Genomic DNA, 56601 nt, shown 5'->3' with positions numbered 1-56601 from the left:
CTTGATCATGCTGCTGGGGGTTGTGCGCGTCCTGCCGCAACCGTCCGTGACTGTGCCTGCTGTAGCCACTGTTGCACCATCAGGCAACCAGGGTATCGGTCGCCTGGGGGTGGTCTATGCGTTGTATGGCGTGGGCTACATCATCCCGGCTACGTTCCTGTCGCAGATGGCCAGCGCGCAGTTCCACGGCCAATGGCGAGCCGACCTGTTCTGGCCGTGTTTCGGCCTGGCAGCGGCGATCGGGGTGGTATTGGTGAGTTTGCGTCGGCAAACCGCCAACACCACTCGCCACTGGTTGACGGCGACTTTGTGGATGCAAGCCGCCGGTGTCTTCGCTTGCCTGCTGGGCAACTCGGCAGGCCTGGCCCTGGGGGTGATCCTGTGTGGCACGCCGTTCCTGGCGTGCATGCAACTGGTGATGCAACGCTCCCGGGAACTGGCTCCCCAGGCCAGTCAGCGCAATGCCGGGATGTTGACAGCCTGCTTCGCCGTGGGCCAGCTCAGTGGCCCCTTGCTGGCTTCGTTGAGCAGCCACTTCAGTGGCGGCCTGCAACCTGCGTTGGTGATCGCCGGCGTAGGCCTGGTGATCGCCGGCGGTTTATTGTTCGCCCCACTCAGGACTGCCCCAGCGCTTTGCGCAAACGCCGACGCACCCACTGCTCAGCGCTGACAAAGGTGATGCCCAGCAGCACCAACACGGCGCCGACGACAAAATTCAGCGTCAGCTTTTCCCCCAGCAACACCACGCCGAACGTGACGCCGAACAACGGCGTCATGAACGAAAACACCGCCAGGTTCGCTGCCAGATAACGGCGCAACAGCCAGAACCAGACCAGGTAGCTGAAGAACGACACCACCACGCCTTGAAACAGCACACTGGTGACCGTCACGTGGGTCAAACTGACGTGGGTGATCTGACCGCTGAGCGCCGCGATCAACAGCAGGCCGACGAAACCGACAATCAACTGGTAGAACAAGGTCAGGGTGACCGGCGCTTCCGACAACCGTGAAGCTCGCACCACCACCGTGGTTGCGCCCCAGGCCGCCCCGGCCAGTACGCCCAGTGCATCGCCCATCAACAGGCGGTAATCGAGGTTGTCCCAAGACATGCCACCGGCAAACGCGATGGCGATGCCAACGAAGGCGAGGAGGATCCCCAGCCATTGCACGGGACGCAAACGCTCGCTCGGCAACAACCAGTGCACGCCCAGCGCGGTGAAAATCGGCGCCGTGTAGAGAAACACCGACATATGTGCTGCCGTGGTCAATTGCAGGCCTTCGGATATGAAAAAGAACTCCAGACCGAACAAAGCCCCGGCCAACAGGCCACCGCGCCAGGTATTGCCGACCTGGTCCCAACCGCCCTTCCAGCAGATCAACAACCCCACCAGCAACGCAGAGATGCCTGAACGGCCGGCCGCCTGCATCACCGGCGCGATGTCGGGCGCCGCCCACTTGATCATGACCTGCTGGACACCCCAGACCAGGCACAACACCAACATCACTTGCAGGGCGAACCCATCGGCGCTGCGCCGGGTAGCGCTCATTGGAGAACCTCGACGATACAATCCATGGCAGAGACTCGAAGTGGAAAGCAAAACCCCGACACAGGGTCGGGGCGAGAAATGATGCTGGCGATTATTAACCAGATGGACAGAAATTGCCCCTGTAGGAGCTGCCGCAGGCTGCGATCTTTTGATCTTGATTCTTTAACGTCAAAAGATCGCAGCCTGCGGCAGCTCCTACAGGGATCGGTGTCAGGTCAGTTCAATGCGGTCGGCATGAATGACGATCTGGCCGTTCTTGTACAACGCACCGATGGCCTTCTTGAAGTTGCCTTTGCTGACGCCGAACATACTGCTGATCAGCGTCGGGTCGCTCTTGTCGCTGACCGGCAGGGTGCCATTGTTCTCGCGCAACTTGGCGAGGATCTTCGAGTTCAAGCTGGTGGCCGCTTCCTGACCAACCGGTTGCAGGCTCAGGCTGATCTTGCCATCGGCGCGAACTTCCTTGATGAAGCCCTTCTCTTCCTTGCCGGCGCGCATGAACTTGAAGATTTCGTTCTTGTGAATCAGGCCCCAGTGCTTGTTGTTGATGATCGCCTTGAAGCCCATGTCGGTGGCTTCGGCCACCAGCAGGTCAACCTCCTGGCCCGGCGTGTAGTTGGCCGCAGTCTTGTCCAGGTAACGGTCCAGGCGTGCCGTGGCGGTGATGCGGCGGGTGTGCTTGTCGAGATAGACGTGCACCACGACGTATTCGCCGGCTTTCATCTGGCGTTTTTCTTCGGAAAACGGCAGCAACAGATCCTTCGGCAGCCCCCAATCGAGAAACACGCCGATGCTGTTGACTTCAACAACTTTCAAACTGGCGAATTCACCCACTTGAACTTTCGGCTTCTCGGTAGTTGCGATAAGTTTGTCATCGCTGTCCAGATAAACAAATACGTTTAACCAGTCTTCATCTTCGCTTGGAATATCTTTTGGAATATAACGATTAGGCAAAAGAATTTCGCCGTCCGCACCACCGTCCAGATATAAACCGAAGTTAGTGTGTTTAACCACTTGCAAACTGTTGTAACGCCCGACTAAAGCCATGTCCAATACCCTCATTACGTGGGCGGCATTCTACCCGGTTTTACGAGCGGCGTTCGGCGGCCGGTCCGTTGCCGAGCGAAAATCCTGTGAAGGCCTTCATTTTCCTGAGGCTTCGCCGCTCGGCCGGCCGCTCGTCAGACCAGCCTCACGATTCTCATCACCGCCAGCCAGGCAAAAAACGCTATTTTTCCAAGCCACGTTTTTATTTAAAACAGCGACTTAGGAGAAACCTGAAAATAATAATCCGCTGTTTATCCTGCACCCTGCGACAATTACCCACGGGATATTTGCCAAGCAAATTTTAGGCAATTGCTGTACGATGCCTGGCCAAATTAATTTTCTACAGGTTAATGGCCGCCATGCGCGTAAAAGCATCCAACAGCAAAGCAAAGCCAGCTCCAGCCGTCGAAACCAGCGAATCGATCAACGACCAGATCGCTGCGTTCCTCAAGTCCGGCGGTGAAATCCAGCAAATTGCCAAGGGCGTCAGCGGCCAGACCTTCGGCCCATCCAAGCAGATCTCCCTGGGCAAGAAGTAATTCCCCGCATCATCTGGTCCGTAAGCGCTTTGAGCTTCGAAGCGCTTGGACTGGAAGCCAGCAAAACCTTCCCTGCCACTGAATCAATCCAGTAAAAAATCGACGAACGGCCCTCGATGCCGATCATTCGCCGGTATCCTTGCACGCGTCTGGATCAAGCGTTTCAGCAGGCCCACCAACCTGCCCTCGCAGTCATGGAGAGACGCATGCTCAAACTTTCCCGTTTCTTGATATCGCTTTGCGGCCTTTTGGCGTGCTCATTGACGCAGGCGCAAATCTTCCAGCGCGAGCTGGGTGATTTCGATCTCAAACTTGGCACCAGCCCCAGTCGCAGCATGGCCCAAGGTTTGGTCAAACCGTCGGCTGCCGGCTCTTTTCATGGAGGCCTGGACCTGACCCATGACAGCGGCTTTTACGTCGGCCAATGGTCACCCAGCCTGGGTATCAGCCAGGGTAATAATCTCGAAATCGATTCCTACGCCGGGTTTAAACAACCTTTCGACCAAACCCTCGGCTACGAAGTGGGTGCCATCCACTACAGCTACCCCGAAGTGGACACCCTCGACAGCCAGGAATTCTTCGGCGGCCTGACCTTGCTGGGCAGCCGTTTCGGTGTCGCCTTCAGCAATGACCCGGACAAACGCAACAACACCCTGTTCGCCGACCTGAGCGGCAACCAGCCATTCGGCATCGGTATCAGCATGAAATACACCGCCCATCGGTTGAACACGCCGGTCGCGGTGGACAATGGCTATGTAGGCAGTTTTACCGATTGGTCGCTGAAATTGTCCCGACCGTTCATGGGCATCGACCTCGATCTGATCTACAGCGACTCCAGTCTCAGCGGCAGCTATTGCTCAGCCTATTCCGGACACAATAGCCAGTGCGATGGGTTGGTGACCCTCAAGGCCGAACGCGCCTTCTATTGATCGGCTGAACTGCCGGGCTCATCCTGCGTTCACATGAGAATCAGACCCCGAAGCCAGGCTTTCGCAAGGATTCGCCCATGTCGCGCTGGTTCAAACACATCGCCTTCGTGCTCACTGTCACCCTCGCCCTCGGCGCGTGCAGCCGCATGGGCCTGGCTTACCGCAACCTCGATGTGATCATTCCCTGGACGCTCAGTGATTACCTGGACATGAACGGCGAGCAAAAAGGCTGGTTCAACGAGCGCCTGAAGCAGCACCTGAGCTGGCATTGCACCACGCAGATGCCGGGTTACCTCGACTGGCTGGACCGTTTGAAAACCATGGTCGCGACCAACCAGGTCACCGATGCCACCCTGCAAGCCCGCAGCGAAGAGGCCGAACAGGCCATCGCCGAGACCGCCCGAAAAATCACTCCATCAGCCGTCGAACTGCTGCAAGGGCTGGATGACAAACAGGTCGCTGAAATGAACGAAGCCTTCGCCAAGGACCAGCGCAAACACCAGGCGCAATACCTCAAACCGTCCCTCGATGAGCAGATCAAGGAACGCGGCGAGCGCATGGAGAAGCGCCTGAATGACTGGCTCGGGCCACTCACGCCCCCACAACAGCAACGTGTCGTGACATGGTCGAACGCCCTGGGTGACCAGAATACCCAGTGGCTGGCCAACCGAGTCCATTGGCAAAAACAATTCAGTGCGGCCGTTGCGCAACGCCATGACCCGCAATTCCCACAACGAATCGAGACGCTTCTGGTGAATCGTGAGCGTTTATGGACGCCGGAGTACCGCCAGGCTTTCGCCAAGACCGAAGCCCAGGCGCGCTCGTTGTTTGTGGATTTGATGGCCCAGAGCACACCGCAGCAACGTGAGCGGTTGCTGACGAAAATCGAGGGTGTCAGGAAGGACTTCAGTGATCTGAAATGTCTCAAGGCGGCAAAACAGGGCTGAACGCTATATCTGTAGGAACGGTGTAGGAGCTGTCGAGTGAAACGAGGCTGCGATCTTTTGATTGTAAAAAAGCAAGATCAAAAGATCGCAGCCTCGTTTCACTCGACAGCTCCTACACAGGCTCAGGCAATCTGTGCCTTCGAAGCCACCTCATCAAAGGTCAATTCATCCAGTGCATCTTCCTGCTCATCCAGCACCTGGCGCGGATGGTCATTACCGGGAATGCTGCTGTCGATCAGGCTCAGCAACCTCGAACCCCGCAGGGTCAACCAGTAGTTCGCGCCACTGCCGCCCTCTTCCTCGGGCCGAGGCTCGATATAACCTCGTAGCAACAGTAACTTTTCATACTCACCGGCCAGTGTTTTCAGGTGGTCAAGGTTTTCAGTGGCTTCGCCTTCCGTCGCTTTCTGCGCCGCGTATTGCTCCGCATAAGGGCGTGGCGTGAAGCGAGCTTCACCGCGCTGCACTTCGTGCAACAAGCGTTCAATCAAATCCCAGTTATAAGTCGTCATCCTGATTCAACCTCCGGTGCCCGTGATTGAGAGGGCTTTCATAGGTTGTGACCGACAGGGCCTACGGCCGTTCAGCTCGGCTTTCTGTCGCTACCGACCGGCGGTATGTCGAATTGCCGGCCGCCCAAACGACTAGGCTGTGACAGTCGCCTCCCCGCCCCACGCAGGAGAAATCACCATGAACCTACAGAATCATCCCGTCGTATCCCGGGAAGAATGGCTCGCCGCGCGCAAACAACACCTGGCCCACGAAAAAGCGTTTACCAAGGAACGGGACAAACTCAGCGCCGAACGCCGTGCCCTGCCTTGGGTGAAGATCGACAAGGACTACCATTTCCAGGGCCCGCAGGGTGAGCTGAAACTTGCCGACCTGTTTGGTGGCCGCAGCCAATTGGTCATCTACCACTTCATGTTCGCCGAAGGCTGGGACGAGGGTTGCCCCGGTTGCTCTTTCCTCTCCGATCACATCGACGGCGCCAACCAGCACCTGGCCCATCACGACATCGCCGTGGTGGCGGTTTCCCACGCACCGTTCGCCGAATTCCAAGCGTTCAAGCGGCGCATGGGCTGGAAGTTCGACTGGGTGTCATCGGTCGGCTGCGATTTCAACTATGACTTTGGCGTGACCGCCCGGCCCGAAGACGTGGCCGCTGGCACGGCCACCTACAACTACGAAAAAACCGACGGGTCGGAGGAAGAACTCCCAGGACTCAGTGTGTTTTATCGCAATGAGTCGGGTGAGATTTTCCACACTTACTCGACCTACGCCCGTGGCCTGGACCTGCTGGTGGGCGCCTACAACTACCTGGACCTGACGCCCAAGGGGCGCAATGAGGAGGAAATCATGGAGTGGGTGAGGCATCACGACAAATATGAGGAGGGGGTGAAATCCAGCTGCTGCCACTCCGCATAATCCGGGTGCAATGCAAGTCCTTTGTAGGAGCGAGCATGCTCGCGATTGCTGGATGTCAGGCAATATCAATGTCGACTGACATTGCGCTATCGCGAGCATGCTCGCTCCTACAGTTGGCGAGATGTGCCCTGGAGTGATTTCTGCGGCTGAACTTTTTCCATCCTGTAGCCCTCAACCGGTTAACCCGCCTTAACCGGTACCGAGGCCTGACCGATGAAAACCCTGCTGAAACTCACCCTCGCCGCCACCCTCGCTTGTGCCCTGCCCGTCTGGGCCTGCACGCCGGAGGAAGCGACTGCCAAGCGCGAACAATTGGCCAGTGAAGTGGCCAAACTCACCGAACAAAACCCGGCCAAGGCCAAGGAAATCAACGATGAGTTGCAGAAAATGGATCTGGGAACGGCTTCCAAGGATCTACCGGACAAGTGCCAATTGATCGATCAGCGCCTGAAAGAGTTGGCAACGGCAGAAAAGAAAGCAGAAAGCTGATCAGGGTTACACCTTCAAACCCAGCTCCGCCGACAGCCGTGCGGTGACGCCTTTGATCAGCGGAATCAACTCGGCCATTTTTTCCAGCGGCATGTACGGCACGGTACTGGCGATGCTGATGCCGGCGACAATGCGTTTACTGGCATCGCGAATGGGCGCGGCCACGCAGCGGATCGACGGTTCGTTGTCTTCCAGGTCGAAGGCATAACCACCGGCCACGTATTCCAGCATGCGCTGCTGGAACTGTTCCCAGGATTGTTCCGGGTGTTGTGGCCAGAACTGATTTTTCCCACCGGCAGGCAGGCTGACTTCGTACAGCCGTTGCCACTCTTGCGGCGTGTCATCGAGCATCAACGCCTTGCCGATTCCGGTACGCGCCAGCGGCATGCGATGCCCGACCCGTGAACGCATTTCCGGGCCATTGCGCCCCGGATTTTTGTGCAGGTACAACACCTCGTCACCTTCGCGGATCGCCAGGTGGATGGTGTCGCCGGTCAGCGCCGACAACTCATCCAGGTAGGGACCTGCCAAGGTCACCAGCGGCAACTCTTCCCGCGCCTGAAACCCCAGCTCGATCAGCTTCGGCCCCAACAGATAGCCGACTTGCGGCACCACCCGCAGATAGCGCTCGTCCACCAAACAGCTGGCCAGGCGATGGGTGGTGCTGCGCGTGGTGCCGATCAGCCGGGCGATTTCCTTTAGATCGCGGGCGCCGCTGGCCACGGCCTGAACCACACCCAGGCCACGAAGCAGGGTCTGGGTACCGGTCGGCGCGGCGTCCTTGGCAATTTTTGGGGCGTCTTCCTGCATATCCAGCCTTTACCGTTGAGCGAGTGAACGGGCGGCATTATGGTCGCCCGCGTGCCACGACTACAACTTGATCCGCTCGACCTTGCCCACCAGCAAGATGTAGGAAAGCGCACCGATCAACGCCAGCACCGAGATGTAGGTGATCGCCGGCGCGAAGGAATCACCGGTGGCCAGGAAGCCGATGACAATCGGCGTGGCGATGGCCGACAGGTTGCCGATGAAGTTGAACACCCCGCCGGTCAGCCCCAGCAAACGCGCCGGTGCCAGGGTCGACACCAGCGACCAGGTGATCGACGCCAGGCCGTTGCCGAAAAACGCCAGCGCGAGGAAGGCAATCACCAGCGGTGTCGACTCCACGAAGTTGGCGCCGATGATCGAGGTTGAAATCAGCAGGCCACTGATGATCGGCAACTTGCGGGCGAAACCTACCGTGTAGCCACGACGGATCAGGAAATCGGAGAAGAAACCAGAGCACAGCACGCCGATGAAGGCCGCGAGAAACGGCAGCGACGCCAGCAGCCCGGACTTGATGAAGTCCATGCCACGATATTTCACCAGGTAGGTCGGGAACCACGTCAGGAAGAACCACAACGTCGAGTTGAGGCAGAACTGGCCGAGGTAGATGCCCCAGAGTTTGCGCTTGCTCAGGACGATACCCAGGTCGGTCCAGCTGAACTTGGCTTTGACTTTGGCCTGTTCGGACTGGATGTCCACCAGACCGCCGCCTTCGCGGATCAGCTCGATTTCGGCGTCGTTGGCGCCTTTGAAATCCCGGGGTTCGCGATACACCGCGTACCAGATCACCGCCCACAGAATGCCCACCGCACCGGTGGTCACGAACACCATGTGCCAGCCAAATTCATGTTGCAGCCAGGCCAGGACCGGCGTCAGGAAGGCCAGGCCGACAAACTGCCCGGAGGTGTAGAAACCGATGGCCGTGGCGCGTTCGCGCTCGGGGAACCAGGTGGTGACCACGCGGCTGTTGATCGGGTACGCCGGGGCTTCCAGGGCACCGACCGCCATGCGCAAGACGAAGAGCGCGATGAAGCTGGCGGCGAAGCCGAGCATCACCGTGGCGATCGACCACAGCAGCAGTGCGACGGTGTACAGGATGCGCGGCGGCACCCGGTCCACCAGCCAGCCGCCGGGAATCTGCATGGCGGCGTAGGTCCAGCCGAAGGCGGAGAAGATCAGGCCGACGTGAATCGGGTCGATGCCCAGGTCACTGGTCAGCGCCGGGGCGGCAATCGACAGGTTGCTGCGGTCCAGGTAGTTGATCACCACGGTAATGAACAGCAGGACCATGATGAAAAACCGCTTGCGGCTGGGCGTCACCAACGACGCCTGCCCGGTGAGGGTTTGCGGTTGCATGGGGGTGCCTCTTGTTATGTTTATTGAGGTCGATGCGGCGCAACACCCCACTGTAGGAGCGAGGCTTGCCCGCGATGGCGTCAGTACCGACGCCGTTGAAAACCAGGTAGACCGAGGCGTCGCCTTCGCGGGCAAGCCTCGCGCCTACAGGGACAGCGTCAACTCACCACTCGGCAAAACTGCCATCGGCATGGCGCCAGATCGGGTTGCGCCAGCGGTGGCCGACGGCGGCGCGTTCGATCACGTATTCCTCGTTGATCTCGATGCCCAGGCCCGGGCCGTTCGGAATTTTCACGAAGCCTTTGTCGTAGTCGAACACTCGTGGGTCTTTGACGTAATCGAGCAGGTCGTTGCTCTCGTTGTAGTGAATACCCAGGCTCTGCTCCTGGATGAACGCGTTGTAGCAGGCCGCGTCCAGTTGCAGGCAGGCCGCCAGGGCAATCGGGCCCAGCGGGCAATGCAGCGCCAGCGCCACGTCGTAGGCTTCGGCCATGTTGGCGATTTTGCGGGTTTCGGTGATGCCACCGGCGTGGGACGCATCGGGCTGGATGATGTCGACGTAGCCTTCGCTGAGCACGCGCTTGAAATCCCAGCGCGAAAACAGGCGCTCACCCAGGGCAATCGGTGTGCTGGTCAGCGGCGCCAGCTCCTTGAGCGCTTCGTAGTTTTCGCTGAGCACCGGCTCTTCGATGAACATCAGTTTGTACGGATCGAGCTCCTTCATCAGCACCTTGGCCATGGGCTTGTGCACCCGGCCATGGAAGTCCACGCCAATGCCGACGTTCGGCCCCACCGCGTCACGCACGGCGGCGACGTTGGCCAGGGCCAGGTCGACTTTTTCGAAGGTGTCGAGGAACTGCAGTTCTTCGGTGCCGTTCATCTTCACGGCGGTGAAACCACGACTGACCGCTTCTTTCGCCGCCCGCGCGGTGTCGGCCGGACGGTCGCCGCCGATCCACGAATACACACGAATCTTGTCCCGCACCTGGCCGCCCAGCAGATCGCTGACCGACACCCCCAGCGCCTTGCCCTTGATGTCCCACAGCGCCTGGTCGATACCCGCCAGGGCACTCATGTGGATCGCACCACCACGGTAGAAGCCACCCCGGTAGAGCACAGTCCAGATGTCTTCGATGTTGCGTGGGTCTTTGCCGATCAGGTAGTCGGACAATTCCTCGACGGCGGCGGCAACGGTATGGGCGCGGCCTTCAACCACGGGCTCGCCCCAGCCGGTGACGCCTTCGTCGGTCTCGACCTTGAGGAAGCACCAGCGCGGCGGAACGATGAAAGTGGTCAGTTTGGTGATTTTCATCTGTCGGTCTCTCTTGTTAGATGCGGCGCTCATTGCGCCAAAAAAGTCTTAGCGAAGGGCCTTCCAGGCAGCGACGTAGGCCTTGGCATTGGCCGCCACCTGCTCAGGGGTCATGCCCGGTTTGAACAGGCCCGAACCGAGGCCGAAGCCCTTGACGCCCGCGTCGATGAACACCTGCATGTTGTCCGGGGTGATGCCGCCGACCGGGGCCAGGATCGTTCCCGCCGGCAGCACAGCCAGCCAGGCCTTGGCCACGGCCGGGCCCATCTGTTCGGCCGGGAACATCTTGAGGATGTCCGCGCCTTCGGCCAGTGCCGCGAAAGCCTCGGTGGGCGTGGCGACACCTGGCGACAGTGACAAGCCCGCCGCTTTCGCCGCACGCAAGACCTTGGGGTCGCAGTGCGGCATGACGATCACCTGACCGCCCGCCGCCTTCACCTGCTCGACCTGCTCCGGCGTCAGCACCGTGCCCGCGCCGATCAGGCAATCGGCGGGCAAGGTATCGCGCAGGATGCGGATGCTGTCGTAGGGCTCGGGGGAATTGAGCGGCACTTCGATGACGCGAAATCCGGCGGCGTACAGGACTTCGCCGATAGCGGCAGCCTCTTGCGGGCGCAGGCCGCGCAGGATGGCGATCAGACCGTTTTGCGCCAGTGCTTGTTTGAGCATTTCAGGGCTCCAGTCAGGTTTAACGGGATGGGGTTGCTGTGATCAGTCCGGCGGCGACCGCCAATTGCCACAGCCCACGTTCGGTGGCCTGCTCGGCCAGGGTCACCCGGGCAAAGCCGCAGGCATCCAGTGCACGGCTATAGCGGCTGCACAACTGAGCGTTGCCGATCAGCACGATCGATGGCAGGTGCACGCTGTTGCGACGCTGGCGCTGAACGTTCGCCAGGGCCGCCAGTTCGTGACCGATCAACAGGCCGGACAGGTAATCGGTTTGCGCGGCGCCACTGAGCTCACCGGTCAAACCCAGGCTGCGGGCGCTGAACAGGGTTGAGAGCACGCCGATGTCACCCTCGGTCGATAGCGCCACTTGCACGCCACGATCAAAAGCCTCGCCGTCGAACGAGCCGCCGCGCTGCTGGGTGCGTCCCAGAATGCTGTGGTCGCTGAGCACGGCGAAGACTTCGCCGGTCATGAAGGTATCGAAGTGGACGATGCAACCATCGCTCACTTCCACCCATTTCGAATGGCTGCCCGGCAGACCGATCAACAGATCGGCGCCCGCCTCGTGCGACAAGGATTGCAGCACACCGAGGACCTGGGTTTCTTCGCCGCGCATGACATTGGGCAGACGCGAACGCTGGATCACTCCGGGCACGATGTGCACATCGATACCGCGCTGGCTGCGCACGGTTTGCAGGGAGGTGCCGAGACTGGCGACGTTCGCCGGTGTATCGCGGTAGGCCGCTTCGCGCCAGCCCTGGGCACTGCCGACCATGCCGCAGGCAATGACCGGCAGATCAGGCTGAGCGTCAAGCCAGTCACCGCAGGCCTCATCGAACGCCAGTTCAAAACCGTCGGTGCACTCCAGGCCCTTGATGATTCGTGGCGCCTTGGGCAACTGCATGATTCCCGACGACAGCGAGCGCTGTTCGAGCACCTGGCCGCCCTCGGCAAGTTTGTAAGCACGTAATGAGGTCGTCCCCCAATCGAGCGCGATCAATTGCGCCTGCATCGCTTCACCTGTTCTGGTTTTTGGCAGTGAGTGAGGCGGACTATAAACCTGGACGAAGCAAAATCTCAATATATAAATATCAATCCCATATTTTGGGATTTTGGCAAAAAAAGATCGCAGCCTTCGGCAGCTCCTACAGGTGGAATGCGTTCCCTTGTAGGAGCTGCCGCAGGCTGCGATCTTTTAAAGGTCGACTAATTTCCCTCGGCGAACTCGCGCAACACCTTGCCATCCATGCGATAGCGCACCCACTCTTCCTGCGGCTGCGCGCCCAGGGATTTGTAGAAGTCGATGGCCGGGGTGTTCCACTCCAGCACGCTCCATTCGAAACGGCCGCAGTCATTGGCACAGGCGATCTTGGCCAGATGCCGGAGCAAGGTTTTACCCGCCCCGCCACCACGTTGTTCCGGGGTGATGTAGAGGTCTTCGAGGTACAGGCAGTTGCTGCCCAGCCAGGTGGAGTAGCTGAAGAAGAACACGGCGAAACCGATGGCCACGCCATCACGCAGGCAGATCAAGCCATGGGCGGTGGCACCTTCGCTGAACAGGCTGCGCTCAATGTCGGCGACGCTGGCGATGACTTCGTGGCGAGCACGTTCGTAGTCGGCCAGTTCTGTGATGAACGCGAGGATTTGCGGGGCATCACTGGGGGTCGCCGGGCGGATTTCGATCGTCATGGACGTGCCTTGTCGGAAAATGGAAAACGCCATACTAAGTCGGCGCACGAATTGTGGCGAGTGTAGGAGCGAGCATGCTCGCGATGGTCGTTAACGATGACGCTGGACGCCTGGATGCCCGCGTTGTCTGGACCACCATCGCGAGCATGCTCGCTCCTACAGGGGGGTATTTACTCCGGTGGTTACTGATCCTGAAATCATGAACCTCGGACCTAACATAGACGCGATGCATGATAGATAGATGACCTGCGCATTTATCAGGTCAAGGAACCGCGTCATGTCTACCGCAACACCCCGTGTCTCCGGCAAGTTGTTCGGCCTGTTTTGCCTGGCCAGTTACTTGCTCTCGCTGTCCTATGGTTCGACCTTTTTGCTGTCATTGCTGATCGGTTCACGCGGAGGTAACGAGCACGATGCCGGCACCGTGATTTCGGCGGCGATGCTCAGCACCTTTGCCGCTGTGATTGCCTCAGGTCATCTGTCCGACCTGCTCGGCGCGGCCCGCTCCGTGGCGCTGTTCGGTCTGTTGCTGGTGGCCGCCAGCCTGGGCTTTGCGATGACACCGGGCTTCGGCCATCTGCTGCTGTTTTTCGGCTTGCTGCTGGGGTTGGGTTGGGGTGTGTTCTACACCCTGGGGCCAATCATCGTCGCGAGCCTGGTCAGCCCTGCACAGCGCGCCAAATATTTTGCCTTGCTGTCGGGCAGCATGATGACCGGGATCGGCAGTGGTCCGTTGCTCGGTCGCGCCGCGAGCGCTTTGGGCTATCCAGTGACCGCCGCGTTTTACCTGGCTGCGCTGGCCAGCCTGATCGGCGTGGTGCTGTTCTGGCGGCTGGATCGACACTTGAAAGCCGCCTCGGTGCAGTCGACGTCGGTGTCACGGATTTCCTGGCGAGCTACAGGGCAAGTGCTGAGCTCCAAAGCCGTGTTCCCGATCATCATGGTCGGCCTCGGCGGCAGTGTTTTCGGGGGGCTGTCGAGTTTCCAGACCAGCTACGCCGCCGCACGTTCGCTCGACTATTCGCTGTTCTTCCTCGGCTTCATGAGTGCCGCGATCAGCAGCCGGATGTTGATCGCAGGCATCGTGGTCAAGCGTGATCCGTTGCGGGCATCGTGCCTTTTGTCAGGGGTGATGCTGGGCTCGATCCTGATGTTCGGTTACGGGGTCAATGATGGCTTGAGCTATGTGCTGGCGGCCGTGATGCTCGGGGTCGGTTACGGCCTGACCTATTCAGTGATCAATGGCCTGGCTGCCAATGAAGCACCGGGCGGCACCACCGCGCAATCCTTGTTGCTGTTCAGCCTGTCGTACTTCATCGGTGTGTTTGGCTTTCCATTGCTCGCTGGGAAAATCATCGTCGAGCACGGCATGGCAACCTTGCTGCTCACGGTGCTGACCGTCGCTTCGATCAACTGGCTGATCACCGTAGGCCGGTTGATCTGGCGTCGGGTCGTTACAGCCAAGGCACTGCAGCAGGCTTGAACTCTTGTTTTGAGTCTGAGGACCCCATCGCGGGCAAGCCTTGCTCCTACAGAATGGGTGGTCGCACCCATCGAGTGCGACTCCAAACTGTAGGAGCAAGGCTTGCCCGCGATGACGGCAGATCAGTCACCGCATGTTTTACTGATCAACGCATCGACTTCAGCCGTCCCCGGCGAAGTCGCAGGCCCCCACCGGGTCACCGCCAACGCTGCCGCCGCATTGGCCCGACGCGCGGCGTCAATCGGCGACAACCCTTGCGCCAACCCCGCGACAAACACCCCGGCATGGGCATCGCCGGCGCCATTGCTGTCCACCGCTTCAACCTTGAAACCTGGCACATGCCGACGCTCGGAACCCTGGCTGACCCAGCAACCTTGCGGCCCGTCTCGCACCACCATCAGCACCTTGGCCGGCAGATGTTCGGCCATGCGTTCCAACGCTTCATCGATATCCGGCGCCCCGGTAAACCGCAGCGCCTCGACGCTGTTGCTGGTCCACAGATCGATACGCGGCAACAAGGCTTTCATCAACGGCGCATCCGGCGAATCCACCAACGGCCCCGGATCGAACACCACCTTGACCTCACTCGGCAGGTCCAGCACCCAGTCAACCAGCGCCTGTGCCTTGCCGACATGCAGCAGGCTGTAGCCGCTGACGCCGACATAGTCCCCCGCCTCGACCGGCACACTGGCCAGGTCCTCGGCGGTCAACTCGCCCTCGGCGCCGATGTAGGACACAAAACTGCGCTCGGCCGAAGCGTCGGTGATCGCCACGCACAACCCGGTATCGCGTTCGGCGGGATGCGCGATGCCGATGCGGATGCCTTCGGTATTCATCGCCTCACGGGCCAGGTCGCCAAAACGTCCTGTGCCGTGGCGACCGAGGTAGACCACCGGCAGGCCATTACGCTGCGCGGCGGCCATCACGTTGAAACCGCCGCCGGCTTCGAAACTGGCCGATTGCGCCAGCACGTCGCCACCTGCTTGCGGTAATTGATCCACGGCCATGACCAGATCGATGATGACCTGGCCGGTGTACAACAATTTAGGCATGAGCATTCTCGACCTGCGCGGCACGACGATCCTTCGCCCCGCCGAGTACGAAATAAAGGCCGCCGGCAACCACAAAGGTCACGATCCAGCCCAGGCCGTTATGCCCCAGCCACGAGTCGGACAAAAAGCCTTTGAACCAGACGTTTTCTGCCGTGGTGCCGATGGTGGTGAAGCTGAAGCCGAGCACGATGGCCACCGCCCAGGCACCGAACGCGCGCCATTCGACGCCGCCGCGATACCAGTAGGCGCTGCTCGGACTGACGTCCAGCAGATCCTTGGGGCTGTAGTAGTGACGGTGGATCAGATCGATCACGAAGATCCCGACCCACGCGGTGATCGGCACCGCCAGCAGGGAAATGAAGGTGATGAACGGACCGTAGAAACTGTCGGCGATCAACATGAAGTAGATGGAGCCAGCGAAGATCGCGACGATGTCCACCACCACCGCGTAGACGCGCTTGACCTTCAGGCCCAGGGTCAGCGTGGTCAAACCGGCGGAGTAGACCGACAGGTTATTCGACAGCAGCAAGCCACCGAATGCGGTGATCAGGTACGGCACGGCCATCCAGGTCGGCAGCATGTCGCGAATCGCCACGATCGGGTCGGTGGCCGATGCCAGGTCGTTGTTGCCCACCGACAGCAAGCCACCGAGGGTGATCAACAGCACCAGCGGAATTCCTGCGCCGAACGCGGCCGAGGCCACCAGGCGCACGGCTTTGACACTGCGGTGCTGATAGCGCGACATGTCCGCGCCGGCGTTGGCCCACCCGATCCCGGTGCCGGCCGCCATGGTGCCGATGCCGATGATCATTGCGCTCATCGGTGCCGGCGTGGCGTTGAACACCGCACTCCAATCGATGGTGGCGCACAGGAAGCCGCCGACCAGAATGTTCAGCGCGCCGAACACATAGGTCGCCCACTTCTGGATTACCAGCAGCGTGGCGTGACCCAGGCCAGACACCGACAAGGTCAGCAGCACGAAAATCGCGATGAACACCAACGTCAGCAGCGGCGCGCTTTTGGCTTCCACCGGCGAGCCGAAGAGGATTGAGCACAGCGACAACAGCACGAACGCGGCGGTGGTGGTGTTGACGGTTTCCCAGCCCAGGCGCGACATCAGCGACACCAGCGTCGGGCCGATATTGCCGCGCACGCCGAAGATCGCGCGCGAAAGCGTCAGGCTCGGCGCGCGACCGCGACGACCGGCGATAGAGATGATCCCGACCACCGCGAAAGAACCGGCAGCGCCGAGAATGGCAACGATGATCGCCTGCCAAATCGCCAAGCCGCGAAAGGCCACGAGGGTCGCACCCAGTGGCAGGCCGAGGATGGAAATGTTGGCGGCGAACCAGACCCAGAACAGCTGCAACGGATGACCGTTGCACTCGGCTTCCGGCACCGGTTCGATGCCACGGGTTTCCAGTTGCCCGGCGTTCTGCCCGGCGTTCGATGAACTCATGAAAAATGCTCCTGTTGCCATTCTTGTGGTTGTGGGCAAATCAGATTTTTACAGTCGGTAATGCCCCCCTGTAGGAGCGAGCATGCTCGCGATGGAACCGAGAACGGCGCGGGGTATCAGGAATCCCTGCGTTATCGTTAACGACCATCGCGAGCATGCTCGCTCCTACAGGGGAAGGCGTCAGTTCTGTCAGCGCAAGGCAAGAAGTCCTGTCACCAACGGCTCAAGCTCCAGATCATTGACCGCTTTGACCTTGTCGATCATCGCCGTTGGCCAACTTTCGAGGCCCAGGCAAGCCCCCAGCATCGCCCCGAGAATCGCGGCGATGGTATCGGTGTCGCCACCCAGGCTCGCGGCCATGCACAGCGCGTCGAAGGCGTTCATTTCGCCAACGGCCACTTGCTGGGCCAAGGCAAACGACACCACCACCGACTCCTGCGAAGCCACCGACGTACCGATCACCTCGTACAGCAAATCGGCGAGCATCGCCTTGTCGTTGTCGACGCTGATGGTCCTGGCCCAGCTGATTCGTGAAGCGATGCGCCCACCGGCAACCCAATAGCCTTGGTTCTGCGCTTGCTGGGCGATCTGTTGACCGAGGTTCAAGGCCTCGCCCAGATCCAAGCCGTTGATCCCGGCCGAGATCACTGCCGCCACCGCCGCTGCACTGGAGATGCCCAGTGTGGTGTTGTGAGTGACCTGGCAAGCCTGCACCACGGCGGCGATGAAACGCTCGGGATCAGCCACGTCCGAAGCAATCCCGACCGGTGTGATACGCATCGCCGCGCCATTGGTGGTGCCATAGCGCCCCGCCTCTTCCGGCGAATGGCCGGCGAGGATCATCTCGATGGCGCGCTTGGTCGAAGGACCGAGCAGATCCTGCGAGCCCTTGGCCTGCATCTGCGCTTCCCATTCGATGAGCCGTTGAGCGAGCAGTGTCGGCTCGATCCGGCCCTTGCCGTCGAGCAACAACTGACCGACCAGGATCGCCTGTTCGGTGTCGTCGGTAATCGAACCCTTGGGCATGTTGGCGGCGATCGGTTGATGGGGACCGGCGTCTTGCAGGTCGCTGATTTCGCCGAAACGCGCCTTGATCTCATCGCGGCTCAGCGATTGTGTCGGCATACCCAGGGCATCGCCCAGGGCCAGGCCGTAGAACGCGCCCAAGGCACGATTGAGCGCCGTCATTTCATCGTCCCAAATTGCAGGTGCATGCGAAAATGCACGGGATCGAGCAAGCTTTCCACTTGCTCCATGAAGCGGTTTTGTCGATCGTAGGTGGTGCGCAAGGCCTTGATGAAGACCGTGCCGACCGGCCGTCCGAGCAGTTCGGCGTCTTCGGCGTTCAGGGGTTCGGCGCCGATCCATTGATCGCCGCGCTCACCGATATAACCGTAGGCGGCCAGGGTGATGGTCAGGGAATTGTCGATCAGACCGACTCGCGGCAAGCCTTCCAGGCCTCCGGTGGCGGGCATCAATGAGCGTTCGAGGGAGACCAGCGTACCGTCGTTGGAACGGCGGCGACGGTCGAGGGTGATGAATTGGTCAGTGCCGAAACGTGGCAACAGGTCAGGACGGGTCACCGCCTCCAACCGCAGCACTTCGGTATTGACCAGCGCGCCGCTGTCGGCCAGGGCCTGGGCCCAGCCGCTGCGCTGGTCGAGCGCTACACCGTCGAACGTGACGATGGAGCCCACCCCGCTTTGCGTCGCGATGTAATTGCGCCGTTTCAATTCGGCCAGGGCTTCACGCAACGTACCTCGGCTGACGTTGAATTCTTGGGCCAACTGATGCTCGCCTGGCAAATGAAAGCCGTCTTCCATGAGACCGCTTTCAATACGCCGGATGAGTTCGTCGACCACCCGTTGTTTCTTGTCGAATCGTACCTGTCTAATCATGTACAAATTGAAACCGAAACGGGTTAGGACGGGCAAGGGATATTTGGGGGGAAGTGACGGAAGGGTGTGGAATCAGTTGTACCGCTTTCGCGGGCAAGCCTCGCTCCTACAGGTCATGTGTCATTCGCATAATTGGCTAACGACACACTGTAGGAGCGAGGCTTGCCCGCGAAGGGGTCAGCACAAAAAACAAAAATCTTAGCGTTGTTTCAAGCGATCGATGACGACAGCCAGCAGCAAGATCGAACCCCGAATCACGTACTGATAAAACGTATCGATGTTCTTCAGGTTCATCGCATTCTCGATGATTGCCAGAATCAGCACACCGGCAATCACATGCCGGATCATGCCGATGCCGCCACTGAGCGAAACACCACCCAGCACGCAGGCCGAAATCACCGTCAGCTCGAAACCCTGACCGATCATGGGCTGGCCCGAGGTCATGCGCGACGCCAGGATCACACCGGCCAGCGCACCGATCACGCCGTGCACCGCGAAGATGATGATCTTGGTCCGGTCAACGTTGACCCCCGCCAGCAACGCCGCTTCCTGGTTGCCGCCGATGGCCATGGTGTTGCGCCCATAGGTGGTGTAGTTGAGCAGCCAGCCGAAGAACAGGAAGCAGACGATGGTGATCAGGATCGGCACCGGCACGCCGAACAACTGGCCGTTGCCGAACACGAAGAACGATTCCTGGGACACGCCCACTGCTTTGCCGTTGGCGAAGATGTAGGCCAGGCCGCGCACGATCTGCATGGTCGCCAGGGTGGTGATCAGCGCATTGACCCGCAGTTTGGCGATCACGATGCCGTTGATCAGCCCGACGATCAGTCCCATCACCAGCGCTGCACTGACGCCGAGGAACACGCTGTTGGTGTCGCGCATCACCACGGCCGCAACCACGCCAGCACAGGCGATCACTGAACCCACCGACAAATCGAAATGCCCGGACGCCAGGCAATAGAGCATGGTGCACGCGGCGATGCCAGTGGTGGAAATCGCCAGCCCCAGGCCACGCATGTTCAACGGCGAAAGGAAGTTATCGATCAGCAAGGTGCAGAGCACGAAGATCCCCACCGCCGCCGCCAGCATCACCCAGTCATCGAGAAAGCGCCGCAGGTCCAGGGGTTTGCGCGCAGTCGGCAGGGTTTCGTTTTGGGTTGTCATCATAGTCACCTCTCAGTTCGCCACGCCGTCAGCGCGTTGGCGCGGCAAAGCCAGTTGCAGCAGGTTGGATTCATTGGCCTGTTCGCGGCTCAGTTCGCCGCGCATCGCGCCTTCGCACAGCACCAGGATGCGGTCGGAAATGCCCATCACTTCCATCAGGTCGCTGGACACCACGATCACCGCGATGCCGCTGGCGGCCAGGTTGTGGATGATCTGGTAGATCTCGGCCTTGGCGCCGATATCGATGCCACGGGTGGGCTCGTCGAGCAGCAGGACTTTCATTGGCATCGACAACCAGCGACCGAGAATCGCCTTCTGTTGATTGCCACCGGACAGGAACTTGATCGGTTGCCCGGCGTGGGGCGTCTTCACCCGCAGTGCCTTGATCTGTTTGTCGGCGTTGTCCTTTTCCCAGAGCCCGCGGATCAGGCAGCCAAGACCGGAGTGGGCGCCACGGGCACTGATGTTGATGTTCTCGGCGACGCTGGCCAGCGGGATAATCCCCTCTTTCTTGCGGTCCTCGGGACAGAGCAATATCCCGGCGGCAATGGCGTCTCGCGGCGAACGCAGTTTCAGTTCATGACCGCGCAGCTCCAGACGCCCGGCGCTGTTGCGTTCCAGGCCGCTAAGCAGACGAAACAGCTCCGTACGACCGGCGCCAACTAAGCCGAACAACCCCAGGATCTCGCCTTTGTGCGCCTCGAAACTCACCGGTTCGCGCAGGCCAGGCCCGAGCAGACCGTCGACCTTCAACGCCACCGCGCCGCGCGGGCGAGGACGATAATCGTAGATATCCTGGATATCGCGACCGACCATGCAGGTGACCAGTTGATCGTGGGTCAGCGCACCCATGTCCTCGAAGGTGCGCACATAACGGCCGTCCTTGAACACGGTTACTGCGTTGCAGATGCGGAACACTTCTTCCATGCGATGGGAGACGTACAGCACCACTTTGCCCTCATCGCGCAGGCGACCGATGATCGCCATCAAGCGATCGATCTCCCGTGCCGAGAGGCTGCTAGTGGGCTCGTCGAAGGCGATCACATGGGCGCCACGGGACAAGGCCTTGGCGATCTCCACCAGTTGCCGTTGGCCGAGGGACAAGCGCCCGACTTTCTCCTGCGGATCGATTTCATCGGCCAGGCCCTTGAGGCAGGCCAATGCTTGCTGCCGCAAGGTACGGCGATTGATCAGGCCGAAGCTCGCCGGCAAGTGGCCGAGGAACAGGTTCTCCGCCACGGTCATTTCCGGCACCAGGTGCAATTCTTGGTGAATCACCGCCACGCCGCTGCCAATACTGTCGGCCGTGGACTTGAAATCCATCGTGTGCTCGCCGATCTGCAACGTGCCGCTGCTCGGGATATAGGCACCGCCGAGGATTTTCAGCAGCGTTGACTTGCCGGCGCCGTTCTCGCCCATCAAGGCATGAACTTGCCCTGGATGCGCGACGAAGTTGATGTTGTCCAGCGCCTTCACGCCGGGAAAGGTCTTGCCGATCCCGTTGAAGCGCAGGCTGCCGCCCGTTGGCTGTTGCTGTACTTGTGTTTGCGCGTGCATAACCACCTCATCACACAGTTCAGGCAGCCCCGTTGCCGAGGCTACCGAGGACATCAACCGGCCTTCAGTTCCACAGGCCGATCTTTTCCAGTTCCTGCTTGAAGTTGTCGCGGGTGATCAGCGTCACGTCGTCCATGGCGGTGTATTTCGCCGGTTCTTTGCCGGTGGTGACCCACTCGTACATCATGCTCGCGGTGTTGTAGCCCTCGATGTGCGGACTTGGCAGCATCGAGCCGTGGAAACCGCTGTCGGGTTTCTTCAGCTCGCCAATGGCGTCGGTGCCATTGATGCCGATGCCAATCACATTTGCCGCGGCGAACCCGGCGCTCTCGGTGGCGCGCACGCCGCCCAGCACGGTGTTGTCGTTCATGCCGCCGATGATCAGGTTCTTCGCCGCGCCCGGCAGTTTCACCAGGGCCGAGTTGGTGGCGTCCATGCTGCCCGGTACGTCGAGGGTTTTGAGGGCCGAGAACAGGATGTGATCCTTCGGCATGCCCGCCTCTTCCAGCGCCTTGACCGAACCGTCGGTGCGTTTCTTGCCGGTGTCGAGCTCGTTGTAGGTGTTGATGACCGCGTAAGTGTCCTTCCAGTCCCAACCACGTTTTTTCGCTTCGGCGGCCATGGCGTTGCCCTGCTTCTGACCAACCTCGAAGGCAGCCATGCCCAGGTAGGGAACGTCCTCCATGAACTTGCCGGTGGCGTCGACGAAGCGATCATCCACGGCGATCACTTTCAAACCGTTGAGCTTGGCCTTGGCCATGATCGCAGGGCCCAGGGACACATCCGGCGGGCAGATCACGAAGCCTTTGGCGCCGTTGGCCGCCAGGCTGTCGATGGCCGAGAGGGTTTTCTCACCGTCCGGTACGGCGATCTTGATCAGAGTGAAGCCCTTCTCCTTCCCGGCTTTTTCAGCGAACGCCCACTCGGTCTGGAACCAGGGCTCTTCCGCTTGCTTGACCAGAAAACCGATTTTCACTTCCTCGGCCGCCAACAACGTGCTGCTCAGGCTGACCGCCGTGACCGCCAGGGCGGCACAGCACAGGGATCGGATGGCATGACGACGATTCATAAGCTGACTCCTTGTTATTTTTGTGAGCGTTCTTTGAAACCGTACTGCTAATAGTCATATCGTATGATGATTGGATTTCAGGCGTGGTTATGCGCCTGAACCCCCGGACACTCAGTCGTGGTACATCACCGAGCGACCACCATCGATGGTGATGCAGGAAGCGTTGATAAACGGTGCTTCATCGCTGGCCAGGAACACCGCGGTCATCGCCACTTCGATCGGCTGGCCGATGCGGCGCGGCGGATGCAGGTCAAAGGCACGCTGACGCTCGGCATGAGGGTCGGCAAAGCCGTTCCAGTAATCGACATTCAATTGGGTTTCGATGTAGCCCGGCGCGATGGCGTTGACGCGAATGCCCTTGGGCGCATATTCGATGCCCAGGGCTCGAGTCAAACCGAGCAGGCCGTGTTTGGCCACCGGGTACGGAAAGCAGCCGGGAATGATGTGGGTGGAATGGGTGGAGGCGATGTTGATGATGCTGCCGATGCCCTGCTCGATCATCTGCGGCAATACCGCCTTGCAGCCGTACCAGGCGCCGTCCAGGTCGATGGCGAAGCAGCGACGCCAATCTTCCTCGGTCATTTCCAGCGGATCGCGGAACACGTTGACCCCGGCGCAGTTCACCAGCACATCGATGCGACCGTGGCGCTCAACCGCCAACTTGGCCATGGCGTGCAGGTCCTGCTGGCTCGATACGTCAGCCTTGATCGCCACGACGTCCGCGCCTTTGTCCCGCCAGTGCGCCGCGACCTGTTCGACTTTTTCGGCCTGGATATCGCTGATGATGAGCCTGGCTTGCTGTGACGCGAAGGTCGCCACGATAGCCTCACCGATGCCTTGGGCGGCGCCGGTCAGCAGCACGACTTTGTTTTTCAGGCGCTCGCCCTTGGGCGGTTCGGGCACTGGTGGCAAGGAAAGAGGTTCAGCCATGGATCAGGACTCCTGTTCGAAAGCACGACGAAAACCGGACACCTGTTGGTGTTCGGTCAAAAGCGCTGGGAAAGAAACAGGCGGGCGCGAAAACGTTTCAGCAAGTGGGCGGTCTGAAACGCTGACTCCATCGAGGAGTGCGGGGGAATATCGCTGCATCACTTCACCTGTTTTGTTTTTTTAAGTGTGAGTGCATGTAACTGAGCGTGGAACGATGGTGCCGACTATAAACCCGACGCCCAAAAAATCTCAATATATAATTTTGTATCCCATATTATGGGATTTAACCCGCAAACCGAGTACACAGCTTGCCGGGGACATCGACAGCAATTGCCAACACCGCTCCATCTAGAGGATGTTCAAGCGGGCTGGCGGCACTGGTGATGTACAGGGTTTTCAGGTCAGCACCGCCGAATACACAACTGGTCGGACGGCTCACAGGCAGTTCGATGACCCGATCGATCTTGCCGTCCGGCGTCAACCTCAGCAGGCAACTGCCATCCCAACGGGCATTCCAAATAAAACCTTCGGCATCCATCGCCGATCCATCCGGGCCACCGCGTCGGTGAGGGCCGAACCAGGTTTGCGCAGGCTCAAGATTGCCGTCAGTGCGAATGAAATGCCGGTACAGCGTGCCGTCGAGGCTGTCGCCGAAATACACGGTGGTGCTGTCTTCACTCCACAGCAGCGTATTGGGAATGCCCAGGCCACGGAGCAACGGCGTCACCCGGGCGTCGCGATCAATGCGGAACAGACCACCGCAACGGCGCTCGATGGGCAAGTCTTCGCCTTGTACACCGATGTTGTTCTGCATAGTGCCGAGCCAGAGCCGGCCGAAGGCATCGCAACGGGCTTCGTTGGCGCGGTTGCCCGGTTGCGGGTCAGCAACACAGAACAAGGTCAGGCGCGGTTCAAGTCCCGGTGAATTCAGATCGAGCCGATATACACCACTGCTTAACGTGACCAGTGCATCGCCACTTGCGCAGGGGATGAACGCCGAGACGTACTCCGGCATCTGCCAGATCTGCACGTTCGCGCCGATCAGCCGTAGAGCCTGCTTGCCAGCGATGTCCACCCAATACAGCGCCTGGGTCGGAGCATCCCAGAACGGGCCTTCGCCGAGTCGGGCGCGGTGTTCAGTGACTGCGGTCCACTCCATGAAACCTCCTTTTTTATTGCTTTTATGTGGGGGCGAGCCTGCTCGCGAAGGCATCGTTGGATTCAACTACTCTGGTACCTGACACATCGCATTCGCGAGCATGCTCGCTCCTACAGGGGTTCATCATTGTCAGCCGGTTTTTTTGTCGGCCATGACCTGAGGGTAATAGCGCTTGATGGCCAGGTCGGCGTTGTCGATCAGGGTCATGCAGGCCCAGACGCCCCGCGCGGAATCTCGCGCAGCGATCGCGTCAGCCATGTCTTTGTGAATGGGCAACGTACGGCGCAGTTCGTCAGGGTCGGCGGCGGAGACTTCGAAACACACCGCCAGCAGTGCGCCGAGGGCCGGGACCATTTGTTCGATGAATTGATTGTGGCTGGCGGCGAGGATGCACTCGTGGAAAAGCTGGTCGGCGCGGTTGTAATCGACGCCGCTGTCCACCGCCCGTTCCAGAGCGTTGTAGGCCAATAGAATCGCGTCCACTTGTGCAACGGTCGCGCGCTCACAGGCCCAGCGCACGGCCATTGGTTCGATGGTGCGGCGCAGGTCGAGCAAATCATCGACGAAATTTTCCGGCAAGCCGCTGCGCGACAACCAGCCCACGACCTGCGGATCGAAGAGGTTCCAGCGACGCACGGGCAACACCCGCGTGCCGACTTTCGGCCCGACTTCGAGCATGCCTTTGGCGACCAGGGTTTTGATGGCTTCGCGGATGACGGTGCGGCTGACACCTAGCTGCTCGCCGAGGTCGGCTTCGACCTTGAGGCTTTCACCCGGTTTGACCTGCCCGGTGGCGATCCAGCAGCCCAGCCAATCGACGGTTGACGCATGAAAACTGCTGGACATGGACACCTCAAAGACGTGTGCGATGGAGGCACACGCTAATCATCATACGATTGGGTGTCAATTTGATTTTCAGGAAAGTACAGATCCCCTGTAGGAGCGAGCCTGCTCGCGATGTGGCCAGCACATTCAACATTGATGCCGCATGTTCGACCGCCATCGCGAGCAGGCTCGCTCCTACAGGGACTTGTGTCAGGGTTCCAGACCAATGGGGAAAAACTCACCGCTGCTCCAGACACCTAGCCAACGCTGCCCGTCGATCTCGCGGGTAACGGCCAGTTCCACCAACTGATAGAACACATTGCGGTGAATCAAGGCTTCGAGGTTGCTGCGCACATGCACGTAAGGGGACGGCTCCTGCGTCTCTGGATCGATCAGCACACGAATCGGGTGCTCGTCCCCCGCGTCGGCAGTCTCATCGACGTTGGTGGTGAAACGCAGGACCTGAGCCTCGCCCTCGCCTTCCACGTCCAGCGCAACGGCCACGAAAGGTGCGTCGTCGACCTTGATGCCGACTTTCTCGACCGGGGTAATGAGGAAATAATCATCGCCGTCGCGGCGAATGATGGTGGAGAACAGCTTGACCATCGGCTTGCGTCCGATCGGTGTACCCAGGTAATACCAGGTGCCATCGCGGGCGATACGCATGTCGATGTCACCGCAGAAATCGGGGTTCCATAGGTGAACCGGCGGCAAGCCTTGGGTCTTGGGGATTTGCCCCAGCAGGTCGTTGGCTTTTTGCGGGCCACTCATGGCGATCTCCTTGGATTACTGGTCGCTGAGCCCCAACAGGCTGCGAGCATATTGCTCCAGCGGCGGGCCCATCAGGTCTTCTGGTTTTTCGTCGTGGAGCGTCAGCAAACCGCCACGACTCTTGATCCGTGCAGTATCAATCAAATACTGGGTGCTGGTCTCGATCAACATGATCTGAATCACGCCGGTGTCGATGCCGAGGCGGTCCAAAGACTCCTGATCCAACCACTCATCCGAGTTGCCGATGCGGTCATCGGACTTGGCGAAGCGGGTATAGAGCAGGTAATGAGCACCGGCTGAGCGGGCTTCGTCCATGGCCTGGTCCAGCCCCAAGGGGGTACGTGCGCGGCGGATCATCGGGAAATATTCGATAAAGCCATCGAAGGCAACTTCGGCGATCACATTGGGGCGTGGGTAAGCGGTGCCGCCTGGCGGCATAAAAGCGCCTTGGGCGATGTAGACGAACGAGTCCGGTTGAATGCGCAGGTTATTCACCCGGCGACTGTCGCTGTGATCCAGAAAGCCGGCGTCGCTCATATGGTAGCGAGCCCCTTCGGCCATATCGCTGACATTCATGCAGCCACCGAGCGCCAAAACGGCCAGCAGCAAAACCAGGCTACGCATCCTATCCTCCAAAGGCCGGTGACGGAAAACCGGCGAATGGCCGTGGGATGCAGCTTTTGCGCCAGCTCGCGATCGTCGGTGCCTGATTGAATGCCTTCGCGGGCAAGCCTCGCTCCTACAGGATGTGCGTAATCCATTGTAGGAGCGAGGCTTGCCCGCGATGAGGCTGGATCAGCCGCCGATGATCTTCATGACGGTCGCGCCACCAGAGAATGCCACTTCCTGCTTGTCACCCAAGGCTTTCACCAGCAGCCGTTGCAATGCGGGTAGCGCTTGATGTCGTGGCTTGTCCAGCAGATCGCCGACATAGTGACGGTTGCTCGACGACAGGCAGCCATGCAGCCATCCCGTGGATGAAAGACGCAGTCGAGAACACGTGCGGCAGAAAGGCACGCTTTCGTTAGCGATCACACCGAAATACCCCAAGCCTGGAATCTCGTAGCGCACCGCTGTTGCATCCACAGGCGCATCAGCCTGCAGATACTCATAGCGTTCGCCAATCAGGCTCAGCAGTTGTTGAAGGCTGACGAACTGTTGCAGGAAGGTATTGGCGTCACTGGCCAGGTGCCCCATGCGCATCAACTCGATAAAACGCAGCTCGTAGCCGCGTTCCAGGCAGTAATCGAGCAACGGCATGACCTGATCGAGGTTCTGACCGCGCAGCGGCACCATGTTGACCTTGATCTTCATGCCGGCCGCACGGGCCTGTTCCATGCCGCCAAGTACGGTCGCCAGGTCGCCGCCACGGGCAATGCTGCGAAAGGCACTGGCGTCCAGGGTATCGAGGGAAACGTTGATGCGCCGGATGCCGGCGTCCACCAGCAGCGGTAGTTTTTTCGCCAGCAATTGACCGTTGGTGGTCAGGCTGATGTCCTCCAGGCCCATCCGCCCGACTGCGGTCATGAAGGTTTCGAGCTTGGGACTGACCAGCGGCTCGCCGCCCGTGATACGCAAGCGCTCGATGCCTGCGGCCTCGATCAGATAGGCCACGCCGCGCGCCATGGCTTCGGCCGACAGTTCATCCTGCGCAGCCACCAGCCGCTTGCCGTTGGGCACGCAGTAGGTACAAGCGTAATTGCAGGCTGAGGTCAGGCTGACCCGCAAATTGCGAAAACGCCTGCCTTGACGGTCAACGATCATGGTCACTCCGGCGAAAGAATATTCGGACCGCCAAAACTTGACTCACAATTCAAGTTTTAGCAAGTCCTAAGCCTGAGTATATTCCTGCGGTAGTGCGCCATGTAACGAAATAATGGCGCCATCAGGCTACTGAATGGTTCAGCTGCTCGGGGTGTCGGTGTCGCGCTTGCGCTTGTTGCCCATACGTACGCCGATGTCCATCAGGAACTGGAAGAAACCTTCCTGATCTTCCAGCACATTGCTCCAGAACGGCGAGTGATACAGCGCCACGGCACCGTGTACCAGCGCCCAGGATGCGCAGTAATGGAAGTAAGGTGGCACGTCTTCGAGCTTGCCTTCGCTGATCCGCCCCTTGATCAACAAAGTCAGGCGTTCGAAGTTCGAGGCGCGGATCTTGTGCAGCTCCTCGATCATCTCCGGCACCTGGTTGCCCTTGACCACCTTTTCTTCCAGACGATCGAACAAGCGATAACGTTGTGGATCACGCATGCGGAATTCGAAATAGGCGCGGGACAGGGCTTCCTTGTCCTTGTCGACGTCGGCGGAGTGCAGCAGTTCGTTCAAATCACGCTCGTAGTCGAGCATCAGGCGCAGGTAGATCTCTGCCTTGGATTTGAAGTGCTTGTAGATGGTGCCTTTGCCGATACCGACGGCATCAGCAATCATCTCGACGGTGACACTGTCTTCACCTTGTTCGAGGAACAGCTTGAGCGCGGTATCGAGAATTTCTTGCTCGCGGCGACGAAACTCACGGACCTTACGAGGTTCTTTATGCATAAGAAAAGGTCTGTAGGGGTCAAAATTCGAAGCCGCGTATTATGCCTAAATTACGCAAAAATGCACGGATCATCCAACCATAACTGTGTTTCTTGAGTATTTCCTGCAGGGTCGCCAGTGGATGAGAACTCTTCTGAAGCGCCTGTATTCCAAATTTGTTTAAAAACCGCGACCGACAAACTGGACTGGGTGAAATACTGATCAATACTTGAACTGTCGGCGGGGCATCTCCCCCAAGTGTCACGCCGGTATTGGTACCAACGGACCGCGTACCATTGTTTTACTCCTAATGGTCTTAACCCGGATTCACCCCCCAGAACCCGGGTTTTTTTTGCCTGCGATTTAAGGGCAAAGCCCCGTAGGAGCTACCGCTGGCTGCGATCTTTGCGGCGCTACGCGGATGCCCTGACACGCGCCAACGGAAACAGCCGCTTGAAATTCTCCGTCGTCTGCTCGGCAAATCGCTCGAAAGACTCACCACGCAACATTGCCAAAAATTCCGCCACTTCCCGCACATACTGCGGCAAGTTCGGCTTGCCGCGATACGGGATCGGCGCCAGGTACGGCGAATCGGTTTCCACGAGCAATCTGTCGGCCGGCACCTTGCTGGCCACATCACGCAACGCATCGGCATTGCGGAATGTGACGATGCCGGACAGGGAAATGTAGTAGCCCATGTCCAGCGCGGCTTTGGCCATGTCCCAGTCCTCCGTGAAGCAATGCAACACGCCTGCCTGGGGCAGCGCCGCTTCACGCAACAGGTTCAAGGTATCGGCGCGGGCGCCGCGAGTGTGGATGATCACCGGCTTGCCGGTCTGCTGCGCGGCTTGCAGGTGCAACTTGAAGGACTCCTGCTGCAACTCGGCCGCTTCAGGCTCGTAGTGATAATCCAGGCCGGTTTCACCGATCGCCACCACACGCGGGTGATTGAGCTCGTGCAGCAACCAATCCAGCGCGGGCGCCGCCCCAGGCTGAACGTCCAAAGGATGCACGCCGACCGAACAATCGACATCGTCGTAGCGTTCGGCCAGGGCTTTGACATCGGCGGCGTTGTCAGCGCTGACGCCGATACACAGAAAGTGCCCTACCCCGCGCTGGCGGGCCGCATCGAGCGCGGCATCCAGGGAGCCGTCGTGGGCGGCAAGGTCGAGACGATCAAGGTGACAATGGGAATCTACGAGCATAAAAGGGCTGCAACTTACATCGTATGGGTGGGACGGTCGGACTTCAGGGCTCCGGCCAGATGGGTTTCGATTCGACTGCGCGCGGTGTTGTCGCCTTCATTGAACTGCACGCCAACCCCGGCGGCGCGATTACCTTGCGCACCCTTCGGGGTGACCCAGGTGACCTTGCCGGCCACAGGGATCTTTTCCGGCTCATCAAATAAGTGCAGCAGCATGAATACCTCATCGCCCAACTTGTAACTTTTGTTGGTCGGGATAAACAGGCCGCCGTTCTTGATGAACGGTATATAGGCCGCGTAAAGCACGGACTTGTCCTTGATGGTCAGGGACAATATACCGTTACGTGGCCCCGGGCTGACTGATTCCTTCATGCTGACCTCCACTGCTGAGCTCCTCTAGCGACAATCGGAGTCTAGGTGCAGACGGTTATCTCTGGGCAGGTAACGTCGCCCATTGCACCAGCAACGCCTCCAGCAGCAACACTCGATTGAGGTTGGCTTTGCTCAACACTTTCTGGCGTTGTGCAAGGATCCAGTCCTGAATATCCAGGACCTTGCCCTGGCCGGTTTTCTGCGCCAGGTATTGAATGACTTTGCGCATATCCGCAAGCCCCAGGCCTTCTTCATCCTGGGTCAGTTGATAACGAAGGATCAGGCTCGACCAGTCGCAGAACCAGTCGAACAACAGCAACAACGGGATCGCATTCCAACCTTCGGCCAGTTGTGTCGGCGACTGTTGCTGCTTGAGCAGTTTCTTCACGCCATCGACCACTTGCGCACGCTGTTCGCGAACACCTTGGGCGTGCAGATTGACGGCAGCCAACGGAGAGCCGGCCGCCAGGGTCAGCAATTCGATTCGCTCTTCTTCGGAACAGTCCGGGAGCGCCTTGGCCAACCACGCCAGACTCACGGCCTCGCTCGGCAGCGGACAAGCCTGCTGCACGCAGCGACTCTTGATGGTTGGCAGCAGACGGCTGGGCTGATGGCTGACCAACAGCAAGACCGTGTCGCCGGAAGGCTCCTCAAGGCTTTTGAGCAAGGCGTTAGCGGCGTTGATGTTCATCGACTCGACCGGCTCGATCAGCACCACTTTGCGTCCACCCAGCTGTGCCGTCTGGACCACGAAGCTGACCAGATCACGGACCTGGTCGACCTTGATGGCCTTGTCGGCCTCCTCCGGCTCCAGAATGTAGTTATCGGGGTGACTACCCGCCTTGAGCAACAGGCAGGACTTGCATTCGCCACAGGCGCCCTGCGCCGTTGGGCGCTGGCACAACAGGCTCGCCATCAAGCGCTCGGCCAGGGCCCGCTTGCCGATTCCGGCCGGACCATGCAGCAAATAGGCATGAGCATGCTGCTTACGGCCCGCCAACTGCTGCCACAGACTGTCCTGCCACGGATAGGCTTCAGCCACGGCTCAACTCCAGCAAGCGCGGCAACAAGGCATCGAGGGATTGTTGAACCTGCGTCAATGGCTGCGCGGCATCGACCAGCACATAACGCGCCGGTTCCGCGGCCGCGCGCTTGAGGAAGGCGCTACGCACGGCATCGAAAAAGGTCCGGCCTTCGAGTTCGAAGCGATCCAGGCGCCCCCGGGCACTGGCGCGGGCCAGCCCCACTTCCACCGGCAAATCGAAAATCAGCGTCAGATCAGGACGCAGATCGCCCTGCACAAAAGTTTCCAGCGTAGCGATACGCTCCAGTGACAAGCCGCGACCACCGCCCTGGTAGGCGTACGTCGAATCAGTGAAACGATCGCACAGCACAACCGCACCGCGGGCCAGGGCCGGGCGAATCACTTCGGCCAGGTGCTGGGCCCGCGCCGCGAACACCAGCAGCAACTCCGTATCCGGATTCATGACTTCATCGACTGGCGCCAACAGCACCTCGCGGATGCGTTCGGCCAGTGGCGTGCCACCCGGTTCGCGGGTCAGCACCACCTCGATACCTACGGCGCGAAGGCGCTCGGCCAGGTATTCGCGATTGGTGCTCTTGCCGGCGCCTTCCGGGCCTTCCAGAGTAATAAACAAGCCAGTCACAGGCAGTCCTTAGTCAGATTCATTGCGGGCTTTGCGGTGCATTTGCTGCCGGCCCGGAGGCTGATGCGGGTGCAGATTCAGGCACGGGCTCCTGAGGTTGTACCGGCGGCTGAGCCTCGGGCGTGGTATTGGGCGAAACGGCCGGGATAGGAGCCTGATCCTGCTCTACCTGGGGTTCGGGATCTGGAGTGTCCGAGGCTGGAGCTTGCGCAGCCTGGGTTTGCGGAGTCTCGGACGCATTGACCGGTGCCGGGCTGGAACGATAGTCGGCGCGACGCTTGAGCTGGTATTCACGCACCGCATTATTGTGGGCGTCCAGATCATCGGAGAACACGTGGCTACCATCTCCGCGCGCCACGAAGTAAAGGCTATTGCCGGCCACCGGGTTCAACGCCGCATGGATCGCTTCGCGGCCGACCATCGCAATCGGGGTCGGCGGCAGGCCCGCAATCACATAGGTGTTGTAAGGCGTCGGTTCCTTGAGATGAGCGCGGGTCAATTTGCCGCTGTAGCGATCACCAAGGCCATAGATCACCGTCGGGTCGGTCTGCAGTAACATGCCGATCGCCATGCGCCGCACAAATACGCCGGCAATCTGCCCACGCTCCTGTGGCACGCCGGTTTCCTTCTCCACCAGCGAAGCCATGATCAGGGCTTGATAGGGATCGGTGTAAGGCACGTCCGCCGCACGCTGATTCCACTCTTTGGCCAGCACTTCGTCGAGGCGGTCGTAGGCTGTTTTCAACAGCTCGACGTCCGTCATGCCGCGCACGAAGCGGTAGGTGTCAGGGAAGAATCGCCCTTCAGGGAAAACCCCGGCATGACCAAGCTTGTCCATGACCTGGCTGTCGCTCAAACCTTCAAGGGTACGATCAAGCTTGTCCTCTTTGGCGAGCGCCGCGCGGACCTGATGGAAATTCCAGCCTTCGACCAGCGTCAGGCTGTACTGCACCATTTCTCCACGCTTCCACAGTTCGATCAGACCTTCGACGGTCATGCCGGGAACCATGCGGTATTCACCGCTGTGCAGCGGTTGTTTAGGCAAATTGAAGCGCCAGTACACCCGCAGCCAGAAAGCGTCCTTGATAAGGCCATCAGCCTCAAGTCGCAGGAAGGTGCGATTCGGCGTGGTGCCTTTGGGCACCTCCAGCAGTTCTTCCTGTGTGATATTCAACGGCTGCACCAGCGCCGAATGAATTTTCCAGGCGGAAGCACCCAACATCAGCCCCGCCAGAACCAGTCCGGTTTCCAGCAGCAGCAAGAATTTACGTCTCACGTATCAAGCATCCAGTAGCGCACGGGCAATGGTTTGGAGTTTACGGGTGAGCGGCCCAACCGACCAGCTCAGTGCTGCATAGGTGTGGACCGGCCAAATGCCATAAACGCTGTTGCAGGCAAAGACTTCATCGGCGCTTTGCAGCTGTTCGAGGGTGATGTCGGTGATTTTCGTGGGAATGCCCAAAGATTCGGCCTGAGACAATAACTCGGCACGCATCACACCTTCTACGCCGCACAAGCTCAAATCCGCTGTGATCAACACACCGTCACGCACCAGAAAAATGTTGCTGAACACACCCTCGATCACGCGACCGGCCTGATCGAGCATCAAGCCTTCGGCATGCGCGGTGTCCTGCCATTCGGCGCGCGCCATCACCTGCTCAAGACGGTTCAAATGTTTGAGACCGGCAAGAAGGGGCTGAAAGGACAGTCGTGTGGTGCACGGGAACAGGCGAATGCCCTGTTCTGCATGGACGTGCGGGTAAACCGCAGGAGGATTACCCGACAGGATACGACGGGCCGGGGCCGAAGGATCGAAAGCGTAACCACGCTGGCTGTCGCCGCGAGTAACGATCAGTTTGAGCACGCCTTCTTTCAGTTGCTCGGCATAGGTCAACACTTCTGCGACCACGGCACCATGATCCAGATTGATTGCCAACCGCCGGCAGCCCTTGGTCAACCGAACCATATGACGATCCAGCAGGACTGGAAAGCCATCATGCACGGCGATCGTCTCGAACAGACCATCACCGTAAGCCAGGCCGCGATCCTTCAGCGACAACGCGTCAGCCGGCTGACCGTCGACCCAGCTGTCCATCAGCCTTCGAACCGACGGAACACCAGCGAGCCGTTGGTGCCACCAAAACCGAACGAGTTGGACAGGACCACATCGATATCCATATTGCGCGCCGTGTGCGGCACGAAATCGAGATCGCAGCCTTCATCCGGCTCATCGAGGTTGATGGTCGGTGGCGCTACCTGGCTGTTGATCGCCAGCACGCTGAAGATCGCTTCGACGGCGCCCGCCGCACCCAAAAGGTGACCGGTCATGGACTTGGTCGAACTGACGGCCAGCTTGTAGGCGTGATCACCGAACACCGACCTGATTGCATTGGCTTCGGCGAGGTCGCCTGCTGGGGTCGAAGTACCGTGGGCGTTGATGTACTGGACCTGGTCGCCATTGATCCTGGCGTCGCGCAAGGCATTGGTCATGCAGCGTGCAGCTCCGCCACCATCGGCAGGTGGCGAAGTCATGTGGAAAGCATCGCCACTGGTGCCGAAGCCGATCAGTTCGGCATAGATGGTCGCGCCGCGGGCCTTGGCGTGCTCCAGCTCTTCCAGAACCAAGGCACCTGCGCCATCGGAGAGCACGAAGCCATCACGGCCTTTGTCCCATGGACGGCTGGCGCGGGTCGGCTCGTCATTGCGGGTCGACAGTGCGCGGGACGCACCGAAGCCGCCCATGCCCAGACCGCAGGCTGCCATCTCGGCACCACCGGCAATCATCACGTCGGCTTCGTCGTACATGATGTTGCGAGCGGCCATGCCAATGCAGTGTGTACCGGTGGTACAGGCAGTGGCGATGGCGTAGTTAGGCCCCTGTGCACCCAGATGGATGGACAGGAAACCGGAAATCATATTGATGATCGAGCCGGGTACGAAAAACGGAGAAATCCGTCGCGGACCGGTCTCATGCAGCGTACGGCTGGTTTCTTCGATATTGGTCAGTCCGCCAATACCCGAGCCCATGGCCACGCCGATACGCTCGCGGTTGGCGTCAGTGACTTCCAGACCGGCATTGCGTACTGCCTGAAAACCTGCGGCCAGGCCGTACTGAATGAACAGGTCGAGCTTGCGGGCTTCCTTGACCGACAGGTACTCCTCGACATTGAAGCCCTTTACCGAGCCGCCAAAACGGGTGGAATAGGCAGAAAGGTCGGTGTGTTCGATCAGACCAATGCCACTGCGGCCAGCCAGAATGCCCTGCCAGCTGCTTGGCACATCCGTGCCCAGTGGCGACAACATACCCATACCGGTGACTACGACGCGTCTACGCGACACAGCACTCTCCTTTTTTCAAATGACGACTTTGCATCAGGCCTAAAGAAAAAACCGCACGCCATGTGGCAGTGCGGTTTTTCCATGACAGCGAGCAACGATTACAAACTATTACGCCTGGTGGGCAGTAACGTAATCGATAGCAGCTTGTACAGTAGTGATCTTCTCGGCTTCTTCGTCAGGGATTTCGGTCTCGAATTCCTCTTCCAGAGCCATCACCAGCTCAACGGTGTCAAGGGAGTCAGCACCCAGGTCTTCAACGAAGGAAGCAGTGTTGACCACTTCTTCTTCTTTAACGCCCAGTTGCTCGGCAACGATTTTCTTGACGCGCTCTTCGATGGTGCTCATACCTTGTTTTCACTCCTAATGGACAAATTCAGGCAGCTGGCCAGTGGGTAAGTGTATAGAAAGGCTTTTCAGCTTTTCAACTGAAAGCTTCACTCCTCAAACCCTGCAGCCCTCTGCCTATAAATAGATTGCAGCTTTATAACGGATTTTAGACAGCTCGTATGACATTTTTTTGAAGCAATCCGTCACATTTAACTTACATGTACATCCCGCCGTTCACCGGGATTGTAGCCCCGGTCACGTAGGCTGCACCGTCGGACGCAAGAAAAGCGACCACGGACGCGATCTCTTGAGCTTGCCCCAGACGACCCAGCGGAATCTGCGTTTGCAAGGCTTCACGCTGCGCTTCCGGCAGTTCACGAGTCATATCGGTATCGATGAACCCTGGGGTCACCGAGTTGACCGTAATCGAACGCGAACCGACTTCACGCGCCAGCGCTCGGCTGAAACCTTCCAGACCGGCCTTGGCGGCGGCATAGTTTACTTGGCCTGCGTTGCCCATGGCACCCACAACCGAACCAATACTGATAATTCGTCCCCAACGGGCCTTGGTCATGCCGCGCAAAACGCCCTTGGACAGGCGATACAGACTGTTCAGATTGGTATCGACCACGTCATACCATTCGTCGTCTTTCATACGCATCATCAGGTTATCGCGGGTGATACCGGCATTGTTGACCAGAATCGCCGGTGCACCGAATTGCTCCTGGATGCTTGCCAGGACAGCCGACACGGATTCGTCGTTGGTGACATTGAGCTCCAGGCCAGTGCCTTGAATGCCGTTTTCCTTCAGGGTGGCGGCAATGCGCTCGGCCCCCGAGGCGGAGGTCGCGGTGCCAACAACAATGGCGCCCTGACGACCCAGTTCCAGGGCGATAGCCTGGCCGATACCGCGGCTCGCACCGGTGACCAGTGCAACTTTACCTTGCAGACTCATGCAAGTTTCTCCTGATTCAGGCCAGCGCTGCACGGGCGGCAGCGAAAGCATCTGGGGTATTGAGGTTGGAAGTCGATACGCCGTCGGCGCAGCGCTTGTTCAGACCAGCGAGCACTTTGCCTGGGCCGCACTCGACCAGGTTGGTCGCGCCCTTGGCTGCCAGCGCCTGGACCGATTCGACCCAGCGCACAGGCTTGTAAAGCTGCTCAAGCAGATCACGCTTGAGGGTTTCCAGATCGGCAGGCACATCGGCACTGACGTTCTGCACCACAGGAATCTGTGGCGCCTGCCAGTTGATCGCGGCGACCGATTCGGCAAAACGCTCGGCGGCTGGACGCATCAGCTCACAATGGGATGGCACGCTGACCGGCAATGGCATGGCGCGCTTGGCACCGCGCGCCTTGCAGCCTTCGATGGCGCGCTCGACCGCAGCCTTGGCACCGGCGATCACCACCTGGCCTGGGGAGTTGAAGTTGACCGCACTGACCACTTCGCCTTGCGCCGCTTCGGCACAGGCGGCGATAACATCGGCATCGTCCAGACCCAGGATGGCAGCCATCCCGCCCTGCCCGGCCGGTACGGCTTCCTGCATCAGCTTGCCACGGGTTTCAACCAGCTTCACTGCCTCACCCAGGCTCAGACTGCCTGCGGCGACCAATGCGCTGTATTCACCCAGGCTGTGACCAGCCACATAAGCAGGACGCGCGCCACCTTCAGCCAGCCACAGGCGCCACAAAGCGATCGAGGCGGTCAAAATGGCAGGCTGGGTTTTATCGGTTTGATTGAGTTGCTCTTCCGGCCCTTGCTGGGTCAGTGCCCACAGGTCATAACCCAAAGCATCGGAAGCTTCTTTGAATGTTTCGAGGACAACCGGATGTTGCGCGCCCAACTCGGCCAGCATGCCGAGGGACTGCGAACCTTGTCCCGGAAAGACGAATGCGAGGGAAGCAGACATGTAACAAGCCCCTAATGATCTTGTCGTCGGAGAATTGACGCCCCGCCTTTGGGGACGCAAGAAACTGACAGTTGGATGGCCAAATGAACAGAGCGGTCACATTTAAGCATTGTCCGACGAAAACGCCTAAAGCAACAAATCCTCCAGACGACCGTGGATGCGTTCCGGCAGGTTTTCCTGAATCTCGATCAAAGCGCGGGAAATGGCACTCTGAAACCCCTGCACGCCGGCAGAACCATGGCTTTTCACCACAATCCCCTGCAAACCAAGGAAACTGGCGCCGTTATGCCGCGCGGGCGCCAGGTCAGCCTGCAGACGCTTCATCAACGGCAAGGCCAGTGCACCGACCATGCGCGATGGCAGGCTTTTCTTGAATAATGCCTCGATGCGCCCGGCAATCATGGTCGCCAGCCCTTCGCTGGACTTGAGCAAAATGTTGCCGACAAAACCGTCACACACCACCACATCCGCCTCGCCGCGATACAAGCCGTCACCTTCGACAAAACCGATGTAGTTGATGCCACGAGCACTCTGTAGCAAGGTGGCGGCCAGCTTCACTTGCTGGTTACCCTTGATGTCTTCGGTGCCAATATTGAGCAAGGCCACCCGCGGGCGAACGATGCCCAGGGTTTCGGCCGCCACTGACCCCATCACCGCAAACTGCAACAGATGCTCGGCACTGCAATCGACATTGGCCCCCAGATCCAGCAACTGGCAATAGCCCTTCTGCGTGGGGATTGCCGCCACCATGGCCGGGCGGTCGATGCCTGGCAATGTCTTGAGCACGAACCGCGACAACGCCATCAGCGCACCCGTATTGCCGGCACTGACACACGCCTGAACCTTATCGTCGCGCAATAACTCAAGCGCCACGCGCATCGACGAGTCAGGCTTTGCGCGCAAGGCCTGGGCAGGTTTTTCGTCCATGGTGATGACTTCGGACGCCGGAGCAATCGACAGGCGCGCGCGATCCACAGCCGGTTGGCCAGCGATCAATTCTTCAAGGAGGGAGGGTTGACCGACGAGGGTCAGGTGCAGCGAGGGGGTTGCAGACAGGCAAGCGAGACTGGCCTGAACAATGCTGCGGGGACCGAAGTCCCCGCCCATTGCGTCAATCGCGATGACTTGAGCGGACAAGTGATTACTCGTCAGCGCCCTTGTCGATCACTTTACGGCCACGGTATACGCCTTCTGGCGATACGTGGTGACGCAGGTGAACTTCACCGGTGGTTTTTTCTACAGACAGAGTGCTAGCCTCGAGAGCGTCGTGCGAACGGCGCATGTCACGGGCAGAGCGGGATTTTTTGTTCTGCTGAACAGCCATAATTGATTAACTCCTAAACGTTTGGGTCACGCTTTAACTGCGCCAATACACTGAACGGGTTGGACCGCGTTACCTCGTCCTCGCTCGGTTCGGGCTCATCTGCTCCCGCCGGCTGCTGGCATTCTTCCGGATGATGAGCAGGCACAATGGGCAAGGCGAGCAGAAGCTCCTCCTCGATCAGTGACTGCAGATCCAAAGGATCTTCGCCCAGTTCCAGCACGTCATAACCTTTCGGCAACGACTGGGTATTCGCACCCTCCTTCACCACAGCATAACTGCATTCGCTATGGATCGGCAGGGTGACCAGCTCAAGACAACGCTGGCAAACCATTTTGACTTCAGTGTCGATAAAGCTGTGGATCACCACAGATTTACGTTCATCTCGTTCAAAAACGAATTTAGCCTGCACCGTACCGACATTGTCGGAAAGCGGGTCGCAGAGTCTCTCCAAATCGGCCAGCAGCATTTCACCTTGAAGGGTGGTGCCACGGTCAGCCAATTTGCGCGGGTCAACGTGAGGTGGAATCGGGTCATTCAACATAGGCGCAGCATTATAGGGATGCCCCCGCCCATGTCAAAGGAAATTCAGCCCTGTCGGTCACTTGCAAGCCCCGTTAAAATCCGCATTCGCCTTCAGGAGCTGCCCATGCTGCCTTTAATACTCGCTTCCAGCTCGACCTATCGCCGGGATTTGCTGGCCCGCCTGCAACTGCCGTTCACCTGCAGCTCACCGGATATCGACGAAAGCCACCGCCCGGGGGAGTCCGCCGTTGATCTGGTCAAACGCCTCGCCGAGGAAAAAGCACGAGCGCTGGCCAGCCTTCACACCGCCCATCTGATCATTGGCTCCGACCAGGTTGCCGTGCTCGGCGAGAGGATCATCGGCAAGCCCCACACCTTCGAAAAGGCCCGGGAGCAGCTATTGGCGGCCAGTGGCACCCGCGTGACCTTCCTGACTGGCCTGGCACTACTCAACAGCCACACCGGACATTGCCAGGTCGACTGCGTGCCTTTCACCGTGCACATGCGCACGCTCGACACCACGCGCATCGAGCGCTACCTGCACGCAGAACAACCCTACGATTGCGCAGGCAGCTTCAAGGCCGAAGGCCTGGGGGTGAGCCTGTTTCAAAGCACCGAGGGCCCTGACGCCACCAGCCTCGTCGGCCTACCACTGATACGTCTGGTCGACATGTTGCTGGCCGAAGGTGTGCAAATCCCCTGAAAAGCAAAAGATCGCAGCCTTCGGCAGCTCCTACAGGTGATTTGTGTAGGAGCTGCCGAAGGCTGCGATCTTTTAGGACTTTCAGCGCAACGATGGACCGTTAAACCCCATCCACATCGCCAGATGCTCGGCCACGCTGGCACCGAGCTTCTTCGAGAAGCGATCGAATGGCGACTCCTGAACAGTGAAGTCCACCAGCTCTTTTTCGCCAATCACATCACGGGCAACCGAGCTTGCATTACCCAGACCATCAATCAACCCCAACGGCAGCGCCTGCTCGCCAGACCAGACCAGCCCGGAGAACAACTCCGGATGCTCCTTATCCTTCAGCCGATCGCCACGACCCTGCTTGACGCTGTTGATGAACTGTTTATGCGTGGTGTCGAGCACACCCTGCCAGAAAGCGGTTTCTTCCGGTTTCTGCGGCTGGAATGGATCGAGGAACGATTTGTGCTCACCGGAATTGTAGGTACGACGCTCAACGCCCAGCTTCTCCATGGTACCGACAAAGCCGTAGCCGGCCGCGGTCACACCGATAGACCCCACCAGGCTCGCCTTGTCGGCGTAGATCTGATCGGCCGCACTGGCGATGTAATAGGCACCGGAGGCACCGAGATCGGAAATCACCGCATACAGCTTGATATCCGGGTGAAGCCCGCGCAAACGGCGGATTTCATCATAGACATACCCCGACTGTACCGGACTACCGCCCGGACTGTTGATTCTCAGGATAATGCCCTTGACCTTTTCATCTTCAAAAGCAGCACGCAGGCTGCCGACGATGTTGTCGGCGCTGGCCGGTTCCTTGTCGGCGATCATGCCAGTCACGTCGATCAGCGCCGTGTAGTTGCCACTGCGGGTAGCGGCTTTTTCCATGTCCATCAGCGGCGAGAACAGCGCCAGCGCGATAAACAGGTACACGAACGTCAGCAGCTTGAAGAAAATCCCCCAGCGACGGGACCGACGCTGCTCCTGAACACTCGCCAGGAGTGTCTTTTCCAGCAGCTTCCAGCTTTTTTCGTCACCGTTTTCTGCGCTCGCCTTGGCGGGCGCTTTCCATTCGTCGGCCATGCCATCTACCCCAGCAAAAAACGTATTAAGCCCGCTGACTCAGCCAGGCATGCAATTCTGAAAAACGATCGATGGCCAGCCGCGGCTCGAACAGCTTCAGCGCCTCGATCGACTGGGCACCGTAGCTCACCGCCACCGAGTCCATGCCGGCATTGCGAGCCATCTGCAAATCGAACGACGAGTCACCCACCATCAGCGCCTGCTCCGGGCGAACCTCGCAATGGGCCAGGATCTGCTCAAGCATCAGCGGATGCGGCTTGCTGGCAGTCTCATCAGCTGCGCGGGTGATATCGAAGTAATCTTCCCAGCCGTGAGACTTCAGCACCCGGTCCAGCCCGCGCCGTGCCTTGCCGGTCGCGACAGCCAGATGATAACCCTCGACCCGAAACGCCTCGAGTGATTCGGCAACCCCTTCAAACAACGGCGAAGGGGTCGCCTCGGAAGCAATGTAGTGATCCGCATAGTGCTGACGGAACGCCACCAGCTCAGCATCACCGATTTCGGGATACAACGTACGAATGGCTTCCGGCAACCCCAGACCGATAATGCCCTTGACGGCAAAATCATCGCGCAACGCAAAACCGGATCGCTCGGACGCCACGTGCATCGCCTCGACAATCCGACCAATGGAATCGGCCAGCGTGCCGTCCCAATCGAAAATCAACAGCTTGTAGTCAGATGGGTGCACTCAGGCGCTCCACGGTTTTGGCCCACATCTCATCGACCGGCGCCTGAAGCTTCAGTTCGCCGCCATCGGGCAGCGGCACGGTGAGCATGTAAGCGTGCAGGAACAAACGCTTGCCGCCCAGATCACGAATTTCTTTGCTGAAATCGTCATCCCCGTACTTGGTGTCGCCGGCGATACAGTGCCCGGCGTGCAGGGTATGGACGCGAATCTGGTGAGTTCGACCGGTGATCGGCTTGGCCTCGATCATGGTGGCAAAATCACCGAAGCGACGCAGGACCTTGAACACGGTCACAGATTCCTTGCCCTCCTCCTCGTCGACCTCGACCATACGCTCACCGGAGCGCAGATTGCTCTTGCCCAGCGGCGCACGAACCTGCTTGATCGAAGAGGCCCAGTTACCACGAACCAGCGCCATGTAGCGCTTGTCGACACCATCACCACGCAATGCCGTGTGCAAATGGCGCAACATGCTGCGCTTTTTGGCAATCATCAGCAGGCCGGAGGTGTCACGGTCGAGACGGTGAACCAGCTCAAGCTCCTTGCAATCCGGACGCAACTGGCGAAGAGCCTCGATCACCCCAAAACTCAGGCCACTGCCGCCGTGAACGGCGATGCCGCAAGGTTTGTTGATCACGATAAGCGCCTTGTCCTCATAGACAATCGAGGCTTCGAGCCGCTGCAGCAGCCCTTGGGCAAGCGGTACCGGCTCGTCACGCTCAGGCACACGAACCGGTGGCACGCGCACGACATCGCCCGCCTGCAGCTTGTATTCGGGCTTGATCCGCCCCTTGTTCACTCGCACTTCGCCTTTGCGCAAAATGCGGTAAATCAAAGTCTTGGGCACGCCTTTTAGCCGAGCGAGAAGGAAGTTATCAATACGTTGGCCGGCATATTCCGGCGAGACCTCAAGCAGTTGTACGCCTGGAGTCGGGGGGGTAGTCGTCGTCATGGCGCGGATGATATCAATTTTTTATGGAATTGAAGCACTTAATCATTACTGCTATAGTCGCGAACGCCGCCAAAAGCGGCCTGGACAGCGGACCAACGGTCAAAAACCGACCCTGACCAACGCAATTCACCAGGACGCGAGGCCGTCCTACGGGGCTTTCGCTACGTAACGGTGGAGTTTGCAGGTGTAACGAGCGCAGGTGACATGAGGCCTGAATCACGCCGCAAAGCAGAGTTTCCACTCGCCACGCGAGCCAATATTCACGGCCAGTTCACAAAGTGCAGTCAGCTGCAAATGACCCCGAGCGAACGCTTCGGAAACAACGCCTAAATTAGCCATGATGCGTGACCTCCCCTTTCGGAGCTCACGGTAAATGCCAACCCGCTGCGGATTCTGCGCGCGGCAGCACCCGAATTATCAGGGATACGTGTAGGGTGGAGATGCACAACCGCTGGACTGTGTAGCAATAGGCTTTATCAAGACGCTTCATCTCGTCCACAGCCGCCGGTTGATTCCTCCTCCTGACTGAGTGCTTAAGTAGCCACAGCAAGCAGGACGCGTACGTCGCGATGCTGGCCCACATTGGCCGCACATCGCTGGACACGGGAATGGCCAACCACTCCCGACGCACCTGACACCGACCGTGAGAAGTCGTGTGTGCCGAACGCCGTTTCCGGCAGCCCGGAAACCGACGGTACTACATGAAAAGAATGCTGATTAACGCAACTCAACCCGAAGAGTTGCGTGTTGCACTGGTAGATGGCCAGCGCCTCTACGACCTGGACATCGAATCCGGTGCACGCGAGCAGAAGAAAGCCAACATTTATAAAGGCCGGATCACTCGCATCGAACCAAGCCTTGAAGCTGCCTTTGTCGATTTCGGCTCTGAGCGCCACGGCTTCCTGCCACTCAAAGAAATCTCCCGCGAATACTTCAAGAAAGCTCCCGAAGGCCGCGTCAATATCAAGGACGTCCTGAGCGAAGGCCAGGAAGTCATCGTTCAAGTTGAAAAAGAAGAACGTGGCAACAAGGGTGCAGCCCTGACCACCTTCATCAGCCTGGCCGGTCGTTACCTGGTCCTGATGCCGAACAACCCGCGCGCAGGCGGCATCTCCCGTCGTATCGAAGGCGAAGAGCGTAATGAACTGCGTGAAGCCCTGAACGGCCTGGTTGCCCCAGCCGACATGGGTCTGATCGTGCGCACTGCCGGCCTGGGCCGCAGCAGTGAAGAAATGCAGTGGGACCTCGATTACCTGCTGCAACTCTGGACCGCCATCAAAGAAGCATCGCTGGACCGTTCCGCACCTTTCCTGATCTACCAGGAAAGCAACGTGATCATCCGCGCAATCCGCGACTACCTGCGCCAGGACATCGGCGAAGTCCTGATCGACAGCGTTGAAGCCCAGGACGAAGCCCTGACCTTCATCCGCCAGGTCATGCCGCAGTACGCCAGCAAGATCAAGCTGTACGAAGACAGCGTGCCGCTGTTCAACCGTTTCCAGATCGAAAGCCAGATCGAAACCGCGTTCCAGCGCGTCGTCGAACTGCCTTCCGGTGGTTCCATCGTTATCGATCCGACCGAAGCCCTGGTGTCCATCGACATCAACTCGGCGCGCGCCACCAAAGGCAGCGACATCGAAGAAACCGCCCTGCAGACCAACCTTGAAGCGGCTGAAGAAATCGCCCGTCAGTTGCGCCTGCGCGACATCGGCGGCCTGATCGTCATCGACTTCATCGACATGACCCCTGCCAAGAACCAGCGCGCCGTGGAAGAGAAAGTCCGCGAATGCCTGGAAGCCGACCGCGCTCGTGTACAAGTCGGTCGCATCTCGCGCTTCGGTCTGCTGGAAATGTCCCGTCAGCGCCTGCGTCCATCCCTGGGTGAAAGCAGCGGCATCGTTTGCCCACGCTGCAGCGGCACCGGCATCATCCGTGATGTTGAATCGCTGTCGCTGGCAATCCTGCGCCTGATCGAAGAAGAAGCCCTGAAAGACCGCACCGCCGAAGTTCGCGCCCAGGTGCCGATCCCGGTGGCAGCGTTCCTGCTCAACGAAAAACGCAACTCGATTACCAAGATCGAACTGCGCACCCGTGCTCGTATCGTCATTCTGCCGAACGATCACCTCGAAACGCCGCACTTTGAAGTTCAGCGCCTGCGCGATGACAGCCCGGAAGCCGCCACCAACCAGTCCAGCTACGAAATCGCTGCTGCCGCTGCCGAAGTGGAAGACGTCCAGCCAGCCGCTGCGACCCGCACCCTGGTTCGCCAGGAAGCCGCGGTCAAGACTGCACCGGCCCGCGCCAACGCTCCGGTTCCGACCGAAGTTGTCGCTCCGGTTGCCGCACCGGTCGCCGCGCCAGAGCCAAGCCTGTTCAAGGGCCTGGTGAAGTCGCTGGTCAGCCTGTTCGCCGGCAAGGAAGAGCCTGCCGCTCCGGTCGTGGTTGAAAAACCGGCTGCCGAGCGTCCGGCCCGTAACGAAGAGCGTCGCAGCGGTCGCCAGCAGAGCCGCAACCGTAACGGTCGCCGCGATGAAGATCGCAAGCCTCGCGAGGAACGTGCACCGCGTGAAGAGCGTGCACCACGTGAACCACGCGAAGAACGTCAGCCACGTGAAGTCCGTGAAGTCCGTGAAGCCCGCGAGGAAGCGCCAGCAGTAGCCCGTGAAGAGCGTGCACCACGTGCGCCACGTGAAGAACGCGCACCGCGTGCCCCACGTGAAGACCGCAAGCCGCGTGGCGAGCGTGAAGAACGAGTACGTGAACTGCGTGAACCCTTGGACGCCGCTCCGGCCGTCGCAGCTACCGCTGAAGAACGTCCGGCTCGTCAGCCACGGGAAGAACGTGCTCCGCGCCCACCGCGTGAAGAACGTCAACCACGTGCCGAGCAAGCCGCTGCTGCCGTTGCCGAAGAAGAGCTGCCAACCAACGAAGAGCAACTGCAGGAAGAAGGTCAGGACGGCGCCGAAGGCGATCGCCCACGCCGCCGCTCCCGTGGCCAGCGTCGTCGCAGCAACCGTCGTGAGCGTCAACGTGATGCCAACGGTAACGTGATCGAAGGTTCGGAAGAGTCCGAGTCCGGCGAAAGCAGCGAAGCGCCAAGCTCCGCCGATCTGGCCGCAGGCCTGGCTGTTACCGCAGCCGTTGCCAGCACCGTGATCAGTGCTCCAGCTGAGGCTCAAGCCAACGAGCAAGCCGAACGCGCTACTGCCGCTACCCTGGAGGCTGCTCCAGCCGAAGCGCCAGTGGTTGAAGCGACAACCCCGGTCGAAGCCAGCGCCTCGCCGGAAATCGAACTGGCTCCAGCACCTGAGGCGCAGCCTGTGGTTGAAGTGGCCGCCGAGCCTGCCGTTATGGCAGAACCTGTGGTCGCCGCCGAGCCGGTTGTCGAAGTCGTGACTGAAGCCGTTCGTGAAGTTCGCGAAGAGCAAACTGCGTTCAACTGGGTTGCCGAGCCAGCTGTTGCCGAAGTACAAGCACCGGCACCAGAGCCAGTTGCTGAAGCCGAAGTGGCTGAAGCAATGGTCTCCGAGCCAGTGGTTGTCGCCGCCGAGCCTGCTCCAGTGGTCGAAGCCCCGGTTGTTGTCGAGGCCCCTGCTCCAGTGGTGGAAGCTGCACCTGTCAGCGCCCTGACGCCAAGTGGCCGTGCGCCAAACGACCCGCGTGAAGTGCGTCGTCGCAAACGTGAAGCCGAGCGTCTGCAGAAGGAAGCCGAACTGGCCGCCGCTGCTGCTCCAGCTGAAACGGTTGTCGCTGAAGTCGTTGAGGCCGCACCAGCCCCGACAGCTGAAGTTGCTGCCGAGCCCGCTGAATCCGTGATCCACGAAGCCCCGCGCTCCGTTCAGAATGCGGTAGAGCAACACGAACAGGCCCAGGAAAAAGAGCACGAGCCTAAACCCCTCGTCTAATTCCATCGGCCATTGAAAAAGCCCCGCCTGGTGAACCCAGGCGGGGCTTTTTTATATCGAAAGCAAGGCAGGAAAACCGCGTTATCGTTCATCGCGGGCAAGCCACGCTCCCACAGGTTTTTTTGTTGTTCAATCATGTTGTGTACGACACAAAAACCTGTGGGAGCGTGGCTTGCCCGCGATAGCGGTCTAACAGGCGAAGACCAGTTTTTCTGGCACATCCACATCCCACAACACACCGGGGTCATCCACCGCGACTTCAATCACCCGCCCCTGCGCAAACAACGGCCTGGCTCCGCGATCACCCGATAGCGCCATTAATCTCGGGCCGAAGCAGCCGCCAAAGCCCACTGGATGCCCAAATTCGCCCTCCTGGACCGGCACATTGATGCAATCCCCTGCCATCTGCGCAACGACTTGTTCAATACTCGACGGCAGGATGAACGGCATATCCCCCAGCACCATCAACCAACCACCGAGTTGCGAGCAAGCCGCCACCCCTGCCGCAATGCTGTCCCCCATTCCCGTCGACTCGATCAATACAATCTCGCAACCATACGCCTTGGCCAAACGGATGACTTGCGGGCGATCGGCGGTGGTCACCAGGACCCTGTTACCCAGTCCGGCCGGTAAATTCACCAGCACGTGCTCGATCACCGAACGGACAACACCATCACACCCCACACAGTCCGCCAGCAATTTGTCCTTGTCATCGCCCGCGATTTGCCGAAACCGGCTGCCCTGCCCCGCCGCCAGAACGACGACACCGATAGGCTCGATCATGCACCCTCCCGCAAAGGCTTTTTCTGTTTCAGCTCCACGCCATTCTTGATCGCCACAATTTCTGCCATCAACGACAAAGCGATTTCCGAAGGGTTATGGCTGCCAATGTGCAAACCAATCGGGCCGTGCAACCGATCGATGGCCTTCTGTGACAAACCCAGCTGAGCCAGATTGTCCCGGCGTTTCTGACTATTGACCCGCGAACCCAGAGCCCCCACATAGAAAGCGCTGGAATCCAGCGCCGTTAACAAGGCCATGTCATCCAAGCGTGGATCATGGGTCAGGGCCACAATGGCCGTGCGCTCGTCGGTCTGGATGTTCAACACGGCCTCGTCGGGCATACCCGAGACAAATCGGCCATGCTGTTCTTCCCAGCCATAGACGAACTCACTGCGCGGATCACAAATCAGCACTTCGAAATCCAGCAGCCGCGCCATCTCCGCCACGTAACGGGACAATTGCCCCGCGCCAATCAGCAACAAACGCCATCGCGGCCCGTAGATCGCGCGCAAGACCTGCCCATCAAACGTCAACACGTCCGACTTGCTGGCCGGAGTCAACTTCACTTCCCCGGTTTCAAGGTTTAGCTCGCGCGCGATGATTTCGTGGGCTTCACATCGGGCCAGCAATTGTGCAACCCAATCCGCATCGCGAATGCGCTCCTCGGTCAGACGCAAGGTGCCGCCACAGGGCAAACCGAAGCGCGCCGCCTCCTCACGGGTCACGCCATAGGTGATGAGTTGTACGGACGGCCCATCGGCCAGGATACGACCGTCATGCAACCGCGCAATCAAGTCATCCTCGACGCAGCCGCCGGACACCGAGCCAATCACCACCCCATCTTCACGCAGCGCCAACATCGCACCCGGTGCCCGGGGCGCAGTGCCCCACGTCTGGACCACGCTGTACAACACCACCCGGTGGCCTGCGCGATGCCACTCCAGCACGCTACGCAGGACGTTCAGATCGGCGCTGTCCATCACGCCCCTGCCTTGTTCCAGCCCTGCAGCTGGTAACGGACCGGCAGGTCGCGGATACGCTTGCCCGTGGCGGCGAAGATCGCGTTGCACAGCGCCGGGGCAATCGGCGGTACGCCCGGCTCACCAACGCCACCCAAGGGCACGTTGCCGGGTGGTGTCACCAGATGCACAGCGACTTCCTTCGGCGCCAGGGACATACGCGCCACTTCATACATGTGGAAGTTGTCCTGCTGGACTTTGCCGTCCTTGAAACTGATCTCCCCCAGTACTGCGTTGCCCAGCCCCATGACGCACGCACCCTCGAACTGTGAGCGAATCCGCTCGGGATTGATTTGCGGCCCACAATCCACGGCGATGTCAGCTTTGTGCACAATCAACGTGCCATCATCTTTGACTTCGACCTCGATCACCGCCGCCACATAGGTGACGAAGCTGTAATGCACCGCCAACCCCAGACCTCGCCCCTTGGGCAACTCGCGCCCCCAACCGGCCGCCTTGGCGGCGGTTTCCAGCACCGTGCGCAAGCGCCCGGTATCGATGGGATAACGCTCGGGAGATTCACCGTAGTTCCACTCTTCACTCAAAGTCCTTGGATCGATCTGCCTGTCCGGGCCGAGCAATTTGATCTGATACTTGAGCGGATCTTCCTTGGCCTTGTGCGCCAACTCATCGATGAAACTTTGAATCGCAAAGCCGTGAGGGATGTTCGACACCGAGCGGTACCAGCCCACGCGGGTGTGGACAGTCGCTTCGGGGTTTTCCAGACGGATGTTGGGAATCGCGTAGGCCATGTTGGTGAAGCCCATGCCTAACTCAAAAGCCGCCTCGTGGTTCATCCCCGGTGCAAACAGTGCGGTGATGCTCGGCGCTACCGTACGGTGCAACCAGCCGGACGGCAGACCATCCTTATTCAGGCCGGCTTTGAGGTGTTCGACCGAAACCGTGTGGAAATACGAGCAATGGATGTCGTCTTCACGGGTCCACTGCACCCGCACCGCTTTGCCGGGGAACTCCTTGGCCAGGATGGCTGCTTCGATGATGAAGTCGGGCTTGGACTTGCGACCGAAACCGCCGCCGAGCAAGGTGACATTGAAGGTGATGTTGTCGAATGGCAGCCCCAGGCGTTCGCCAATCCGCTCGCGAGTGACTTGCGGGGCCTGGCTCGGGCCCCAGGCTTCGCAGATGCCATCTTTGTAACGGGCAATGGCGACCATCGGCTCCATTGGTGACTGCGACAGATGCGGCAGGTAATAGGACGCTTCCAGGGTGCTGTCAGCGCTTTTCATGGCTTCGTCGATGTTACCGGTGTTGCGCACCACTTTACCGGCCGTAAGGGAAGCAGCTTCCAGCTCCTTGCGGTAGGCGATCGAGTCGTAACTGGCGTTGGGGCCGTCATCCCATTCAATTGTCAGCGCCTCGCGCCCCTTGATCGCGGCCCAAGTGTTTTTCGCCACCACGGCAACACCGCCCAGCGGTTGAAACTCCGATGGCAGCGGACGACTCTCGATCTGCACAACCTTGACCACGCCTGGGACTTTCATGGCCGCCGAGGCATCGAAACTTTTCACCTTGCCGCCATACACCGCTGGCCGGGCAATGGTCGCGAACAGCATGCCGTCGAAATGCACATCGGCGCCATACACCGCGCGACCGTTGACGATATCGTCACCGTCGATGGCCTTGGTGCCTTCCTTGCCGATGTAGCGAAATTCCGATGGTTGCTTGAGCCGCAAGCTGTCGCGCGCTGGCACAGCCAGGGCACTGGCAGCCGCGGCCAAGGCGCCATACTCCAGTTCTCGCCCGGACGGTGTATGGATGACCTTGTGCAATTGAGCTCGGCATTCACTGACCGGAACCTTCCACTGGTCGGCCGCAGCCTGTTCCAGCATGGTCCGCGCGGCAGCACCGCAACGGCGCATCGGCTCGTACCAGTGGCGCATGCTGCGCGAACCGTCGGTGTCCTGGTTGCCGAAGCGCACTTCATCACCCGGCGCCTGCCGAACTTTGACCCGTGCCCAGTCGGCTTCCAGCTCATCAGCCACAACCATGGTCAGGCTGGTGCGAACGCCCTGACCCATTTCCGAACGGTTGCAAACCACGGTCACCGTGCCATCCGTGGCGATGCTGACATACACCTTTGGATCATCGACCCAACCGTTAGGCATGCCGTCAGCACCGAATTTCTTCTCTTTCTCTTCAGCAAAAACGTCTTGCCAGCCCCAGCTCGCAGCGACCACCAAAGCGCCGGTGGCCCCCACACCCTTGAGGAACCCACGTCGACTGAGGTTGCTCAGGGCAAAATCATTCGGTAACCGGCTCATGCCTTGGCCTCCTTCAGGTGGGTGGAGGCCGTACGGATAGCCGTCTTGATGCGGTTGTAAGTGCCGCAACGGCAGATGTTGCCGACCATTGCCTCTTCGATCTGTTCGTCGCTCGGGTTCGGGTGGATCTTGAGCAGTGCGGTGGCGGACATGATTTGCCCGCCCTGGCAGTAACCACATTGGGCTACAGCGGTATCCAGCCAGGCTTGCTGCACCACTTTGCCGACCGGGTCGGCGTGGAGATTATCGATGGTGGTGACGTTCTGCCCAACTACCGAACCGATCGGTGTAATGCAGCTACGTGCCGGTGCGCCCTCGATATGAATGGTGCAAGCACCGCACAGACCCAGGCCGCAGCCAAATTTGGTGCCGTTGTAACCAGCCACATCACGAATGGCCCAGAGCAGCGGCATGTCCTCGGTGACGTCGAGTTGATGGTCTTGACCATTGAGTTTCAGGGTAATCATGGGCACGCCCGCATAGTATTGGGTTATGGGGTCGAGCAATCTGCCGCCGGAAGGTCGGCGGTTGGCATCACGCAGATCGACTCAGGCTAAGGAGGCTCTCTTATGCCGACGGGATCGTCTGCACCGGGCCTTTGGTGGAGGAAAGCATTACATCGTTAGCTCACTAAGTTAACCCAGCATTAACAAAAAAGCCCTGCACTTTTCATCGGTGCAGGGCTTGGGAGCTCACTTTGAAAGCTTAGCCTCAATAGCGGTTCGGCTCCATTTCCAGGTCGACATGAAAACGCTCTGAAATGTCCTTCTGGATACGCTGCGCCAGGTCGAGTAGTTGCAGACCGGTCGCGCTGCCGTAGTTGACCAGCACCAGTGCCTGCAATTTGTGTACGCCAGCGTCAGCTTCGCGGAAACCTTTCCAGCCAGCCCGCTCGATCAGCCAACCGGCGGCCAATTTCATCTGCCCGTCGGGTTGCGCATAGGCCACCAGATCCGGGTGTTCGACCTTGAGTTGTGTAACCAGCGCCGCCGACACCAAGGGGTTTTTGAAGAAGCTGCCGGCATTGCCCAGCACTGCCGGATCCGGGAGTTTTTCGTTGCGAATGCTGCAAATGGCCTGACTGACATCACTGGGCGTCGGATGCTCGATGCCTTGCTCAGTCAAGCGCTGACGCACCGGACCATACTCCAGATGCAAGTGCGCAGCACGGTCGAGGATGAAACGCACGCGCAGGATCAACCAGCGCCCAGGCTCCTGCTTGAACAGGCTGTCACGGTAGGCGAAGTTGCATTCATCCAGGGTGAACTCGCGCAGCTCGCCGCTTTGGCGATCGAGAGCGGTCAGGCCGGCGAACACGTCCTTGATCTCCACGCCATAGGCGCCAATGTTCTGCATCGGCGCCGCACCCACGGTGCCGGGAATCAGGCTGAGATTTTCCAGTCCGGACAGACCGTGCACCAATGTGTGCTGCACGAAGGGGTGCCAGGGCTCGCCCGCCTCGGCTTCGATCACCACTTGGCGGCCATCATCGCTCAGCACGCGAATCCCGCGGGTAGCCATGCGCAGCACCAGCGCCGGAATATCCGCCGTGAGCAGCAAATTGCTGCCACCGCCAATCACCAGCAGCGGTACGTCATGTTGCCGTGAATAGGCCAAGGCCTCTCGCACATCGGCGTCGCTGTGGGCTTCGGCAAACAGGCGGGCCTGAACGTCGACGCCAAAACTGTTGTAGGGCTTGAGCGAAACCTGTGATCGAACCTGCAAACTCATAAACGTCCCTTCAGTTCGATCACCAACCGATCGCTGGCACGCTCGATCAAGTCCAGCACCTGCTCGAAGCCCTGCTCCCCGTCGTAATACGGGTCCGGGACTTCATCGACTTCTGACTCATAGCGGCGCAGGAACAGATCCAGCTCGGCCTTGCCCTTGGTCGGCTGCAAGGCCTTGAGGTTGCGCAGGTTACTGTTGTCCATCGCCAGAATCAGGTCGTAGGTGGCGAAATCGGCGCGGGTCACTTGCTGGGCGCGCTGGGCGGACAGGTCATAACCACGCAATTTTGCCGCGGCCTGGCTGCGTTTGTCCGGCGCCTTGCCGACGTGCCAGTCGCCGGTACCGGCGGACGCGACTTCGACCTGTTCGGCCAGCCCCGCCTCTCGCAGCTTATGCCGCAGAACGCCTTCGGCCGTGGGTGAACGGCAGATGTTACCCAGGCAGACAAACAGTACCCGCATCAGGCCTCCAGCAAGCGACGAACGCGCTCAAGGTCTTCAACGGTATCGACACCGGCAGGCGGTGCGATCAGCGCGTCAGCGACGTGAATCCGCACGCCATGCCAAAGCGCCCGCAGCTGCTCCAGACATTCGGTGTTTTCCAACCAGCACGGTCCCCAGCTGACGAAGTCATGCAGGAATCCGGCGCGGTAGGCATAGATGCCAATATGGCGACGGTACGGCACTCCTTCGGGCAGGGATTCGCGGCTCTGGGCAAAGGCATCTCGCGCCCAAGGCAAGGTCGCACGACTGAAAGTCAGGGCCATACCGTTCAAGTCACTGACGACCTTGACGACATTTGGATTGAACAGGGAGTCAACGTCTTCGATCGGCTCGCCCAGGGTGGCCATGCGGGCTTCGGTGTGGGTGGCCAGGTTGGCGGCGACCTGATCGATCACGCTCGGCGGGATCAACGGTTCGTCGCCCTGGACGTTCACCACGATGGCGTCAGGCGCCAGGCCCAGTTTCGCCGCGACTTCCGCCAGGCGATCAGTGCCGGAGTTGTGGTCCTCGCGGGTCATCACCACTTCGGCGCCAAATTCGATGCAGGCCTGACGGATGCGCGCATCGTCGGTAGCTACCACTACACGCTGGGCGCTGCTTTTGCTGGCCTGTTCCCAGGCATGCTGGATCATCGGCTTGCCAGCGATCAGTAGTAGCGGTTTGCCCGGTAACCGGGTGGAGGCATAGCGCGACGGGATGACAACGGTAAAGGCTGTAGTCATTTATCCAGGCGCTCGTCGGTGGTCAGAGTACGGGCTTCAGTTTCGAGCATCACCGGGATACCGTCGCGAATCGGGTACGCGAGGCCTGCGCCCTTGCTGATCAGCTCGGTCTTGTCGGCGCTGAGTTTGAGCGGGCCCTTGCAGACCGGGCAAGCGAGGATATCGAGCAATTTGGTGTCCATGAGCATTCCCTGGATAAAAACGAATTTATGGCAACAGACGTGCCGGCAACAGGCGCATCAACTGTGTGTCGAACCAGGCCACGAAAGCCGGCGACGGCACGGCATCGACCGCCAGATACCACCAATCGGCAGCAGCGAAGGCACGGCACTTCACCGCGTCCTTTTCGGTCATCACCAATGGCAATGACGGGGTGAAATTCAACGCCTGCACACTGTATTGCGCGTGGTCGGCGAAAGCGTGCGGGACTGGCTGCCAGTGTAGCGTTTCGAGGGTCTTGAAGAAACGCTGTGGGTTACCGATGCCGGCCACGGCGTGCAACGCCTGGCCTGGGGCAAAGTGATCGAGGGAGCAGCGCTGGCCGCTGAGCAAATTGATCAATGCAGTGGGTTGCAACTGGAAGGCAAAGCCGCCCTCGCGATCAGCCTCGGCACCGTTGTAGAGCACCGCGTCAACGCTTTGCAGACGCTCGACCGGTTCACGCAATGGTCCGGCCGGCAGACAACGCTGATTACCCAGGCCTCGAGCGTTATCGATCAGTACCAGCTCCAGATCACGGGCTAATCGGTAATGTTGCATCCCGTCATCGGACAGGATCAGGTCCAGCGGCTCACTCGCCAGCAAGGCTTTGACGGCGCGGCTGCGATCCGGGTCGATCATCAATGGCACCCCGGTGCGCTGGACGATCAGCAGCGGTTCGTCGCCTGCTACCCCTGCGCTCTGATCCGCCTCGACCCGCCATGGCAGTTGCGGCGGCTTGGCGCCGTAACCGCGACTGACCACGCCGACTCGCAAGCCGCTGCGCTGGCAATGCTCGATCATCCACAGAATCAGCGGCGTCTTGCCGGTGCCGCCGACGGTGATATTGCCGACAACGATCAGCGGCACGGACGGCTGATAGATGTCACCCTCGCCCGCCAGAAAGCGCCTGCGTTTGTTGTTGACCACGCGTCGGTACAGCCACTCCAGTGGCTGCAACAACTTCAGGGCCGGATGACCTCGGTACCAGGCGGCGAGCAGGCGATCGGACATGGCCATCAGGGTGCGGTCGGCGCCGCCTCGACTGTCGTCATGCGCAAGTGGCTGAAGCCAAGCTTGCCGGCGGCGTCCATGGCGGTGATCACCGACTGATGCTGGGACTTGCCATCGGCACTGATCGACAGCGGTCGGCTGGTGTCACCATTGGACTCTTTCTGCAACGCGTCCATCAGCGTCGCCAGATCGCTTTTCGGCAACACTTGGTTGTTCACCGAAAACACGCCATCGGCACTGATGGCGATGTCCAGTTGCCGCGTCTGCTCGTCGGAAGGCGCGCCGCTGACCGCTTCAGGCAGTTCCACGCGCAGCTGAGTTTCACGGGTAAAGGTGGTGGTCACCACGAAAAACAGCAGCAGAATAAACACCACGTCAATCAGTGACGCGAGGTTGATGTCCACATTCTCCCGTTGCTTGCGGCGAAACTTCACGCTTTGCCCCCTGCCAGGTCCACATCACGATCGCCCTGCACGACTTCGACCAGCTTGATCGCTTCCTGCTCCATACCCACCACCAGTTCATCGATCCGGCGTTGCAGGAAGCGATGGAAGAATACCGATGGGATACCGACCATCAGGCCCGCGGCCGTGGTGATCAGTGCCTTGGAGATACCACCGGCCAGCACCGCGGCATTGGTGGTCATGCCCGTGCCCATGAACGCGCTGAAAATATCGATCATGCCCAGTACCGTACCCAGCAGACCCAGCAGCGGTGCCATGGCGGCGATGGTGCCGAGGGCGTTGATGTAGCGCTCCAGTTCATGGATGACCCGAGCGGCGGCCTCTTCGATGCACTCCTTCATGATCTCGCGACCATGCTTGGAGTTGGCCAGGCCCGCCGCCAGGATCTCGCCCAACGGCGAGTTGGCGCGCAGTTCCTTGAGTTTTTCTTTATTGAGTTGCTTGTCCTTGATCCAGACCCAGACCTGCCCGAGCAAATGCTCCGGGGTCACGCGACTGGCCCGCAGGGTCCACAGGCGCTCGGTAACGATCGCCATGGCCGCGATGGAACTCAGAATGATCGGCAGCATCATCCAACCGCCGGATTTGACCAATTCCCACACAGTGACAGTCCCCTCGAAAAAGTGCGCCACTCTAACATAGGGGGTGAGCGCACCGAAGACCGTGATGTCGCATCCGGTCGGGCTTTAATAGCTCATGGTTATTTGTTCAGGGGCGGTGGATCACGCCAGAAACGCCGTTCCTGACGCATCGAACGCGGCGACTCGAAACGCCCCAGTTGCAGATGAATGGCGCCCTGCTCCGCACTGTCATAGATCGCCATGCCGTGTTTTCGGTAGCGTGCCAGCACCGTGGGATGGGGGTGGCCAAACGAGTTGCCCTGGCCACGGGAGATCAGTACGGCATGGGGTCGCAAGCCATTGAGCAGCGCCGTTGAGGAAGAACTGCGACTGCCATGGTGCGGCGCCTGTAACCAGTGGGTCTTCACACCCAATGGACTGTCGAGCAGGGCACGCTCGGCGGCCATGTCAATATCGCCGGTCAGCAACAATCGCTCGCCGTTGGCCTCAATCTGCAAAACACAGGATTTTGGATTGCTTTCACGGGCACTCGCCCACTGCCAAAGCTCAAAGCTCACACCGTCCCAGGTCCATCGCCGACCGCTCTCGCAGTCATCGGATAGCAGCTCGCTCGGCAGTGCCTCAGGTTCACCGCCCAGCACCTGCTTGACCGGCAACCC

General features: G+C 59.8%; 60 protein-coding genes (2 of these 60 running past the window's edge). 9 read left to right on the top strand and 51 right to left on the bottom strand.

The window, feature by feature from the left end:
• Positions 1–670, top strand: the 3' portion of a protein-coding gene (locus ABTV22_RS07745; protein ID WP_433739302.1) for an MFS transporter. Its footprint begins 512 nt before the window's first position; the window shows 670 of its 1182 coding nt (coding positions 513–1182); its start codon lies beyond the left edge, outside the window; its stop codon occupies positions 668–670.
• Here ABTV22_RS07745 and ABTV22_RS07740 read toward each other — a convergent pair.
• Both ABTV22_RS07740 and ABTV22_RS07735 read right to left on the bottom strand, forming a co-directional pair.
• Positions 615–1547, bottom strand: a complete 933-nt coding sequence (locus tag ABTV22_RS07740) for a DMT family transporter (protein WP_433739301.1) — start codon at positions 1545–1547, stop codon at positions 615–617. The genes ABTV22_RS07745 and ABTV22_RS07740 overlap by 56 nt on opposite strands.
• 210 nt (positions 1548–1757) lie before the next feature.
• Positions 1758–2594 (bottom strand): CvfB family protein, encoded by an 837-nt coding sequence (locus tag ABTV22_RS07735; RefSeq protein WP_433739300.1) that lies wholly within the window; start codon positions 2592–2594, stop codon positions 1758–1760.
• Between the two features lie 350 nt (positions 2595–2944).
• On the opposite strand from ABTV22_RS07735, the gene ABTV22_RS07730 reads away from it, so the two are divergent.
• The 3 genes from ABTV22_RS07730 (at position 2945) to ABTV22_RS07720 (ending at position 5009) form a co-directional block, all read left to right on the top strand.
• Positions 2945–3133 (top strand): hypothetical protein, encoded by a 189-nt coding sequence (locus ABTV22_RS07730; protein WP_016702300.1) that lies wholly within the window; start codon positions 2945–2947, stop codon positions 3131–3133.
• A gap of 206 nt (positions 3134–3339) precedes the next feature.
• The gene (locus ABTV22_RS07725) at positions 3340–4062 is read left to right on the top strand and encodes a TorF family putative porin (RefSeq protein ID WP_433739299.1); all 723 of its coding nucleotides are present in this window, start codon (positions 3340–3342) and stop codon (positions 4060–4062) included.
• Between the two features lie 77 nt (positions 4063–4139).
• Positions 4140–5009, top strand: coding sequence for a DUF6279 family lipoprotein (locus tag ABTV22_RS07720; protein ID WP_433739298.1), 870 nt, complete (start codon positions 4140–4142; stop codon positions 5007–5009).
• Between the two features lie 122 nt (positions 5010–5131).
• Here ABTV22_RS07720 and ABTV22_RS07715 read toward each other — a convergent pair whose 3' ends face one another.
• Positions 5132–5521 (bottom strand): transcriptional regulator, encoded by a 390-nt coding sequence (locus ABTV22_RS07715; protein WP_433739297.1) that lies wholly within the window; start codon positions 5519–5521, stop codon positions 5132–5134.
• Between the two features lie 178 nt (positions 5522–5699).
• Here ABTV22_RS07715 and ABTV22_RS07710 point away from each other — a divergent pair, with 178 nt between their 5' ends.
• On the top strand, positions 5700–6434 hold the full coding sequence (locus ABTV22_RS07710; protein ID WP_433739296.1) for a DUF899 domain-containing protein: 735 nt from the start codon (positions 5700–5702) through the stop codon (positions 6432–6434).
• 213 nt (positions 6435–6647) lie between these two features.
• Positions 6648–6923 carry a hypothetical protein gene (locus ABTV22_RS07705; RefSeq protein ID WP_433739295.1) on the top strand — a complete coding sequence of 92 codons (276 nt, stop codon included), beginning with the start codon at positions 6648–6650 and terminating at the stop codon, positions 6921–6923.
• A gap of 6 nt (positions 6924–6929) precedes the next feature.
• Here ABTV22_RS07705 and ABTV22_RS07700 read toward each other — a convergent pair whose 3' ends face one another.
• The 6 genes from ABTV22_RS07700 to ABTV22_RS07675 all read right to left on the bottom strand — a co-directional run bounded on the left by ABTV22_RS07700 (position 6930) and on the right by ABTV22_RS07675 (position 12774).
• Entirely contained in the window at positions 6930–7733 is an 804-nt protein-coding gene (locus tag ABTV22_RS07700; protein ID WP_433739294.1) for an IclR family transcriptional regulator, read from the bottom strand.
• A gap of 60 nt (positions 7734–7793) precedes the next feature.
• Positions 7794–9104, bottom strand: a complete 1311-nt coding sequence (locus ABTV22_RS07695) for an MFS transporter (RefSeq protein ID WP_433739293.1) — start codon at positions 9102–9104, stop codon at positions 7794–7796.
• Positions 9105–9267: 163 nt separating this feature from the next.
• Positions 9268–10416, bottom strand: a complete 1149-nt coding sequence (gene dgoD / locus ABTV22_RS07690) for a galactonate dehydratase (protein ID WP_007908327.1) — start codon at positions 10414–10416, stop codon at positions 9268–9270.
• Between the two features lie 48 nt (positions 10417–10464).
• Positions 10465–11085, bottom strand: coding sequence for a 2-dehydro-3-deoxy-6-phosphogalactonate aldolase (locus tag ABTV22_RS07685; protein ID WP_433739292.1), 621 nt, complete (start codon positions 11083–11085; stop codon positions 10465–10467).
• Between the two features lie 19 nt (positions 11086–11104).
• Positions 11105–12097: a 2-dehydro-3-deoxygalactonokinase gene (locus ABTV22_RS07680; RefSeq protein ID WP_433739291.1), complete on the bottom strand. Its 993-nt coding sequence runs from the start codon at positions 12095–12097 to the stop codon at positions 11105–11107.
• A gap of 194 nt (positions 12098–12291) precedes the next feature.
• Complete coding sequence (locus tag ABTV22_RS07675; RefSeq protein ID WP_224536139.1) at positions 12292–12774, bottom strand: GNAT family N-acetyltransferase; 483 nt, start codon at positions 12772–12774, stop codon at positions 12292–12294.
• 277 nt (positions 12775–13051) lie between these two features.
• Here ABTV22_RS07675 and ABTV22_RS07670 point away from each other — a divergent pair, with 277 nt between their 5' ends.
• Positions 13052–14257 carry an MFS transporter gene (locus ABTV22_RS07670; protein ID WP_433739290.1) on the top strand — a complete coding sequence of 402 codons (1206 nt, stop codon included), beginning with the start codon at positions 13052–13054 and terminating at the stop codon, positions 14255–14257.
• Between the two features lie 122 nt (positions 14258–14379).
• On the opposite strand, the gene ABTV22_RS07665 is transcribed toward ABTV22_RS07670, so the two are convergent.
• From ABTV22_RS07665 to ABTV22_RS07535, 27 genes are all read right to left on the bottom strand, one after another.
• Positions 14380–15309 carry a PfkB family carbohydrate kinase gene (locus ABTV22_RS07665; protein ID WP_433739289.1) on the bottom strand — a complete coding sequence of 310 codons (930 nt, stop codon included), beginning with the start codon at positions 15307–15309 and terminating at the stop codon, positions 14380–14382.
• A complete protein-coding gene (locus ABTV22_RS07660) occupies positions 15302–16768 on the bottom strand; it encodes a purine-cytosine permease family protein (protein ID WP_433739288.1) in 1467 nt (488 codons plus the stop codon). Before ABTV22_RS07660 ends, ABTV22_RS07665 begins: the two co-directional genes overlap by 8 nt.
• 189 nt (positions 16769–16957) lie before the next feature.
• Positions 16958–17956, bottom strand: a complete 999-nt coding sequence (locus ABTV22_RS07655; RefSeq protein WP_433739287.1) for an ADP-ribosylglycohydrolase family protein — start codon at positions 17954–17956, stop codon at positions 16958–16960.
• The gene (locus tag ABTV22_RS07650; protein ID WP_433739286.1) at positions 17953–18666 is read right to left on the bottom strand and encodes a GntR family transcriptional regulator; all 714 of its coding nucleotides are present in this window, start codon (positions 18664–18666) and stop codon (positions 17953–17955) included. The genes ABTV22_RS07655 and ABTV22_RS07650 overlap by 4 nt, the downstream gene beginning before the upstream one ends.
• A 198-nt stretch (positions 18667–18864) precedes the next feature.
• Positions 18865–19833, bottom strand: a complete 969-nt coding sequence (gene araH / locus ABTV22_RS07645; RefSeq protein ID WP_433741331.1) for an L-arabinose ABC transporter permease AraH — start codon at positions 19831–19833, stop codon at positions 18865–18867.
• Positions 19834–19845: 12 nt separating this feature from the next.
• Positions 19846–21390: an L-arabinose ABC transporter ATP-binding protein AraG gene (gene araG, locus ABTV22_RS07640; protein WP_433739285.1), complete on the bottom strand. Its 1545-nt coding sequence runs from the start codon at positions 21388–21390 to the stop codon at positions 19846–19848.
• Between the two features lie 64 nt (positions 21391–21454).
• Positions 21455–22459, bottom strand: a complete 1005-nt coding sequence (locus ABTV22_RS07635) for a substrate-binding domain-containing protein (RefSeq protein ID WP_433739284.1) — start codon at positions 22457–22459, stop codon at positions 21455–21457.
• Positions 22460–22570: 111 nt separating this feature from the next.
• Entirely contained in the window at positions 22571–23389 is an 819-nt protein-coding gene (locus ABTV22_RS07630) for an SDR family oxidoreductase (RefSeq protein WP_433739283.1), read from the bottom strand.
• 283 nt (positions 23390–23672) lie between these two features.
• On the bottom strand, positions 23673–24548 hold the full coding sequence (locus ABTV22_RS07625) for an SMP-30/gluconolactonase/LRE family protein (RefSeq protein ID WP_433739282.1): 876 nt from the start codon (positions 24546–24548) through the stop codon (positions 23673–23675).
• A 129-nt stretch (positions 24549–24677) separates the two neighbouring features.
• Entirely contained in the window at positions 24678–25394 is a 717-nt protein-coding gene (locus tag ABTV22_RS07620) for a FadR/GntR family transcriptional regulator (protein WP_433739281.1), read from the bottom strand.
• A 189-nt stretch (positions 25395–25583) separates the two neighbouring features.
• Complete coding sequence (locus ABTV22_RS07615; protein ID WP_433739280.1) at positions 25584–26144, bottom strand: DUF1285 domain-containing protein; 561 nt, start codon at positions 26142–26144, stop codon at positions 25584–25586.
• A gap of 15 nt (positions 26145–26159) precedes the next feature.
• The gene (locus tag ABTV22_RS07610; RefSeq protein WP_433739279.1) at positions 26160–26768 is read right to left on the bottom strand and encodes a DUF4823 domain-containing protein; all 609 of its coding nucleotides are present in this window, start codon (positions 26766–26768) and stop codon (positions 26160–26162) included.
• Between the two features lie 171 nt (positions 26769–26939).
• Entirely contained in the window at positions 26940–27908 is a 969-nt protein-coding gene (locus ABTV22_RS07605) for a GTP 3',8-cyclase MoaA (protein WP_433739278.1), read from the bottom strand.
• 138 nt (positions 27909–28046) lie between these two features.
• Positions 28047–28685, bottom strand: a complete 639-nt coding sequence (locus ABTV22_RS07600; RefSeq protein ID WP_034149949.1) for a TetR/AcrR family transcriptional regulator — start codon at positions 28683–28685, stop codon at positions 28047–28049.
• A gap of 392 nt (positions 28686–29077) precedes the next feature.
• Positions 29078–29869 (bottom strand): TatD family hydrolase, encoded by a 792-nt coding sequence (locus tag ABTV22_RS07595; protein WP_433739277.1) that lies wholly within the window; start codon positions 29867–29869, stop codon positions 29078–29080.
• 14 nt (positions 29870–29883) lie between these two features.
• Entirely contained in the window at positions 29884–30240 is a 357-nt protein-coding gene (locus tag ABTV22_RS07590; RefSeq protein WP_433739276.1) for a PilZ domain-containing protein, read from the bottom strand.
• A gap of 55 nt (positions 30241–30295) precedes the next feature.
• Positions 30296–31282: a DNA polymerase III subunit delta' gene (locus ABTV22_RS07585; RefSeq protein WP_433739275.1), complete on the bottom strand. Its 987-nt coding sequence runs from the start codon at positions 31280–31282 to the stop codon at positions 30296–30298.
• Positions 31275–31907 (bottom strand): dTMP kinase, encoded by a 633-nt coding sequence (gene tmk / locus ABTV22_RS07580; protein WP_433739274.1) that lies wholly within the window; start codon positions 31905–31907, stop codon positions 31275–31277. The genes ABTV22_RS07585 and tmk overlap by 8 nt, the downstream gene beginning before the upstream one ends.
• A gap of 19 nt (positions 31908–31926) precedes the next feature.
• Positions 31927–33183, bottom strand: a complete 1257-nt coding sequence (mltG, locus tag ABTV22_RS07575) for an endolytic transglycosylase MltG (RefSeq protein WP_433739273.1) — start codon at positions 33181–33183, stop codon at positions 31927–31929.
• Positions 33184–33186: 3 nt separating this feature from the next.
• On the bottom strand, positions 33187–34002 hold the full coding sequence (gene pabC / locus ABTV22_RS07570; RefSeq protein WP_433739272.1) for an aminodeoxychorismate lyase: 816 nt from the start codon (positions 34000–34002) through the stop codon (positions 33187–33189).
• Positions 34002–35246 (bottom strand): beta-ketoacyl-ACP synthase II, encoded by a 1245-nt coding sequence (gene fabF, locus ABTV22_RS07565; RefSeq protein ID WP_433739271.1) that lies wholly within the window; start codon positions 35244–35246, stop codon positions 34002–34004. Before fabF ends, pabC begins: the two co-directional genes overlap by 1 nt.
• 108 nt (positions 35247–35354) lie before the next feature.
• Positions 35355–35591, bottom strand: coding sequence for an acyl carrier protein (gene acpP, locus ABTV22_RS07560; RefSeq protein ID WP_007987170.1), 237 nt, complete (start codon positions 35589–35591; stop codon positions 35355–35357).
• Between the two features lie 196 nt (positions 35592–35787).
• Positions 35788–36528, bottom strand: a complete 741-nt coding sequence (gene fabG, locus ABTV22_RS07555; RefSeq protein ID WP_433739270.1) for a 3-oxoacyl-ACP reductase FabG — start codon at positions 36526–36528, stop codon at positions 35788–35790.
• Between the two features lie 16 nt (positions 36529–36544).
• Positions 36545–37483 carry an ACP S-malonyltransferase gene (fabD, locus tag ABTV22_RS07550; RefSeq protein ID WP_433739269.1) on the bottom strand — a complete coding sequence of 313 codons (939 nt, stop codon included), beginning with the start codon at positions 37481–37483 and terminating at the stop codon, positions 36545–36547.
• 126 nt (positions 37484–37609) lie between these two features.
• The gene (plsX, locus tag ABTV22_RS07545; protein WP_433739268.1) at positions 37610–38620 is read right to left on the bottom strand and encodes a phosphate acyltransferase PlsX; all 1011 of its coding nucleotides are present in this window, start codon (positions 38618–38620) and stop codon (positions 37610–37612) included.
• A 4-nt stretch (positions 38621–38624) separates the two neighbouring features.
• Complete coding sequence (gene rpmF, locus ABTV22_RS07540; RefSeq protein ID WP_003179396.1) at positions 38625–38807, bottom strand: 50S ribosomal protein L32; 183 nt, start codon at positions 38805–38807, stop codon at positions 38625–38627.
• A 13-nt stretch (positions 38808–38820) separates the two neighbouring features.
• Positions 38821–39348: a YceD family protein gene (locus ABTV22_RS07535; RefSeq protein ID WP_007942001.1), complete on the bottom strand. Its 528-nt coding sequence runs from the start codon at positions 39346–39348 to the stop codon at positions 38821–38823.
• Positions 39349–39453: 105 nt separating this feature from the next.
• Between ABTV22_RS07535 and ABTV22_RS07530 the strand changes: the two genes are divergently transcribed.
• Positions 39454–40032, top strand: coding sequence for a Maf family protein (locus tag ABTV22_RS07530; protein WP_433739267.1), 579 nt, complete (start codon positions 39454–39456; stop codon positions 40030–40032).
• 81 nt (positions 40033–40113) lie between these two features.
• Here the strand turns inward: ABTV22_RS07530 and ABTV22_RS07525 are convergent, their stop codons facing one another.
• The 3 genes from ABTV22_RS07525 to rluC are packed head-to-tail and all read right to left on the bottom strand — an operon-like array spanning position 40114 to position 42740.
• Positions 40114–41103, bottom strand: coding sequence for a S49 family peptidase (locus ABTV22_RS07525; RefSeq protein ID WP_433739266.1), 990 nt, complete (start codon positions 41101–41103; stop codon positions 40114–40116).
• Positions 41104–41128: 25 nt separating this feature from the next.
• Positions 41129–41791 (bottom strand): HAD-IA family hydrolase, encoded by a 663-nt coding sequence (locus ABTV22_RS07520; RefSeq protein WP_433739265.1) that lies wholly within the window; start codon positions 41789–41791, stop codon positions 41129–41131.
• Complete coding sequence (gene rluC, locus ABTV22_RS07515) at positions 41778–42740, bottom strand: 23S rRNA pseudouridine(955/2504/2580) synthase RluC (RefSeq protein WP_433739264.1); 963 nt, start codon at positions 42738–42740, stop codon at positions 41778–41780. The genes ABTV22_RS07520 and rluC overlap by 14 nt, the downstream gene beginning before the upstream one ends.
• Positions 42741–43441: 701 nt before the next feature.
• Here rluC and rne point away from each other — a divergent pair.
• Positions 43442–46645: a ribonuclease E gene (gene rne, locus ABTV22_RS07510; RefSeq protein WP_433739263.1), complete on the top strand. Its 3204-nt coding sequence runs from the start codon at positions 43442–43444 to the stop codon at positions 46643–46645.
• A gap of 189 nt (positions 46646–46834) precedes the next feature.
• Here rne and ABTV22_RS07505 read toward each other — a convergent pair whose 3' ends face one another.
• From ABTV22_RS07505 to ABTV22_RS07450, 12 genes are all read right to left on the bottom strand, one after another.
• A complete protein-coding gene (locus tag ABTV22_RS07505) occupies positions 46835–47428 on the bottom strand; it encodes a nucleotidyltransferase family protein (protein ID WP_433739262.1) in 594 nt (197 codons plus the stop codon).
• The gene (locus tag ABTV22_RS07500) at positions 47425–48408 is read right to left on the bottom strand and encodes an XdhC family protein (RefSeq protein ID WP_433739261.1); all 984 of its coding nucleotides are present in this window, start codon (positions 48406–48408) and stop codon (positions 47425–47427) included. The genes ABTV22_RS07505 and ABTV22_RS07500 overlap by 4 nt, the downstream gene beginning before the upstream one ends.
• Positions 48408–50729: a molybdopterin cofactor-binding domain-containing protein gene (locus tag ABTV22_RS07495; protein ID WP_433739260.1), complete on the bottom strand. Its 2322-nt coding sequence runs from the start codon at positions 50727–50729 to the stop codon at positions 48408–48410. Before ABTV22_RS07495 ends, ABTV22_RS07500 begins: the two co-directional genes overlap by 1 nt.
• Positions 50726–51196 (bottom strand): (2Fe-2S)-binding protein, encoded by a 471-nt coding sequence (locus ABTV22_RS07490; protein WP_433739259.1) that lies wholly within the window; start codon positions 51194–51196, stop codon positions 50726–50728. The genes ABTV22_RS07495 and ABTV22_RS07490 overlap by 4 nt, the downstream gene beginning before the upstream one ends.
• 244 nt (positions 51197–51440) lie before the next feature.
• Entirely contained in the window at positions 51441–52460 is a 1020-nt protein-coding gene (gene murB / locus ABTV22_RS07485) for a UDP-N-acetylmuramate dehydrogenase (protein WP_433739258.1), read from the bottom strand.
• Positions 52457–52921 (bottom strand): low molecular weight protein-tyrosine-phosphatase, encoded by a 465-nt coding sequence (locus ABTV22_RS07480; RefSeq protein WP_433739257.1) that lies wholly within the window; start codon positions 52919–52921, stop codon positions 52457–52459. The genes murB and ABTV22_RS07480 overlap by 4 nt, the downstream gene beginning before the upstream one ends.
• Entirely contained in the window at positions 52921–53685 is a 765-nt protein-coding gene (gene kdsB / locus ABTV22_RS07475; protein ID WP_433739256.1) for a 3-deoxy-manno-octulosonate cytidylyltransferase, read from the bottom strand. Before kdsB ends, ABTV22_RS07480 begins: the two co-directional genes overlap by 1 nt.
• Entirely contained in the window at positions 53682–53867 is a 186-nt protein-coding gene (locus ABTV22_RS07470) for a Trm112 family protein (protein ID WP_007945752.1), read from the bottom strand. Before ABTV22_RS07470 ends, kdsB begins: the two co-directional genes overlap by 4 nt.
• Positions 53868–53892: 25 nt before the next feature.
• Positions 53893–54903, bottom strand: coding sequence for a tetraacyldisaccharide 4'-kinase (gene lpxK, locus ABTV22_RS07465; protein ID WP_433739255.1), 1011 nt, complete (start codon positions 54901–54903; stop codon positions 53893–53895).
• The gene (locus ABTV22_RS07460) at positions 54903–55331 is read right to left on the bottom strand and encodes an ExbD/TolR family protein (protein ID WP_433739254.1); all 429 of its coding nucleotides are present in this window, start codon (positions 55329–55331) and stop codon (positions 54903–54905) included. Before ABTV22_RS07460 ends, lpxK begins: the two co-directional genes overlap by 1 nt.
• Complete coding sequence (locus tag ABTV22_RS07455; protein ID WP_433739253.1) at positions 55328–55963, bottom strand: MotA/TolQ/ExbB proton channel family protein; 636 nt, start codon at positions 55961–55963, stop codon at positions 55328–55330. Before ABTV22_RS07455 ends, ABTV22_RS07460 begins: the two co-directional genes overlap by 4 nt.
• Before the next feature lie 98 nt (positions 55964–56061).
• Positions 56062–56601 carry the final stretch of a DNA internalization-related competence protein ComEC/Rec2 gene (locus ABTV22_RS07450; RefSeq protein ID WP_433739252.1) on the bottom strand. The gene runs 1695 nt beyond the window's last position, so 540 of the gene's 2235 nt are visible here — the last part of the coding sequence; the start codon falls outside the window, past its right edge; the stop codon is at positions 56062–56064.

The sequence above is a fragment of the Pseudomonas putida genome (assembly GCF_050990305.1).
Classification (GTDB): Bacteria; Pseudomonadota; Gammaproteobacteria; order Pseudomonadales; family Pseudomonadaceae; genus Aquipseudomonas; species Aquipseudomonas putida_AH.
Note: the sequence above shows the minus strand (reverse complement) of the source record. Positions and strands in the feature narration are given on the sequence as shown.

Bases quoted from the DNA above. Each gene is read 5' to 3' on its own strand.
- ABTV22_RS07740 (WP_433739301.1), bottom strand. From the start codon at position 1,547: ATGAGCGCTACCCGGCGCAGCGCCGATGGGTTCGCCCTGCAAGTGATG.
- ABTV22_RS07735 (WP_433739300.1), bottom strand. From the start codon at position 2,594: ATGGCTTTAGTCGGGCGTTACAACAGTTTGCAAGTGGTTAAACACACT.
- ABTV22_RS07730 (WP_016702300.1), top strand. From the start codon at position 2,945: ATGGCCGCCATGCGCGTAAAAGCATCCAACAGCAAAGCAAAGCCAGCT.
- ABTV22_RS07725 (WP_433739299.1), top strand. From the start codon at position 3,340: ATGCTCAAACTTTCCCGTTTCTTGATATCGCTTTGCGGCCTTTTGGCG.
- ABTV22_RS07720 (WP_433739298.1), top strand. From the start codon at position 4,140: ATGTCGCGCTGGTTCAAACACATCGCCTTCGTGCTCACTGTCACCCTC.
- ABTV22_RS07715 (WP_433739297.1), bottom strand. From the start codon at position 5,521: ATGACGACTTATAACTGGGATTTGATTGAACGCTTGTTGCACGAAGTG.
- ABTV22_RS07710 (WP_433739296.1), top strand. From the start codon at position 5,700: ATGAACCTACAGAATCATCCCGTCGTATCCCGGGAAGAATGGCTCGCC.
- ABTV22_RS07705 (WP_433739295.1), top strand. From the start codon at position 6,648: ATGAAAACCCTGCTGAAACTCACCCTCGCCGCCACCCTCGCTTGTGCC.
- ABTV22_RS07700 (WP_433739294.1), bottom strand. From the start codon at position 7,733: ATGCAGGAAGACGCCCCAAAAATTGCCAAGGACGCCGCGCCGACCGGT.
- ABTV22_RS07695 (WP_433739293.1), bottom strand. From the start codon at position 9,104: ATGCAACCGCAAACCCTCACCGGGCAGGCGTCGTTGGTGACGCCCAGC.
- dgoD (WP_007908327.1), bottom strand. From the start codon at position 10,416: ATGAAAATCACCAAACTGACCACTTTCATCGTTCCGCCGCGCTGGTGC.
- ABTV22_RS07685 (WP_433739292.1), bottom strand. From the start codon at position 11,085: ATGCTCAAACAAGCACTGGCGCAAAACGGTCTGATCGCCATCCTGCGC.
- ABTV22_RS07680 (WP_433739291.1), bottom strand. From the start codon at position 12,097: ATGCAGGCGCAATTGATCGCGCTCGATTGGGGGACGACCTCATTACGT.
- ABTV22_RS07675 (WP_224536139.1), bottom strand. From the start codon at position 12,774: ATGACGATCGAAATCCGCCCGGCGACCCCCAGTGATGCCCCGCAAATC.
- ABTV22_RS07670 (WP_433739290.1), top strand. From the start codon at position 13,052: ATGTCTACCGCAACACCCCGTGTCTCCGGCAAGTTGTTCGGCCTGTTT.
- ABTV22_RS07665 (WP_433739289.1), bottom strand. From the start codon at position 15,309: ATGCCTAAATTGTTGTACACCGGCCAGGTCATCATCGATCTGGTCATG.
- ABTV22_RS07660 (WP_433739288.1), bottom strand. From the start codon at position 16,768: ATGAGTTCATCGAACGCCGGGCAGAACGCCGGGCAACTGGAAACCCGT.
- ABTV22_RS07655 (WP_433739287.1), bottom strand. From the start codon at position 17,956: ATGACGGCGCTCAATCGTGCCTTGGGCGCGTTCTACGGCCTGGCCCTG.
- ABTV22_RS07650 (WP_433739286.1), bottom strand. From the start codon at position 18,666: ATGATTAGACAGGTACGATTCGACAAGAAACAACGGGTGGTCGACGAA.
- araH (WP_433741331.1), bottom strand. From the start codon at position 19,833: ATGACAACCCAAAACGAAACCCTGCCGACTGCGCGCAAACCCCTGGAC.
- araG (WP_433739285.1), bottom strand. From the start codon at position 21,390: ATGCACGCGCAAACACAAGTACAGCAACAGCCAACGGGCGGCAGCCTG.
- ABTV22_RS07635 (WP_433739284.1), bottom strand. From the start codon at position 22,459: ATGAATCGTCGTCATGCCATCCGATCCCTGTGCTGTGCCGCCCTGGCG.
- ABTV22_RS07630 (WP_433739283.1), bottom strand. From the start codon at position 23,389: ATGGCTGAACCTCTTTCCTTGCCACCAGTGCCCGAACCGCCCAAGGGC.
- ABTV22_RS07625 (WP_433739282.1), bottom strand. From the start codon at position 24,548: ATGGAGTGGACCGCAGTCACTGAACACCGCGCCCGACTCGGCGAAGGC.
- ABTV22_RS07620 (WP_433739281.1), bottom strand. From the start codon at position 25,394: ATGTCCAGCAGTTTTCATGCGTCAACCGTCGATTGGCTGGGCTGCTGG.
- ABTV22_RS07615 (WP_433739280.1), bottom strand. From the start codon at position 26,144: ATGAGTGGCCCGCAAAAAGCCAACGACCTGCTGGGGCAAATCCCCAAG.
- ABTV22_RS07610 (WP_433739279.1), bottom strand. From the start codon at position 26,768: ATGCGTAGCCTGGTTTTGCTGCTGGCCGTTTTGGCGCTCGGTGGCTGC.
- ABTV22_RS07605 (WP_433739278.1), bottom strand. From the start codon at position 27,908: ATGATCGTTGACCGTCAAGGCAGGCGTTTTCGCAATTTGCGGGTCAGC.
- ABTV22_RS07600 (WP_034149949.1), bottom strand. From the start codon at position 28,685: ATGCATAAAGAACCTCGTAAGGTCCGTGAGTTTCGTCGCCGCGAGCAA.
- ABTV22_RS07595 (WP_433739277.1), bottom strand. From the start codon at position 29,869: ATGCTCGTAGATTCCCATTGTCACCTTGATCGTCTCGACCTTGCCGCC.
- ABTV22_RS07590 (WP_433739276.1), bottom strand. From the start codon at position 30,240: ATGAAGGAATCAGTCAGCCCGGGGCCACGTAACGGTATATTGTCCCTG.
- pabC (WP_433739272.1), bottom strand. From the start codon at position 34,002: ATGGACAGCTGGGTCGACGGTCAGCCGGCTGACGCGTTGTCGCTGAAG.
- acpP (WP_007987170.1), bottom strand. From the start codon at position 35,591: ATGAGCACCATCGAAGAGCGCGTCAAGAAAATCGTTGCCGAGCAACTG.
- fabG (WP_433739270.1), bottom strand. From the start codon at position 36,528: ATGAGTCTGCAAGGTAAAGTTGCACTGGTCACCGGTGCGAGCCGCGGT.
- fabD (WP_433739269.1), bottom strand. From the start codon at position 37,483: ATGTCTGCTTCCCTCGCATTCGTCTTTCCGGGACAAGGTTCGCAGTCC.
- rpmF (WP_003179396.1), bottom strand. From the start codon at position 38,807: ATGGCTGTTCAGCAGAACAAAAAATCCCGCTCTGCCCGTGACATGCGC.
- ABTV22_RS07535 (WP_007942001.1), bottom strand. From the start codon at position 39,348: ATGTTGAATGACCCGATTCCACCTCACGTTGACCCGCGCAAATTGGCT.
- ABTV22_RS07530 (WP_433739267.1), top strand. From the start codon at position 39,454: ATGCTGCCTTTAATACTCGCTTCCAGCTCGACCTATCGCCGGGATTTG.
- ABTV22_RS07525 (WP_433739266.1), bottom strand. From the start codon at position 41,103: ATGGCCGACGAATGGAAAGCGCCCGCCAAGGCGAGCGCAGAAAACGGT.
- rluC (WP_433739264.1), bottom strand. From the start codon at position 42,740: ATGACGACGACTACCCCCCCGACTCCAGGCGTACAACTGCTTGAGGTC.
- rne (WP_433739263.1), top strand. From the start codon at position 43,442: ATGAAAAGAATGCTGATTAACGCAACTCAACCCGAAGAGTTGCGTGTT.
- ABTV22_RS07505 (WP_433739262.1), bottom strand. From the start codon at position 47,428: ATGATCGAGCCTATCGGTGTCGTCGTTCTGGCGGCGGGGCAGGGCAGC.
- ABTV22_RS07500 (WP_433739261.1), bottom strand. From the start codon at position 48,408: ATGGACAGCGCCGATCTGAACGTCCTGCGTAGCGTGCTGGAGTGGCAT.
- ABTV22_RS07495 (WP_433739260.1), bottom strand. From the start codon at position 50,729: ATGAGCCGGTTACCGAATGATTTTGCCCTGAGCAACCTCAGTCGACGT.
- ABTV22_RS07490 (WP_433739259.1), bottom strand. From the start codon at position 51,196: ATGATTACCCTGAAACTCAATGGTCAAGACCATCAACTCGACGTCACC.
- murB (WP_433739258.1), bottom strand. From the start codon at position 52,460: ATGAGTTTGCAGGTTCGATCACAGGTTTCGCTCAAGCCCTACAACAGT.
- ABTV22_RS07480 (WP_433739257.1), bottom strand. From the start codon at position 52,921: ATGCGGGTACTGTTTGTCTGCCTGGGTAACATCTGCCGTTCACCCACG.
- kdsB (WP_433739256.1), bottom strand. From the start codon at position 53,685: ATGACTACAGCCTTTACCGTTGTCATCCCGTCGCGCTATGCCTCCACC.
- ABTV22_RS07470 (WP_007945752.1), bottom strand. From the start codon at position 53,867: ATGGACACCAAATTGCTCGATATCCTCGCTTGCCCGGTCTGCAAGGGC.
- lpxK (WP_433739255.1), bottom strand. From the start codon at position 54,903: ATGGCCATGTCCGATCGCCTGCTCGCCGCCTGGTACCGAGGTCATCCG.